The sequence below is a fragment of the Shimazuella sp. NTD247 genome (assembly GCF_059510415.1).
This window is the reverse complement of record NZ_JCAJZU010000002.1, coordinates 690,655-737,703: the sequence shown is the minus strand read 5'-3', so window position 1 is coordinate 737,703 and position 47,049 is coordinate 690,655. Positions and strand designations below refer to the sequence as shown.

Below are 47,049 nucleotides of genomic sequence, written 5' to 3'. Positions count from 1 at the left end.
AAACCCTCTGAAGAGAGGGTTTTTATATAAGATTTTCGAAAAATATCCTGTACATAATCTGATAGAAGTCTGCATTGTTTTCAATGTATTTAATACATATCTCGATATTGTTTTGGAGTCATATTCGTAAATTTCTTAAACACTTTGGTGAAATGACTTTGATCTGTGAAATGGAGAAATGTCCAAATACTCGTTAATGAATGGGAAGTAGAAGTTAATAATCGCTTTGCTTCTGCTATTTTTTCCTGTTGAATATATTCACGTAAAGAAATTCCTACCTCTTTTTTAAACTGCTGACATAAATAAATTGAATTCAGTTGAATGGTGTCAGCCAAGTCAGTGATGGAACATTTTTCGTATAAATGGCGAGAAATATAGTTCTGACATCGAACTATTATTTTTGAATATTTTTTCTGTTTATGATTCAGTACTTGCTGTGTAAACTCGCAAAATGCGGCATGGAGAAATTGATCAATTGCGATTATTTCCGATAAATTCTCTATATGTTGAATATAGATATCACTCATTGTATATGCTTCTTCCAGTGGGAGACCGCCTTCCGTTGCTGCTCTTGTCGCCAACGTAATTCCACAAATGGCTAAGTTTTTTTTGTTTCGGAGCAAACTTTTTTTGGAAAGAGTCCCTATTCCTTCTCTTGCAGGCTGTTTTAAATAGGCGATTAACTCATCGATTTTTCCTTCTTTAATAGCGTTCATAATCTGTTTTTCATGTAAATTACTATGGAAAAAATGATGTTGACGTTGATAGGATAATTGGGCGTCTATTATCTTTGCGATTCCGTTGTCATATTCGAAATTCCCGCTTTTTTTCTCCGATTCAAACCTCATGTAGGTCCTCCGCGTTTACATACTATTTTTCTTTATATTTTACTATAAAAGCGTTTTCAATATAAATAAAATGATTTTAGAAATCTATTATTCTCTTCTTTTTTAAGGGCGCAGAAAGGAGAAACAGTTGGCAACCAAAGAAGAAACCAATAGGAGGAGAAGTAATGCCTAGAGAACAAAAGTCATATAGCAGACTACTAAAAGTTACGATAACAACTATGACATTGGCTTTATTTGTTACAGTTGGTGTTAATAGTATCCATGCGTTTGCGAAGGGGAAACAACAAGAAACTACACCAAAACTAGTAGATAAAAATTCGATTGACGCAGTGATAAATGCAATGACACTAGAAGAAAAATCGAAACTTGTTGTGGGAACGGGAATGCCTGGACTTATGGGTAACCCAACCGCGAGTGTTGCAGGTGCAGTTGGCCAAACATACGCGATTTCACGTCTTAATATACCAAGTTTACTTTTCGCGGACGGCCCTGCTGGTCTGCGTATTTTGCCAAACCGAGAAGGAGATACGAATACGTATTATACAACTGCATTTCCAATCGCTACGTCGCTCGCTTCTACATGGGATACCAATGTCGTAAAATCCGTTGGAAAATCCCAAGGCAATGAAGTTCGCGAATATGGAATAGATGTGTTGTTAGCTCCCGCATTAAATATCCAACGCAATCCATTAAATGGAAGGAATTTTGAATACTATTCTGAAGATCCTCTGATTTCTGGAAAGATGGCAGCAGCAATGGTAAATGGAGTGGAATCAAATGGTGTAGGAGCCACGATTAAGCATTTTGCTGCCAATAACCAGGAAACCAATCGGATGACGATCGATACAGTCGTATCACAAAGAGCATTGAGAGAGATCTACCTTAGAGGTTTTGAAACAGCAGTGAAAGATTCTAGTCCATGGTCTGTGATGAGTTCCTACAATAAAATCAATGGAACTGCCGCATCGCAAAACAAAGATTTATTAACAACGGTATTACGGGAAGACTGGGGCTATGATGGTTTTGTAATGAGTGATTGGTTTGCTGGAACGGATGCAGTTGAGCAAATGAAAGCAGGAAATGATCTCATTATGCCTGGAACACCGGCTCAATCCACAGCGATTGAAAATGCTGTTAAAAATGGAACACTGGATGAAAAGATTTTGGATCGCAACATTAAAAATTTCCTTTTAACAGTATTGGAAAGCCCTACCTTTAAAAATCTAAAACATACCGATAAACCGGGTTTGAAAGCACATGCCCAAGTAGCTCGCCAAGCAGCAGCTCAAGGAATGGTGTTATTAAAAAATAATAATGTGTCTTTGCCTTTAAGCAATAATGGAAAAATTGGCTTGTTTGGAAACACCCAGATTGAAACGATCAAAGGTGGTACTGGCAGTGGTGATGTGAATGCCGCCTACACGGTTTCCATCGCTGATGGTTTGAAACAAGCTGGATTTAAGTTGGACGAAACACTATATAAAAGTTATCAATCCTATATTTCTACTTTGAGACAGATGGATGAATATAAAATTAAAGACAGTCCTTGGGGTGCTGCATTTGGGAAAGTTACGCCGCCGATTCCAGAAAAATCATTGAGTGATGATGAGATTCAAACAGCAGCAAATTCAACAGATACTGGTGTAATTGTGATTGGCAGAAATTCTGGTGAAGGCGTTGATCGGAAAAATGAAAAAGGCGACTTCTTACTAACGGATCAAGAGCAAGCAATGATTGCCAACGTTTCAGCAAAATATCATGCACAAGACAAGAAGGTAGTCGTCGTTTTGAACATTGGCGGTCCAATTGAAGTAGCAAGTTGGAGGAATAAAGTCGATGGTATTTTGTTGGCTTGGCAGCCAGGGCAAGAGGCAGGAAATGCAGTAGCTGATGTATTGTCTGGAGCTGTTAACCCTTCAGGTAAATTGGCACAGACATTCCCATTAACTTATAGTGATGTTTCATCTGCCGAAAATTTCCCAGGGACTCCTTCCGATAATCCAACAAAAGTGGTTTATGGAGAAGATGTCTATGTGGGTTATCGTTATAATACAACATTTGATGTAAAAGCAGCTTATGAATTTGGATATGGACTATCTTATACCAAATTTGATTACAGTAAGATAAAAGTACATCAAAAACAATTGAAAGATAAGATCCAAATTTCTGCTACGGTTCAAAACACAGGAACAAAAGCTGGGAAAGAAGCAGTAGAGGTGTATATACATGCTCCAAATGGAAAGTTGGCAAAACCTGAGTTGGAATTAAAAGCATTTGCAAAAACAAAAGAATTAAAACCTGGTCAAAAAGAAAATCTAACCTTTGAATTAAATGCCAAAGACTTAGCATCATTTGATGAAAGCACATCTGCGTGGGTATTGGAAAAAGGCACTTATCAAGTAAAAGTCGGTGCATCATCAGAAAACCTGAAAGGTACTGCAACTTTTACGGTAGATCACACCATTGTGGTTGAAAAAGTAAATAATGTTTTAGCACCACAAGAAAAAATCGATACGCTTTCCAAATAAAGTGAAAAACGAATCCAGAATATAGAAAACCCTACCGGCTTGAATGTGGAGTCGGTAGGGTTTTTTCTATATATCAAAGCATTTGCTTAGAAGTCATTCAAACGATATTTGACTTTAGAACGAAGTGGTTGTTTGAACAGTGGAAGATTTCGATTGTCTGGCGTGTAGCATATTAAGTTTTTCCCTGTTGTCAATGCTGTTCCATCTTTCATGTATAAGTGATTCCCTTGTAAGGTTAGACGATATAAACCGTTGGTATAGGGGATGTTTTCGATTTGTTTGGTTAATGGTTGGATGGAAAAGAAGCGTCCATCCGTAACAGCATAGATACGGTGGTTAGGATGTTGAATGATACCAGCACCCTGTCCAATGCCATCTTGGATGAGCTGCTGCTGAAAGACAGGTATTTTTAACGTTGGTTGAAAGGAGAATATATATCCATCTGCAATTCCCCATATTGTTTGATCATCGCCAACAGTTAGTGCTGTAATCTTTTTCACTTTTTTTAATAATAAAGGAGAATATTCTCCAATTTTTCTCTTAGTTTTTGGATCAAAAGCAAATAATTTAGCTTCCGAAGCTTTTGGATGGGTTCCTCCGCCTCCGTCAATACTCGTTCCGCCCCAGATGATTCCATTATGCATTGTCAGCGCAGTAACTGATTGATCTTGAACGATATTACGATATACATTTGGTTTATTCAGATGGGATGTGTTTACCATCGTCAGCGCTCCGCCAAATTTTCCGTAGTCAGGGGTAGTGCCGATATAAATCTGATCTTTTTGCGCTATCATCGCGACTGGTCTATTTTGCTCATATTCTTTTCGCAGCGAAAACCATATTTTTGGATTTTCTTCCTCTTTCCAAGGCTTGTTTGGATCATATTCCATGAATTTTCCATCAGGATATGTTCCTGTATATAGTTTGCCATTTAGCCATGTCCAACCTTCTATTTGTCCAAATCTACCAAGCGGTTTTATCTTATTATTATTTGTCTGGAAGGTACTCACCTTGCCATTTAAGTAGGCATTCGTATAAATGGTGTTAGCTTTATCAGCAATTACATGATACAAATCGATAGGCTGAGGTGGAAATGGCAGAAGAAAATACTCAAAAGCTCCTGTTGTAGGGTTATACCGAAAAGCTCCTCCTTCGTAATTTCCGGCCAAACCAACCAATGTTTTACCTGGAAAATTCTTTTCTTTGAACTCCATCCAGCTCCATCCGATGACTGGATTTTTGTTTAAGGAAACAACTTGTTTTTTTGCATCAACGACAGCGTAATATGTCTGGCTTTTTATGTCATAGCGGTATAAGTAACCTTTATTGGAGTAATAGACAGATCGGCCATCAGGTGCAAGAGGAGAAACACCACGGGAATCACTGGCGAAATGATCCAACTTTTCTTTGGTGGTACCATCTGTAATCTTATCAACAGATTTTGTTTCTGGATTCAGTACAATGGTTTGAAAACTGGGGTGCAGTTTAACAAATAATTTTCCAGCAATATCATTCAAATCATAAGCTTCGGTTTGAGATTGATAGTTTTGCGGTAATATTTGTTCGGGTGCAGAAACCGGTTGATTATTTTCAGGTGATAGTTTTATCCGCATCACTTTTGCTTGCGTAGAACCAATTCCCACATAAAGTGTTTTTTTCTGTGAATTGTAGACCACATCATGTGTATAGGTATCACCTGGTGAAACAGAATCAAAGCTGATCGGTGTGCCCGTCTTGGTGTATCCGAAAATTTTTGCTTTCCCAAACGATCCTCCGTAGACGGAACCATCCGGCCCAGCTGTTAATCCGAATAATACATCACTATCTGCTGAGGAACGACCCAAGTCGGACAGTTTTTCCGTTTTTGGATCATAACAATAAACATGTCCATCGCGGTAGCTGCCGACCCATACTTTCCCATCGGTTGCAATAGTGATTGCCCAAGCACCAGTAGCAGTTGGCAAAGGCAGCGATTTGATCAGTTTTCGCTTTTTCAGATCAACAATGGTAAATTGCGCAGGATCACCTGTAACGACTGCATAGACCACAGCATTTCCCTGTTTGTCTTTACCAAATGCTGCTTCATAAATAGTAATTCCTTTTATCTGCCCGCCTAAATTGGTAAACCCTGTACTTTGTTTGGCGTCCGATAACGGGAAAGGCAGAACCAAATAACATAAGCAGCTGAGTAAAAGGATTGGTAAAATCGTTTGTTTCCATTGCTTCATCTTATCATCCTTTTTCAGTAATATTAGCAATTATTTTATATTATCTTTGACACTAAAACTGTAAAATTGAAAATTTTTGCATAATTGTTCATAAAAAAACGCTCTATCAAAAGAGCGGGAAAAAATAAATTCATGATAAAGAAACAGAGATATGTTCAAACTTGGTAACATCAAATAATCCTCTATCTGTCAGTTTTAAGTCTGGAATTACAGGCAAACAGAGAAAAGACAAGATGAGGAATGGATTAAAATTTGTTGGTGCACCTATCTGATCGAGTGCCTGATGCAACGATGTAAGTTGCTGGTTCACTTCCTCATATGGGCGTGATGACATCAGCCCGGCTATTTCAAGGGAGAGCGAAGCAATGATCTGTTCTCCTTTGGAAATAACGAGTCCTCCTTGCATCCGTTCAGCTGCATGAATGGCAGTGATCATATCCGCATCATTCGTGCCGACGACAACCAAATTGTGCGAATCATGGGCAATGGTTGATGCGATTGCCCCATTTTTTAGTTCAAGCCCTGATACAATTCCTAATCCGATGTTCCCTGTATCACGATGGCGTTCAAGAACCGCGATTTTTAGGTGGTCTTTTTCTGAAGAAGCAACAAAGTTACCATTCGATATGGTTACCTCTTGTACGAGATGTTTGGTGACAAGACTGTTCGGTTGAATGCCGATGACGTTTGCTTTCGCCGTTTTTAGTGGAATTTGTAAGTCTCTTTTATTGATTTTAGGCAAATGAATGGTCTGACAAATAGAAGAAGGCGGGGTAGTAATCTTTTGTTTGTTATCTACTATTGCTCCCTTTTCCGCGATCAACTTTCCATCTTTCCATACTTGATGGATATCGATGTTTTCTAAGTCATCCAATAACAAAAAGTCTGCTTGATATCCAGGTGCAATCGCCCCTTTGTGCCGGAAACCAAAACATTCTGCTGCGTTTAATGAAGCTAGCTGTATAGCGAGCAAAGGATCTAATCCATGTTGAATGGCAAGACGAACACTGTGATCAATACTGCCTTCCGTTATCAAATCATCCAAATGTTTGTCATCAGTGCAAAAGGCAAAACGCCTCGAATTATGTGCATGGACGATAGGAATGATAGCTGCAAGGTCTTTGGCTCCAGAGCCTTCCCGAATTAACACATACATGCCGCGTTGGATACGTTCTAATGCCTCTTCGGCAGAAATACATTCATGATCAGTAGAAATATACGCACTGCGATATACATTGATAGCATTGTGATCCAAACCAGCTGCATGTCCGTCGATTTGTGTTCGATGTTCCAGTGTAGTGGCGATTTTATCGAGCATGTCTTCTTCTGCTTGCAGTACAGCTGGATAATCCATCACTTCTGCCAATCCTAAAACTCTTGGATGAGCAAAAAAAGGTTCTAAGTCGGGTGCAAGCAATGCTGCACCAGCATTTTCAAAGCGAGTCGCAGGCACACTGGAAGGCAGCATGATAAAGATATCCAATGGAAGATTATCAGAATCATCGAGCATAAAAGCAATCCCATCTTTTCCGCATACATTGGCAATTTCATGCGGATCAGTAATAACGGTTGTCACTCCATGTGGCAGCACTACTTTGGCAAATTCTGCAGGAGTTACCATCGATGATTCGATATGTACGTGTGTATCGATAAAACTCGGAGAGATATATTTATGCTTGGCATCAAGTATTTGTTTGCCTGTATAATTTTCACCAATAGCAACAATAAACCCATCAACAATGGCTATATCCGCATGGATGATCGATAAGGTAAAGACATCGATTATTTTTCCGTTGGTGATCACGAGATCAGCTGGTGTTCGCTTGCTTGCTACTGAAATTCTTTTTTGTAACTGTTCCGCAGATAACTTCACTTTTTCTTGCTCCTTTCATTTTTATTGTAACCCAAAATTGGATAAGCGTCTTTTCGAAAGTTAATGGGAAGAAACCATTTTGTTTTGTGGTATTATTCTCAATAAATATGATAATCTATAGCTAGTTCTGTCCCTTTATTTCAAGGAGTTGTCCATGTCGGACATTGTCCCGATCAAGCCGTCGATCAAGACTCAGCTCAAGCTTCGCAATGTCAAGCACGCAAACGAAGTGCTTGGTCCTCTTCACATGATGATGTGGCCTGGTATCCCTGAGCTCATCGAGAGCAGCCGCAAGGCAAACAAGGGGATTCTGTTCATCATCAACCATACAACGATGGGGGATGTTGCTGGACCCGACTATGCGATGAAGTGTTTGGGGATTGACCCTCACTACATGGCTGCTGAATTCCTGTGGGATGTTCCCATTGTGAAGGAATACTTCAAACGTGGAAATTTCATCAAGGTGGAACGCGGTACTGCCAATGCAATCAAGGCATATGAAAAAACTCGCGATATCCTGAAAGCTGGGGGTGCTGCTGGGATGTATCCGGAAGCTCACATTCCTAAGCGCCCAGACTCTTCCGATTATTGGCCTGTTCAGATCAAGAACGGTGCTGCTCGTCTGATGAACGAGACTGGATGCATCGTAATCCCCATCGGGCAGGCAGGTGCTCGGAAGGTTTCCAGTGGTTCCAAATTGAAGTGGGCAGCGGGTCTTCTCACAGCTGATATTCGAGGTGCTACACGAGTTGTCTATGTTGGTGAGCCGGTAGGTGCTCCTGCTGGTAAGCCTGTCATCGATCTGATGGCCCTTCGTGATACTGATGTTCAGCAGTATCGGAAGATTGTGGACACGGACACAAAGCATTTGCAGCGAGCCCTCACGCTGACAACGGATACTGCCATGAATCTCTGGCAGGAGAAGACTGGAAAAAAGAGGTAGATCACGCATGCCCCTCCGCCGCATCCAGTGGCGCGAGGGGCAGTACATTTTATGACACCTTCATTTGATTCACTCGCTCAATAATCTCTACGAAGATAGGCTCATTTGCAAACATAATCTTTGTCACCTCATGATCCTCACCATAACGCACAGCTACATCATCTACCCGTTCGCGAAGAGTTGTCTTTTTTCCTGTTGCGGTAGTATGTAAATCACAATAGCTCACCAAATCAATAAACATTCGATCCATTTCATCCAATAATGCCAGATGTTGCTCATATATCGGCTTTAAATCTTCTCTTGAGTACAAAACACCTTCATATGCACAACTATGAAAGAGCAGTGCAGCAATGATATATTTTGGATACCCTTGACTAGCAGCAAAAATAGCACCATCCAGCTGGTGATAATGGTGTTGGTTCAGTTTCGCACTATAGCCGATATCATGGAGGTAACAAGCTTGAATTAAGAGCGGCTCCCACTCTTTTGGAACAGGTATTTTTGGCAGTAATTCTCTCATATTGCGTACAACACCTAGTATGTGGCGGTATCTGGGAATGGTTGGTTCGAGGAAATTGGCAAGTTTATACTCATTCATATTCGGAAGTTGTCTTCCTGCATTGTCAAACAGATTCAGTGGAAAAACTCCTTTCGCATAAATCGTATCTAATACGGAAATTTTCCCATCCTGCTATTTGCTTGTCTAGTATCAAAATACTAATTTAGTTTTCCATCTACAAGTATTCTGGCACATCTTCTTATATCCAGCCAGGTTCTCTGATCTAATTCATTATCGATATATTTACAGATGGCCGCGTTATCGGACAACCAATCGCATAAATCAATAAGGGTTGGTTCTTGATCAGGAAATTCTTCTCGATACGATTGAAACAAGAGGGATTTGAAATCTTTAAAAAAGCGGATGGCATAGGAGGTGGTTTTGTTTTCATTTGTGCTCTGTTCCCAAATCAAAGACTTAAAAAATTTTCGCTTATCCCGCCGCCAAGTCTGCAAAATTTTACGTTTGGTGACACTGTGTTGGTATTGCCAGAGCATAAATTCTGTTCGGTTTACCTTCACTCCATTGAGTTTTACAGCCATGGTATATATCTCCTTCATTGCCATTCAAATTTCCATTCCTCTCCTCTAATAATGATACAAATCTAAGATGTATTCAATAGTTTTATAAAAAGAAGACGACGATTTACTTGGAAATAGCAGGAATTATTTCTAAATAATAAGGCATTTTTTAAAAAGATATGTATTTTTTTGCCAATTAAAAAGCGGGTACAGCGCTAATGTATTGCTGTTATGAAAGGAATAACCCCCATTAATGCTGGAAATGGTTTACCTGCCTAAACAGACCGAGAACTGGTATAAAAAGAATACAATTCTAAAAATCTTCCCGACAGTTTGCCGGAATTCCTCCTACTGCTGTGGACAATATAATTTCGGCCGTTCATGTATAATGACAACAGAACAATCCTATACAAATTAGAGCGGATGAAAGAAAATATCACTATATGGGAAGGATTTCAAATGAAAACAGCGAGAAAAAACTTCAAAAAGATAAATGTTCGAGGATACGATTTTTTTTACTCAGTCCTAGAGAGGCCTGATCGAGTTCGATTTCGAATCTATTCAGCAAAATCGAAATCGACCTATTTTCTTATGAATTTTACATGGAAAGATGCTTGGTTGGTTAATTTCTATAAGCCGAGTATAGCTGTTCGTCTGATTGAATATGCGATGGATCAAGGGTGGAAGTATGATGTGGAGAAACAAACAATGGAAATTTTATCAGCAAGTTCTCTCATAAAACAATTGGCATTGGATGAAATCGAGTAATAAATGAGCTGCTGTAGAGGTGCTATTATTATTTTTTTATAGAAATGCTAATTGCCATAAAACGAGTTCCGGACAAGACTGGATTGTCTTGTCCGGAAATAGGATCATCTCAGGTATGAAATTACTTCTGCCTTGGTGTCGCCTTGTTGATGAAAGTTACCCCTTCGAACAGATAAGGGTCATCTCCTGGACGGAGAATTTTCACTACATTAGAAGGATTATAGGAGGACCCGCCTGAATAGAGCACGACTACAATCTTTGTATTGTGGTTGTGACCATTTTGATCAACCCACCATACATTTTTGCCGAGGAACTTGTTAGAACGTGGCCTATCAGGTGTTAGAAAATCCTCATCTGTAAATGTAACCGTCTTCTTCTGGTGATCAGTCTGAGGCATAGAAACTCCTTTTTTGAGGGAATGCCTAATATCTATTTTATCGTAATAATGATAGGTGGAGAAGAATTATAATAATGAAATTTCTTATATTTTCAAGCTAGGAATTCTGTGTTCAAAAGAAATAAATTGATTGACATCGAGTTGTGGTCATCATAGAATATTCATGAGTTTGATAATCATTCTCAATGAATGTTAACAGGATAGTTTTCATAGAAATAAATTGATAGGGAGGTGAGAGAGTGGCTGAATCAAGATTAAATACAGAAAACTTACATATTGCGTATGGTGATCAAGAGATTTGTAAAGATATTAATCTCGACATAGCGAATGAGAAAGTCACTACTATTATCGGTTCCAATGGTTGTGGAAAATCCACCCTGTTAAAAACCATCGCTCGTATCCATCCTTCCAAATCTGGATCAGTATTTTTAGATGGAAAAGAGATTCATAAAGAATCTACGAAAAAAATAGCGCAAAAGTTGGCGATTTTACCTCAATCCCCAGACGCTCCAGAAGGGCTGACTGTTGCAGAACTCGTTTCCTATGGGAGATTTCCTTATCAAAAGCGGGTAAAACTCACGGCAAAAGATCATGAAGTCATCAATTGGGCACTGCAAGTGACAGGAGTGGAAGCTTTTCGTCATAAAGTAGTGGATTCACTGTCAGGTGGACAGCGCCAAAAGGTATGGATTGCGATGGCTTTAGCACAGGAAACAGATATTATTTTGTTAGATGAACCAACGACATACCTCGATTTGTCCCACCAATTGGAGATACTTGAACTTCTCAAATGGTTAAATATAAAAGAAAAACGAACAATTGTAATGGTATTACACGATTTAAATCATGCTGCGCGTTTTGCTGATCAAATCATTGCAATGAAACAAGGAAGCATCATCAAAGAGGGAACTGCTGAAGAGGTAATTACTGCAGTTACTCTACAAGACGTTTTTCAAATAGATGCCGAAATCGTGACTGATCCTCGAACGAATAAACCGATCTGTCTCACATACGATCTGATCAACTCTATTTTTGAATCTCCAGAAGAAAAAGTAATTTGAAGCAAGTCTGTTATTTTTTTTGCTCTTTATTGATAATGATTATCATTTACGAAAATAAGGGTGGGTAACATGAAAAGAAAAGCGAGATTTTTATCCTTTGTAATGATGACTGTTTTGGCAGTTGGATTGCTGGCAGGGTGCGGAGCACCTACAACAGATGATACGAATCAACCAAAAACGGTCACATTCCAGTCAGAAAAAGGACCTGTACAAGTACCAGCTAATCCAAAACGTGTAGTTGTAATGGGTTCTTCTTATACTGGTAATGTACTCTCTCTTGGAATTACACCAGTCGGTGTAGACCAATGGGCAAAGAACAGTAAGTTTTTACAAGACAAAATCAAAAATGTACAAGTGGTTTCCCCTGATTCTTTAGAAAAGTTGTTAGCTTTAAAACCAGATCTTATTATCGCATTTACCAATGATAAAAACTTAAAAAAATACCAAGAGATTGCCCCGACTGTCGCATTTACATATGAAAAATACTCTTACACACAGATTCATCTTGTACTTGGTAAATTACTTGGAAAAGAAAAAGAAGCGCAAGCATGGATTGAGAAGTGGAATAAAGAGACAGCTGAAGCAAAAACCAAGGTGAAATCAGTGATTGGAGACAATTCCACTGCAACGGTATTAGAAACATTTGGGAAAGAGTTGTATGTTTATGGGAACAATTGGGGACGTGGGACAGAAATTATTTATCAAGCATTAGGGATTAAACCAAATAAGCAAGTGGAAAAAGACGTCTTTGGACCAGGTTACAAAGCAATTTCTACAGAAGTGATTCCTCAGTATGCGGGAGATTATTTGTTTGTCGGAAAAGGAGATTCTACTGCTGATAATTCGTATTTGCAAACAACTGTGTGGAAAAATATACCTGCTGTACAAAAGGGACATGTATTCTTTTTTGACTCTAGTTCCTTCTATTTCAATGATCCAATCTCACTAGAAAAAGAACTAGATTTCATTGTAAATGCGTTGACCAAAGGAAAATAAACTTGGATACCAATACAAAAAGGATCGTATTATGGTGATAAATCAGAGTCAAACAGATCAAAACAAAATAATTTCTAGACCGGTGATCGGTATATCGGTTATTGTTATTGGTTTCGCAGTGCTTTTGTTTTCCTTGGTGTTTGCCATATCCGTCGGTGCGGCAGATATTGACTTTCAAACGGTTTGGAATGCAGTTTTTCATTACCAATCCCAAGAAAAAGCGGATCAAATTATCATGGATATTCGCTTACCGAGGGAACTTGGAGTGGTATTGGTTGGTGCTGCGTTAGCTGTAAGTGGTGCAATTATTCAAGGTGTTACTAAGAATTCATTAGCTGAACCAGGATTGTTAGGAATTAACGCGGGCGCAGCATTGGCACTTGTATGTCTGCTCTTATTTCAGTCCCATGCTTCCTATTTGTTAATGATGCTCACTACTTTTGTAGGCGCAGCACTTGGTGCAGGTATGGTATTTGGGATCAGTTCGCTACGAAGAGGAGGAATGTCTCCTCTTCGTATCATATTGGCTGGATCTGTAGTAATGGTGTTTCTTAATGCGCTGGCGGATGGAATTTCGCTGGTGTTTAAGCTTACACAAGATTTGAGTATCTGGAAAATTGGAAGTACATCAGGTACTACATGGCTGCAATTAAAGATAGCTGTTCCTGTTGTCATTATAGGTATAGTTGTGGCGATTATTTTCTCTAAGAAGTTAACCGTTTTGAGTTTTGGAGAAGAGATTGCCAAAGGATTAGGAGAACGAACACTGTATGTAAAAGTAATATTGATGATTATCGTGCTGGTTTTAGCTGGTGTTTCTGTATCATTAGTTGGTTCCCTTGCTTTTATTGGATTAATGGTTCCACATATGGTCCGCTTCATGGTCGGTACAGATTATCGCTGGGTTATCCCTTGTTCAGCGGTTTTTGGAAGTGTTCTACTGTTGTTATCTGATACAGCGGCGAGAATGATAAATGCACCGTTTGAAACACCAATCGGAGCAGTAGTAGCGATTGTTGGAATTCCTTTCTTCTTGTATCTAGCGAGAAGGGAAGGGAAAAAACAATGAACATAATAAGTGCCGTTAATACGAAAAAAGTAAGACTTACTCTGGTTATTTCCATCTTACTTCTGCTTGCAGCCTTTGTTGTCAGTGTTGCTACTGGGTACATTTCATTGTCACCTGCTCAATTGGTTCGAACGCTGTTTGGATATGGAACAAGTCAAGAAAACTTAATCTTATTTGGATTTCGGCTGCCGCGTATTTTAGTTACTATTTTAGCTGGAATGGGACTTGCTATCTCAGGGTCTATTTTACAAAGTGTAACGAGAAACCCTTTATCCGATCCTGGAATATTGGGCATTAACTCGGGTGCGGGTTTGTTTGTTGTCATCTATGTGATGTATTTTTCCAGTGAATCCACGAGCTTTCTCTATGTGCTGCCTGTGTTTGCGTTGATTGGGGCAATGGTAACGGTCTTCTTTATTTATGCTTTATCGTATACACGAGGGGATGGGGTAGATCCCACTCGTTTTATATTGATCGGAGTAGGGATGGCATCAGCGATCAATGGCTTGATTTTCACATTGACCGCCAGATTGGAAGAAGAACAGAATAACTTTATCGCCAACTGGATTGCAGGACGAATTTGGGGAGATGACTGGACGTTTGTACTCGCACTGCTACCTTGGCTGGCAATTTTAGCACCAATCGTTTTCTCCAAATCAAATGTGCTTAACATATTAAATATGAATGAAAAAATATCCATTGGTCTGGGGGTACGTGTGGAGCGAGAGAGAAGGATTTTATTATTTATCGCTGTCGCATTAGCAGCAGCATCGGTGTCTGTCAGTGGAGGAATTGCTTTTATTGGATTGATGGCACCACATATCGCTCGAAATCTCGTGGGACCTAGACACCAATCATTTTTACCTATTGCTGCAATCCTTGGTTCCATTCTGCTGCTGGTTTCCGATACAATTGGCAGAAGTCTGTTAGATCCAAGCGGGATTCCAGCTGGTATTATCGTTACAGTTATCGGTGCTCCATATTTTCTCTATTTGATGGCTAGGAAATAAGGAAGGAAAACCAACAATTCACAGTTGGTTTTTTATTTTTATCAAAATCGACATTCATTTGTTATAATAAAAGTAGTTTGTCATGCAAATGGTTTCTCGTTCGCAATGTTTCAGAAAGGTGAGTCATGAGTGGTGAAATGACGTTCAAGTCTGCACGGGAAGCTGCGCTTCATGAGCTGGTTGCCCGAAAGAGCAGCCTTAGGGAGACTGACCTTTTTCGTTTCAGGGAGATGACCGCTGCCCAGATGTATGAGAAGCTGGCTCAGGCACGAACCCGCAATGCAGGTCCGCTCTCTGCAAGTGAGATTCCCTTGTGGGAGCCGGAGCAGGAGAATGGTGGAGGGACCTGGCTGTTCTCCTTGGCATGGGGAGACCTTCCTGTCATCAATCGTGTCGTCCCGGCCCGTATCGGTCAGTGGCATATGCTCGATCTGGAAGACGTCGAAGTCGGTGCTACAGTGGTGCTCTGCGACCGGCAGTTCGTGCTGATCTTGCAGCGTGAAGATTCCGATTGCTGGCTTTGCTGCTGTACCTCAGTTGAAGGTTTCACCTACTGAAGCCGAACGAATTACCCGAATTACCTAAGCATGACATACGCCCTGTATATAGATTTTTCCTATGTTAGGAAGAAGTCATATGTATGGGGCGTCTGCGTTTTATTTCGTATTCATAAAACCCTTGATCATGATAAAATTGATTTTATCCCATTGTCTTTGTATAAGGAGCATGATGCGCAACTCTCTTTCCGACCTCACACCTTTCTGGTGGGGAGGCTACCATACTGGTCGGTCAATCAGTGATCTCGTCAACTACTATGGCTGGCGAACTGGAAAGATCACGAGAAGGCCTCTGGTACGAAACGATGCTGATGCAAACAAGATTCTCCGCAATCAGCTGAGTGACCATGGAACGAAGCAGACCTACATGGGAGCAGACGCATTCTTTTCCCGTGTGGAAAAGCTTCGTCAAGCTGCCCAAGATGGCGATGCAGCCAAGTGTTACCAGCTTGCTCAGGCGCTGAAGAAGCACTGGGAAGCAGATGCTATTCTCCTCCACTCCTTCCATGCTGGCGAAGGATCAGAAGCGGAAGTATGGCATCGTCTCGCCAATTCCTCCAAGCGGACCCAGCTTCTTCGTGAGGCAGAAGAGCTGTAGCTTCAGGCTCGTTAGTTGAACGATGGGAGAAACGAACCTGTATTAGGTTTGAACAGTGGATTGGACTTCTGTCTGATCCACGCCCAAAAGGTTAAAAATGATCTCTATATAGAAAACAAGAAACCCACGGATAGATGGGTTTCTTTGTGATTTATATAAATGAAGGATAGTATGCTGCGGGCAGTGCCATTTTGGAGATCTTCCGATCAATCTAATAAACGGCACTGCTCCGTCCCCTGACAATCAGAGAAGTCAGTTGAGACCCACAGCGTGAGGCATGATGTACTTAATCACCTCATAGCTGTAGCGACCCTGGAGCGCCAGGATCATCTCCTGCTTCTTCTCGCGGCTCTCGGCCTCTCGGATCGGCTTGATGTCGTCCAGGAAGTTCCGGAACCACTGCGAGTTCATGGTCATCGTCTGACCTTTGAGCATCTTCTCCAGTTCACCGAGACCGCGCTGGTGGTCCTTGTTGATCAGGATGTTCTGGTCACCATTGGAGAGTCCGGCGTGTCGGAGTGCGCTGTAGGCTGTGCTGGCCTGAGACTGCAGGAAACCCAGAGCCTCGAGTACGGTGTAAGGAACCACATTCATGGAACTACTCCCTGTGTATCGGGGACGGTAATGTATTTTTATTGTAATCTAAAGAAAAGCTGTTGTATATATAGATTACAGAATAAAATGTTTTCTTGCATAAATTGTAAATAAGCGTTTTAATATATATAGATGAATTATTTCATAAAGCGTAAATTTTAGAAGGTGAAAGGAATGTATTGGAAACGAGTTTTATGGATTTTGTGGCCAGCTAATTTTTTAATATCTGCGGGTATCAGTATGATAGTTCCCTTTCTGCCCTTATATATTGAAAAATTAGGTGTACACAATTTGCAAAGTGTCGAACATTGGTCAGGATGGATATTTTCCGCTCAATTTTTGACTTCTTTTTTATTTCAACCGTTATGGGGAAGGTTAGCAGATAAATATGGACAAAAATCGATGTTACTTCGCTCTGCTATTGGCATGGGTGTTGTAACTATTTTAATGGCTTTTGTCACTTCTCCCATGCAATTATTGGTCTTGCGCCTGATTAACGGTGTTTTTTCAGGTTTTATTTCCATGTCAATTGCATTACAGGCGTCTGTTACTCCTGATGAAAACTCAGGAAAAGTATTAGGGACATTGCAGACAGGACAGATTGTCGGTACATTGGTTGGACCGTTGATTGGAGGGGTATTATCGGAGCTAGTCGGTTACAATGGTGTATTTGCTTGGACAGGTGCTCTGATTTTGCTCGGTGGATTAGTCGTGATGATATATATCAAACCAACACCGAGAAAACAAACTGCTGTTGAAGCAATCGAACAGCCAAAACATAGTTGGAGATCACTCAAAATGCTCCTGCCGGTATTTATCGCTTCTACTATCACGCAGTTGTCGATGATGAGCATTCAACCAATCTTGCCAATCTACACCAAAACAATTTACAGCGGAGAGCACCTTGCCTTGATGGTGGGATTAGTCAGTGCGATAACGGGGATCGCCAATCTAGTAGGATCGCCAACCTTAGGGAGATTAGGAGATAAATTTGGTCAGCGGAAAATTTTGATCTTCTCCTTGGTGATGTCTGCGTTAGCATTTATTCCCCAAGTTTTTGCTACTAATATCACGGTATTACTGATCGGACGCTTTTTACTAGGGTTATTTATTGGCGGCATGCTGCCAGCACTCAATGTTTTGGTCAAAAAAATGACCCCAAAAGATATGCAGGCAACAGCGTTTGGGCTGAATTCATCTGCCCGGTTTTTAGGAAATTTAATCGGTCCGATCTTAGGCAGCTTTGTGGCTACATCGATGCAGATTCAAGATGTGTTTTATTTTACAATTGCTTTTCTGCTGATCAATGCAGTGATGATTGTCTTTACGCATAGTCTTGAAATAGCGGCACGAAAGGTAATACCAAAATGAGCGGACAACCCGCTCTTTTTTTATTTCGAAGAACGGGATATAATGGGGAAAAGTCGACTAGGGAAAGGACTCCCCATGGTTGAGTTCCGTGGAATCATCGGCAGCAACAACACCTTCGCCATCGGCAAGGACGCCAAGGCAACGACGTATCACTCTTCGTCACCTGCGAAGCCTTTCGAGGTTTCGCTGGGTGATCTGCACCTCAAGGAGGGTTCCGGCTACGTCGAGGCGTTCTTCGCTGGCAACTTCGCCAAGTTCCAGGGGAAGGACGCCAAGATCACCGAGATCGATGGTGCTGAACTGAGCTGCTGCATCGGAGGTGTTCGGATCGCCTGCCGCGAGGGGAAGATCATCCTCGTGGAGACGGGTGTTGAGCTCACCAACGAGACCGCCGAGATCTTCCGTTCCAAGGGTATCGAGGTGTTCTTCCTCTGACCTATCAAGGGTTGAGACCCTCTAGGCCGACGCCGACCTGTTGAAGGTTGGCAACTGGGCATGTCACATTCTCGATGAGAATGAAGACATGCCCGGTCTGGTTTTAAGAGGGTTTTCCATAGAGTATTTTTAAGATGACTGGTGTTACTAATGTTGTGACCAATACAACAATTAAGATCGATGTCGCATAGGCAGCATCAAATATTTTCGCTTCCAGCCCAATAGTCAATAATATAAGTGCTACTTCTCCACGGGAGATCATAGCAGCACCAATACGTATGGCGGATTTGGTATTGTATTTGGTGAGTTTTGCTCCGAGTGCGGCGCCAATCCATTTGGTTATAATCGCAATCAGTGAGCCGGCCAATATAAATCCGATGTGCGCTTTTAATCCATGAAAGCTTACAGATAGACCAATCTGTGTAAAGAAAATAGGAATGAAAATACTATAAGCGATCGGTTCTGTTTTGTTTATCACTTCTGTTTTTTGTTTTGTGCGAGAAATTGCTAATCCAGCAGCAAATGCTCCAATCATTGCTGATACATCGAGCAGAGCAGCGAGGGAAGAAAACAAAAAACATAATAGAACGCCAACAGTGACGACATTTGCAGTGATTTGCAATTGCCGACTATGTTTCATGACCCATGGAACTGCTTTCCAACTGAACAAACCAATCAGCATAAAAAAGATGCCTGTTTTGCCTAATAAAACTCCTATATCCACTCTTTCTCCTGTCAATATCCCCATCGCAACCGCCAGCATTATCATTACAATGATATCGTCAACAAGTGCAGCACCAAGGATTGTTGTGCTTTCTAGAGTTTTTAATTGCTTTAATTCCTTTAACGTGGCAACGGAAATACTGACCGATGTCGCCGCAAGCAGTAAGCCAATAAAAACGGCATGTTGCTGGTTCATGCCAAAAAGCAGTCCTGTACCATATCCACCGAACAAAGGAAAAATCAATCCTCCTACCGCAACCGCCACAGATGAAGTTCGATTTTGATATAAATCTTTTGCATCGGTCTCCAATCCAGCAATAAAGAGCAGAAGCAACATCCCGATTTCGCCAAAAACGTGGATCATTTCATTTGGAACAACCAATCCAAATACAGCTGGTCCGATCAGCACACCTGCAATCACATTACCCAGTACAGTTGTTTGACCAAAACGAAAGCTTATTTCTCCTCCGATGACCGAAGCGCTGATAGTAATACAAAATACAAATAGAAAATCCAATGTCTGCCTCCTCAAAGGTTGTTGGCTTCTATTTTATCAGAATTTTTAATTATATCTGTATAAAATTAGGATCAGCAAACATTAACTGCTACATGCAGTTTACGTTTGCTGATCAGGTTTAAACGGTATGTTTACTTTTTCTCCGCTTTCAGGAATGCAGAGATTTTTCCAGATGGGAAGATATTAATGATCAGGTCTGCCTTCAAACCATCTTCATTTATCGTGACAGGAAACTGAGCGGCACGGTTGTTCTTCGGTTTACAAGTTCCAGATATCGTGACTTCCAGTGAGACGGAAAACCCTGTCTCATTGCGATGATTGCAGGAGAAGGTTGTTTCCGGAACGGTCACTTCTACACGATATCGGATTTTTGCCGGAGAAATGGAGATAGCTGGATTATTTACTTTGGTTGTACCAGAAACCTTTCCTTTGCGTTCGACACTCTTGACACGATAGTCAATCTCCACTTTCTCTCCAAGTCGTCATTCCTGAGATTTCCTTGTTATTGTAACCTGCCACTTTATTTAAGAAAAGTGGTAAAGTCATAGTAAATATATTCTAAATATTTATAGGGAATATTTGACAACTCCATATGGCTAAAGCCGTTGGATTCTTGGGACGATAGCCTCATGACTATTTCATTACCAACCCCGTGCGCCCCACGGTTTATGTTTGTTGTTTTTTCTTTGCCTCGAGCAAACTTGGTTTTCGTCTGTCGCGACTATACATACACCACCACGAGAACGTTTGTTTGTAAACCTATTTTTTCCAAAGGTTGAACTGCTGAAGGGAAATTCCTTCTCCTCGTTCAACGCTCGCTTTCATCCCACGATTTAAATCGTGGGTTTTCTCGCTCGCAATGCTATAATTAACCCCTAAAAAGCGGCAGATCAGCCTTTTAAAGCTGATCTGTTAGAAATTAAGATTCAGTTGTCTTTGTTTCCAGACAGGCACTTACGTTACCATTCGGGTACACTGTGACCTTTACGGTTCCTTCTATTTGCTCGTGCTTGATATCCATCATTTCTTGATATCCTTGGTAAGTGGTAGTATGAAACGTACCAGCGACAGTAATATTAAGCGAGATGATCAGACCTGATGCCTTAAATTCGTGAGAAAAGATTGTCTTTGGCATCATTACTGTCACAATATTATTGTGCTGCTTTTTTGTAACACCAGCTGGCATCATGAACAGCTTGGAACGTTTCAAAGAAGGAATATCCTTGATTTTCGTAACATCAGCCACAACACACGAAATCATGTGCTTCTCCTGTCTGGTAGTCTGTCTAGAATCCAATTTGTTCTGATTTTATTGTATCGGTTCGATTTCCGTAAAGAAAGTATTTTCCGAATATATTGGAGAAACGTTTGCTAGTGAAATCTATGAAGAAAAAGTGGACTGGGTCATTCTACAAATGGAATGACCCAGTATTCCCATAGGGAACTGATTCGAATAACTAGTTTGTAATTCGAATGGTTACTTCATTGGTAGTAGTTACGCTCCCTGAAGCAAGCGGGATGCTGCATCGACCGTTATTACTGCGCTCATAGATGGTAAGTACACCATTTTCTTCGCGGACACTTCCGGTCAGAGAAGGACTACCTGAATAAGAGGCTTGACCCCCTTCGAATTCGATTCGAGTAAGGTTACCTCCATCAATGATGATCTCAGTTTTCCCGATCTTACCACGCTTCAGCATGATCTATCCTCTCATAGAGAACTACAGGGATATAACTAATTTTTAAATTATCATTTTTTCTTTAATTATTCTAGCTTTAGCAATGTGAATATGTAATTTTTATTGAAATTGCTACATATAATTAATCATTTAGCAGATGTATGTAATATGGAGGGTAGTATTTTGATCAATCTTACTGGGATTGAAGGTTTATTTCCAAAGATCAAAATTAAAGTCAAATTTATAAAAAAGAAAAACGCTATCACTCACTATATGTTTACGATTACAAATGGAGCAAAGGAAATGGATCATTTTGTCTTGGCAAAGATGCTGGATTCGATCGGAGCACTTGACGTTTTAGAAAATGACATTATACAAAAATGTGAGGTTTTAATGGGTAATGGTGATGTATAATCATTATGTAATATTTTTAAGACCAATAAGGAGTCCAAATGTCCCTTTATACTTGCGAAGCACATAGAGGCATCTCTCCAGCTTGCCCTTGTTTATTATGACAAGGGTGATCACGAAAACGCCGTAAATTCTTTCATGTGTGATATGGGCAAAGAAGAATGTTCTCGAAAGATTGCAGAAGTCGGTGAGATGAGCAGGCTGATTCTTAGGGGCGGGCTCAGCAGCAGGGAATGTTTCATTCAGACAGCAAGGAATTTTGCTCATTAGTTGCTGCTTATTGATCTGAGACGGCCAGACATAGGAAGATGCCGTCTATGAATTTACTGATAGAGCATTTCTAGTTGTTTGAGTACATACTATACTTTTTCTTTCTTAACTAGTTACGTAATATTTTTGTAGAAATATGATTTTTTATGATATGGGTGAATTTAGTCAGAATTATTTGTATAATGGGAGAGTCAAGATAGAGATAGATTGGATTTGGAGGAGTCATGGAACTACCACTGGATCCTAAAACATGCGGAGTGATCATCAAAAAGCTACATGGAGGGTCTCAATCTCTTCAGACTGCTGCTAAGGCATTGGAAGCACTTGGTTTGTTTCCCAAAAATGCAGTAGCAACCGCTTTGATCGTTAATACTAGTATTACTTACCCTGACTTTCCCACGGAAAAAGATGAGAATATCCTACGAGAAGTATGTGCGATGATTGGAGTCCAAATCTAATAGCAATTGAGCTAAAACACCCTCTGATCATGGTATCAAGCTATGATCAGAGGGTGCAAATATATAGTAGTAAATTAATCAAATCTAAGTACTTATTAAAGGGGAAATTTCTTTATTATTAGAAAATTCCCTATTAACATAATGTGTCTTATCTGGTTTATTTGCAAAGCTGCTGGGTTAATTCCAATAGTTTTGTTGCCACTTCTGTGTTACGCCGACCTAAGCCGCATGAGCAGGCGACGTCCACTGGGTGATTTCGAATTTCCTCGATATGATTTAAAATCTGCTGTAATTCTTCTAAACTCCGTTTTTCATGGATAAATCCAGCAATAAATTTCATGCCTTCCTGCAGTTCGATTTGTTTGAGCGGCTCATAATAGTGCTTCTCCATTGGCGGTGGAGTGTTTGCTTCTGCCAATGGAAGATGTATGTAACCTAGATCGTGTGTTTTGGGCCATTTTTTTATCATTTGATTTACGAAATATACCATTTTATTAAGCGTTTTCGCATGAGTGATCGATTTGTTATTGAGATCACCAAAACAAAGATGTATTCCTATTTTACAAACCGGATTAATTTGCTGTACCAAATCAAATATGCTGTTTAAAGCGATATTAACCATTGCTTTCGGAAGTTTATATGCTAACGCTATCTCTGCTGGAATTTCTAGCTGTACTACCACATCATCTCCAGCTTGTTTTACTATTTCATTCACTTCATACGCTATTCGGTAGTTAAATGCTTTATTATAGCGAAAAGCGTTGATTGGGGACAGCATACAAAAGGTAATACCTAACCCTGTAGGAACGCCTACTTGAAATTTCATGTTATTGAATCCTGTTTGTTCTCTTAACTTCTGGAAAATAGGATAACTGGATTGGAAATATTCATGATAACGGAAATTTAAATGCTGTTTCATGCGGTTGGGTGGGTGTTTTGGACGTAATCGGTCTAAATTTACATAATCATCAGGGAAGCCGTTATCAGCCCGGACTGATTTTTTTGTGATTTCCCAGTTTTCCGTGTCCGCAGCGCATAAATCGATGGATGACATCACCCAGGCTGCACGTTTTCCAACGGGGTATGCCTCCGATTTCTCACCTATTTCTCCATCTGGTAGAGAGAAAAGAGATTCTCCAAGCATTTCCAAAGCTTGTTTCATAGCAATTTCCTCATTTTCAAACGGAAGGCTTCCAATCAATAGTGTTTGACGTTTAGACATGAGAATAAAATCCTCCTCAACAATAATTTGGATGCAACTGAAACTTATTACTATTATATCTAATCTTTTTGAATAGACACATACAAGAAAATTCAAAATGCATTATAATTGGTTAAAATACACTTACTTTTCTATTAGTTTATTTCTCATCTAATAATTTTAAAAGGAGAAGATCCCATTCCTATGTAGAAACATCATGAATTTATTAAGTGATAGTCAAAATGATACTGTTTTTTGAATCGAATCAATCATAAAAACACTTTCCTGTTCGGATTAAAAAGATGAATTTCCAGAAGTGTTATGCTTCATCCAGAAAATAGTCAAAATTTATTTATTAGGAAAGAATAAATATTGTGCTATTTTTAGTAAAATGTATCTTAATAATTCCTTTAATTTTTAAATTCATTCTTTTCTTGCCAAATATAAATAAAGGAGAATAGGAATCATATGTTCTATAAAATAGTTACAATGTATGGCAATATGGAAAACCCTGAGGATTTTTACTATTTTTATCGGAATACAATTGTTCCCAAAATATTGGATCTAGATGGAGTATTGAAAATTAATGTAAATAGACTTTTTCATGAATCGTTAGGAAAAGAAGAACCTATTGATTCCTTTAAACCGAAGTACCATGTAATGGGAGAATTATATGTAACCGATATACAATTATTTATGGAATCGTTTCGTAATAGTGATGCTGGTCAAATCGTCTCTTCTTTTCTTACGCAAGAAGCTATTGATTATGCGAACTTTTATACAGCATTTGAAGAGACATTTGAAAAATAAATAGTAATGCAAGAGAAGTGATCCATGTATAAAAGTTTGGATCACTTTTTTTAAGGAGAACACATGATAGAACTGGAAACAGAACTTTGTGAATGGAGGTACTAAAATCAATTGCAAAAATGACTAGAAAGATACAGGCTTGCTTATCGATGATTATAGATGGTTCCACTGGTGAAACCTTGGTTTATCATGTACCGAACTGTATAACTATGGCTTAGCAACAGCCCCCCTTTTAAAGCTAAAAAAGAACAAAACCTTCAAGAAAGCGAAAGATGTAATGATCTACTCTGGTCAAGGAACTTATTATACATACCCAAAAGTTAGTCAAAAAAATGTGATTTCGTCAGTCTGAGTTAAGAAGAGGAAAATTTTGTTGAGATAACGCTCCTCAGGAACGTTTCTTCGGCAATCTTAAGGATTGAAACTTCTATTAAAATATGTTCAACTCTAGAGATTTAAGAAAAGAAATTAAGCAATATATGACCTACTACAACCATTATAGATACCATTTGAATCGAAAAAAGATGACCCCTGTTCCATACAGAGATCATCTTCTTAAGGCTTTCTAGGCTTTTTTCAGTGTCCTTTACATAGGGGACATTTTAAATTTTCAGAGGTGTTTTTTCTTCAGTCTAAAACGACCTCTGAAAAAATCAGAGGTCGTTTTGTTATCAATCATAAATTTTGTATTGGTCATTTTGACCATATACATGATCAGTTGCTTGGAGATAGATTTCAGCCTGCCCATTAGACCCATCTTCTAAAAATTGAATCCAATAAGAATCACAACTATACGGGTCAAGATGTTCATAACTCTTAGTTAAATATTCATCTGCACTATCTGGATCATAATCTTTGATATAAAAATTTTCTGACGAACCTGTTGGATTGCATACTTGAATATATCCTGAGGCATGCGCGCTATCTACGGGTGTAATATAAGCATCAAGAGTGGAATTATAGTGTACACTCCCAGACCATAACAATTGCCATCCAGCAGAATCTGCAAATGCTAATGAAAACGGTGTCGCTAGTGTGAACAGCAAAGCAAGAAATGGTACTGTAATCTTTTTGAAACTCATGATGACTTCCTCCCTGTTGTCATGTAATCGTTTACAAACAATTAAGTAAAATAAAAACAAGTGACATTTATTAGAGATTTATCCCTCTTGAGAATTATTATATGTGAAAATAGAATAAAAAGCTAATATTAAATCAAAAGAAATATATCATAATATATGGTGATAATTAGAATTAATATCCATTTCGATAAAATCTACCTAAATTTTTATAGCCCTATGCAACTCTAGCAGCTAGCCGAATGATAGCTGCTAGAGTTGCATCAGGATGATTTTTGCGGAAATGGGCTAAATATCGTTCATAGTTTGGAACTCCAGCAATCTCATTTAATACATGAGAAACTGCTTTGAATGATTTCATCCATGATAATACACTCGTACTCTTACCCTTCTTACTGTGGCAATTTCTCATGTTTCACCAAAACTTTATACCAAACACGGAGAGAATCGATTAAGATAATCAACACAAAGACAATTGTCCTAGTAAATCTTGCAATACGAATCTCCCTACCCTACCATTGTTCCCGCATCAATCGCTGTAAGGATAAAAACAGCCTCAAATAAAATAGCAAAGTGATACCAAAACGCCATCCATGCGTTTCCACTGTCAACATCGGTTTAAATTTTCGATCATTTTCTTAAGGCTTCCTAGACTTTTTTTGTGTCCTTTACATATAGTGCATTTTACCAGTGAGGGAAGATACTTTTATATTAAGGAATATGATCCAGGAATAAATAAAGATGAATATGTAACTTATAATTATCTAGAAGCCGGGGATTGTGGTACATGGGATATTATGACAACACGGTTATACCAAAAATCTCTTCTCAAGTTAGAACAGTAGTTATGCAGGCTATATTGTAATGAAAGAAAGAGAAAAAATGGCAAATGTTTGATTTATAGGGAATTTAACGATTGTATATAAATGCAATGAATTGTAATATAATTCAATTGATTTAATATTAGCTTTTTATTTAATTTTTATATATAATGAGTTTCCAAGAGAGATCTATTTTGTCTAGATTTTGTTACCGCTTACATTATAAACACCAGGAGGAAGACAGAATGAATTTAAATAAGACCCTAATTCCATTTTTTGCTTCGCTTTTCGCACTAGTCTTACCGTTTTCATCCGCATTTGCCGATTCTGCAGGATGGCAGGCAACTAGCGTTTGGAGTCAGGGGGTACATTGGAATTCCACTCTTAATTATTATATTACAGATGTAGATGGAGCACCTGTTTCAGGGAATGTATTAATATGCCTTCTCGCAGGTGGAGGAACTTACTTTTATGTTAAGGAATATGATCCCGATAATGCAGATGATTATGTATCTTATAAGTATCTAACTCCTACTTCATACACCGATTCGTCACATTGTGCGATGATAGATATAAGTGGATATCAAGATGGATCGAATAATCAAGCAGAAATTTATGTTCAAACAACGAATAAGAATGCTGTATTCTCTATTTACGATTGACAACAAAACGACCGCTGATTTTTCAGATGTTTCTTACTAGATTTGCGGATCACTTAGGGATTTAATCCCATAATTATTCCCTTTTTGAATAAATGTAATAAATTATAATATAATTTAATTGATTTAATATTGGCTTTTTATTCTATTTTCGTATATAATGAATTTTCAAGAGAGTTATCTCTAATCTACATCATTCGTTTCTATTTACCTAGTTTTTGTTACCGTTTACATTACAAACACCAGGAGGAAGTCAGAATGAATTTAAAAAAGGCCCTAGTACCATTTCTTGTTTCAATTTTCACACTAGTGTTACCGCTTTCATCCGCATTTGCCGATGCTGCAGGATGGCAGTTATTGACTAAGGAACAGGTACATTGGAACTCTACTCTAAATTATTACATCACAGGTGTAGATAATGCACATGCCTCAGGAAATGTGTTAATATGCCTTCGCTCTGGTGGGGAAACTTACTTTTATGTTAAGGAATATGACCCAGATAATGCAGATGATAATATAACTTATAAGTATCTTACCCCTACTTCATACACCGATTCGTCACATTGTGCAATGGTGGATATTAGTGCTTGGCAAGACGGAACTAATAATCAAGCAGAAATTTATGTCCAAACAACAAATAAAAATGCTGTATTCGCTATTTACGACTGATAACAAAACGACCTCTGATTCTTCTTCAGAGGTCGTTTTGTTTCTTTTTACATAAGATATTCAATTGACTTGATCTGTTGTTGTGAGGGCTTCCTTTGGAACAGTAATTGATTTTGCACCGAATTTAAAAATATGTGTCTGGTACTCATCGGTTTTGATAATATCTCCTGTTTCTTTTGCAGCATTGATCGTAGAGATCTCATGTTGCTCGACTTTTTGCGTAAGCAGAGTTTCCTTATTAATGGTAACTTTTATGGTGTATAAAGGTATTTTTTTTGTAACAGGGACATCAACATATCCTTGGCCGCCCTTGCCGTAACCCATGATTGTTGTCTTTTCTTCTCGGTTGGTCAAAGTTTGTTCGATTATATATGCATCTTTTGTCTGAGTTAGCTTTATTTGTTTTTGTTTTGGATCTAAGGCTGCTAATTGATAGGAAGGATCTAAGAACAAAGGACTTTTCGACAAAGTTTCGGTAAGTGTATTATTTGCTGGCTTGGATTTTTCCCAATGGTCTGGCTCATAACTGCTCCAGTCGAAATAATGTTTATAAAGGGAACCATCTTTTACATATATCTCTGTTTGGAGGTCAGGTTCTTTCTCTTTATCCGTTGTCCGCTCTTCATGAATACGTTCATAAAGATGATACTGATTCCTGTCAATAAAATTAAAAGAAATGTTATCAGCTTTTACGATATGATTGCGGTAATTGGAATTTTTATTCTCTTCGTCAGAAGTATATTTCCTTGTGTACTCCACTTGAAAACTTTTCATTTTTTCCATAGCAGCTGTTGATTTTACAATTGCCTCAGATACAGAAGTGATCGGTTTGATTGGATTTTTTTTAGGAATAACTGGATTGTTGGCATGAGAAGAACAAGCACTTAACAGAAATAGAACAGCAATACTTGGTATAATCCATTTTTTCATTGTGACAGCTACTCCTTTTTTGGGATAACCCTATTATAGGCATAGCTTTAATGGTTAGTACATAATCATTCTGTCATTTTATATGTATATTATTGCAATAAGGGGACACAATTAAATTTTGAAATTTACACTCAGAGCAATTAGCTTTTTAATAACAATAGAAAAACCATAACACAAGCATTCTTTGCATAAGATAATAATGCTAATAAAACATGAAAATAGGTACAAAAAGCAGGGAGGTTGCTATGCCTGGGATAATCACTGCTTTGTCACTTTTGATCAAAGAGATGATGGTATTTGTATCTTTTATAAAAAGCAACGCTTTCCCCCAGCCACTTTCAGAAACAGAGGAAGATATAAATTTAAAGAAAATGGCGGAAGGGGACAGTTATGCCAGAAATCTCTTGATTGAACACAATCTACGCTTAGTCGCACATATTGTCAAGAGATTGGGAACATAAAACGATGTAAAAAAATCGTGATGAATGCTGGGTTTGAGTTAGGTCTTGTACCAGCATCATCAAAATACAAGATGGTGAAGGAGAAGAAGATTGTGGAGGAGAGGAAACCGAGAATTAGGCTTGAGTAAATGTAGGACAAGCTTTTAGAGGAAAGAAAGAGATAATGATTTGGTCAGCAGATCAGGTCATTTTTTATTTATGGAAAAAGTGGTCTGGGACGATCTATTGCCTATAAGCAATAGATCGTCCCAGTTTTAACGGAAGGATCAGAGTTTTTACATCTTGATCATAATACCCATTCCCAGCGCTGCTCCCAGCTCATGCTGGAACTTCTTCAGTGTCTCGAAAGCCTTCATTACCGCTTTGGAAACCTGTGTCGAATCTATACCATGCTTCTCACATTCAGAATGGAAGTTCGTCATGTCAGTAACCAGTTGCTTAGTGACTGCCAGAAGCTTGCTCTTATTGTTTTCAGGCTTTACTGGTGAGTAACTAAAAACCTCCAAAGTGACATTCTGACGAATGAGAGAATCAAGTTCGTCCCTCAGATCTTCAATCAGCTTCTGTCCCTTAGGTGATGCTTCATTGTTTACCCGATTCTGATACAGGACAGCAGCAACCTCAGGGACTCGCTGAATGACAGCAACAAGACTCATCTGAACATCCTTCTGTTATCAGGCCGGATTGCCTTTCGTTTATTTTAACTCAATGGATTTAAGATGGAAACAAAAGCAGGCAAAATTTAAGAGATACATGTCAATCAAGGCTACTTTTTAAGTAGCCTTTTTTAATGAAAAAGAATTCAAAAGAGGTGAAAAGAAAAATGAATAATAAGAATCAAAATGAAACTAGTTGGGAAATACGCGGGCACACTCGTAAACCAAATTTTGTTGTCCGTTTTATTTATGCTTTGACAGATTGGTTTGGGGATTTTGGTCCATTATTATCAAGCACCAAACGAGGAGTAGGTCGCCTTTCTTCGTTTGTAGGTCATTCGTTATTGCTGATTGTTACACTTATCATTACAGGACTAATTGTGCTTACATCTGCAATTCATTCATTGGAACTATTGCAATGGATTGGTTTTAGCGGATGGACAGCATATCCGATTTTGTTTGTTGTAGAGGCTATCTTTTTAACGGGTTCTGTCCAGATGGACCTTGCGTTTAAACATGGTAAATATTTTCCTGTACGCCCTATTCTAGGTTTTACTGCTGGTTTAATCTTTGTTCTAGCATCTAATATTGTAGGTTTAGCGGATAACATGGGCGGGTTGCTCTTTGGGATAGCAACTCCTTTTTTACTGATAATAGCAAAAGCAATGTTGGCTTGGCAGTATACATTTCGATCGAAAATTGCAGCAGCACAATCTAGTAATTTGATAGATGAACCTGAAAAAATGGTTGAGAAAAATCTATTCGATATCCAACCTAAAAAAGATCAATCTGATATAACCAAGAAATTAGATTTAGAAGAGGAAACAGCTGATCTAAATCCATTAGATATTGAAGCAGAAAATCTGAATTTAGATATTCAAAAATCTAATATAGTTCCATCAAAGGTTGAAGAGGAAAAACTAGTTCCAGAACGAAATGAAAATCTAGATGTTGAACCCGATAAAAAACAGCCTGCAATCAACAAACAAGGAAAAACTTCCACCGGACGGAAACCCAAAAAAACAAAGGGATTAACAAAAAATAAAAAACCGAAAAGAACTCCTGCATCTGAGGTGAATTACAATGCTATTATCGAAGTAGCAGAACGCATGACAAATGAACATCCAGAGAAGAAAAAGCCGACCAAATATAAGTTATCAAAAGAGGCACAAACGACAGAACATCATGCACAAAAAGCATTAGATTTGATGGATGAAAAACTAGAAGTAAATCCAATTGAAAATCTAAATTCAAATCTAGATATAGAATCAGTTCCAAAAACCAAAAAACTAAAGTTGGTAAATTAAGTTGAGGCGCTAAATTATTTTTCAAACCTAAACAATATTAAAAGAATAATTTTTCGTATTCAGTAGAAAACGCTCTTTCATTTCCAATCTACAATTCAGTGGTACAAAAACTTCAAATGCGCACAATTCTTTGTTTTCTTATAGGCAATTTTGATGATTCCTCCCTCTCTAACTCAAGTCGAGTACCCATTATATTTTTATAAGATTCTCAGAATATAGCATTGACGAATCGAAAAAAGCAAAGATATGATAAGAGTAAGTTGTTACAACTCCTGAAAGGAAAGTAAAGTGAACCATCTGGGACTCCTCCAGATCCAGGCACCCCTGCTGAACGTCGGCACAAAGCCGATGCGCAAGCAGCGTCCCACCGCTATGTGGACGATGTTCGCCACCTGGGCCCTGCTGCTCGTGTATGCGGTCTGTACGCATGGGTTCGGGGATGTGTGGTGGACCACTCAGCATCTGTTGAGTGGTGACCTGAAGGGTGCTCGGATGCATGACCCGCTCATGCGCATGGGTCCCTTCATCGCGGCTATGGTAGTAATCATGCTGCCTGCATGTATTGCCACCACGCCGCTGGTCCGGCATTTCCAGAAGGTCAATGGGGAGCACGCTACCGAAGGAATGTTCGTTGCTTCCACTCCGAAGCGTCAGTTCGCCATCATCATGATGACGCTCTTCGGTGAGGAAGTACTGGCTCGGGAGATTTTCCTGGGACAGGGTTCCCGTATCCCGCATTTCAGTGGGATCGCGGGGTTCATCCTTCTGTTCGTGCTCGGTAATGGAATCTGGTCTCTGATCCACCTGTTCAACTTCAAGAACAAGGCGGACTGGAACCCGATCTTGGTTCTGCCTCAGTTTGTGGCTGGCTTTTTCCTTACCCTCGTCTACATCCCGTACGGGTTCTTCGGTGCACTCATGGCGCATGTCATCTACGACATGATCCTGTTCGCAGCCGATCGGAAGGACGTGTTCAACGCTGGTGAGAAGGCACTGATGGTCTACCATTCGGCCGCTCTTCTCCTCTCGTACTACATGTTCTTCTTCCGTGGGGACCAGTCGCTGTACGACATGAAGCACTGGTTCGACGAGAATGCTGGTAGCTTCGCGCTTCCAGGCTGGGGATTCGCCGACTACTTCTGGGCGACCATCCTGATCACCTCATTCTTCACCCTGATCGGTGAGGCGCTGCTGTACGATCGCGAGGGTGGAGAGAAGAAGCGGAATGTGTTCGATGATCTCAACCGCATCTATCTTTTCGGCATCTTGAGCTGGGGCCTCGTGCCCCTGATCGAGCATGTCGCCCCTGGTGACTCTTCCAACATGATGATCAAGGTGTTCGTCGTCGCGATCATCGGGTCGTTCACCATCAAGTCGGCGAGCGGCTCGGGAGTTGCCCGTGTGTTCTGGGAGAGTCTGCTGATCGTGCCCGTGGTGGTATGTTCCATGCTTGCACTGGACTACGGCACAGCAGTTCTCTTGAATTTCGCGTACGTGGGCTACCTCGCCATCGACCGGGTGATCCGGTACCTGGACAAGGATGACCTCCCTGTCCAGCAGGAGACCTCCGCTACAAGCGGAGTGTAACACCTACCCCGTAGTGATTCGATCTCACATCAGTGATATCGTCTCGCTGCGGGGCCTGCTTTTTTTATAGCTCTTAGTTTTCCTGATGATCCGGGAATACTTGAATCATTTTTTCTTTGTGAAGAAACAAACATGACAATACAAGAGAAGAACAAAAAATAGATTTCTTTAATGAAGACAAAGATGATGTACTGATTCGGGTCAGGGAGCAGAATCCCAGTGCCTCAGGTCATGAACTCGACGAGCTTTTCCTGAAGGAGTACAAGAAGGCGTTCGGTACCCTGATCAGTGTGATCATCGACCATCGTCTCTGTTGACATCGGTGGATCAGGCTTGGTTTGCGTGGATGTTTCGTGCATGCTCAGCCCCCAGCAAATCTGATTAACTTTATATATAGAATTGGAAAGTGGTTCAAGCGCAGCTTGAATCGCTTTTTCTTTCAGGAGAAAATTAGCATGACAAAAAAAGAAATGGAACAAAAGTTAGAAGATTTTTATAGAGAGTTAGGGATCATACTACAAATTAAATGAATGAAGAAGGAGTGTACTGGACAAGACAGGAGATCCTTAAGTTGAATGGGAAATGAATGTTAATTGAGGTCTGGGCAAGGAAGGTAGCTCGCTTACCCAGACTGATCCACGATGTGGATCATCAGATGGTGGGACGAGGAGTTCTCATCATCTGATGGACATCACCGAGTGCCGTTGACGAAGGTGAATCCATCGACTACCTTGGTCATACCAGGTTGGACCTGATTAGCAGAGTAGTATTTACCTCCCTGCCAGCAATAGATATCCATTAGCATTTTACCGCCGAATGTCACCATCCACTTAAGGAGGAGTTTGGTGCCATTTGGTGCTGTGCATTCTTTTTCCAGAATCCGGTTAGGATCGAAATCTTTTGCTTTCAGCTCTACTTGGTAAGGTGACTGACTCATGGGCAACTCCTTCCATTAGACAAACCCATACATTTAATCATACTTTCTTTAAACTAGCTTGTACACAGCATATTTTATGAGATACATGAACTATATGTACATGACCTATTCAGTGATAGATAGGTCATTTTTTATTGCATGGGACAAAGTCTTCGTTTCATACCATTTGTATATATCAAATAAAGGCGGTGTTTGGATGAAACGAAAAACAGATCCCGTCCAATTTGTATGGGTTCCAAACCAATCAGTGAGTCATTTAACTGTGGTAAAAGAATCTCTAGCAGCAAAGAAACGGGTGATTCTCGTCTTGATGGAAATAGCATTTTCGGAAGAAAGGGAAGGGAAAGTGCATTACTAAGTTAGGGAAAAGGGGAAGAAGATGGATTGGAAAACCAATTTGTTTGGTGGATGAGCAGTTTGCACTCACCCACCTACTGATCTAAGAACAAGCAGACCTGATTTCTCGGATCAGAGTGAGCAGTTCTTTTCCAGTTGGATAGACAATGACTTTCTCAATATCGGAAAAATTATTCAAGTCATCTCGAAATGCAAATGCACGATCGAGAAACTCGCGAAACTGATTTCTGCTCATAGCTTCAGGACGAATGGCAAGGTCTTTCTGAAGGTCAAGCTGTTTACCAGCAAAGATCCTTGCAATAAGATTCAGACTATCAGCCGTCATGCGAAGCACAGGACTGTCTTGGAGAATCATACCGATGGTAATAGTAAGCAGATATGCAGGAATAGGGAAAACTTCATTTGGGTTTTCTTTTCCAGCTTTTTCAACCCATCCAATAACCATATCTGCGAGTTCCTTATCAGGACTGTCAGCGCGTTTGGATGGAATGAACTTTTCCCACCAATTCTTAGCCATTTTTGTCCTTATTTAGTGGATCAGCAGAATATATCTAGAATAGCAGCAATACTGCGAATTTACAAATATAGATTTACATTTCTGATTGGAATGTGGAAGGGGGGAACAAAATTGAAATCAGCCATCTACGCTCGTGTATCTACAGGATTACAAGCAGTAGAAGGGACGAGTTTGGATACACAGGTGGAGATGTGTACTGAAAAGGCACATGCATTAGGGTTATATCAGTTAGAGATTTACAGAGAATCTGGTGCATCAGGGGAAGATATCGAGCGTCCACAGATGGATCTTCTTCGGCAAGATATTACCCAAGGGAAGATAGCAAAAGTCATCTGTGTTCATCCTGACCGTTTGAGTCGTAATTTAGTGGATAAATTGATTGTATGTGGAGAGTTTGACCGTCATGAGGTAGAGCTTATTTTTTGTGATGCAGAATATCAAAATACACCAGAAGGACAGTTGTTCTTCAATATGCAGTCTGCCATTGCTCAATATGAGTTATCGATGATTCGAAAGCGAACCAGCAGAGGGAGATTAAAGGCAGTCGAGAAGCAAAAGAAGATCATGCCGATGCGTTCTGCTCCTTTTGGTTATGATTTGGTGGATGCGCAGCTGATGGTCAATGATACAGAAGCAAAGGTTGTTCGTAAAATATATGAGTGGTATGTATATGAGCATCTTACGTATCGAGAGATTGGTGACAAACTAGGTCAACTAGGTGTGTTACCAAAGCGAAAAGAGAGTAAAAACTGGAATCGATCGTCCATCTATCGTATTTTATCTAGTGAAGTGTATATAGGGATCTATCGCTATAATCGACGTAAAGTGAAGAAACTAAAAGGCGAAAAAACAAGCAATGGGAATCCGAAAAAAACATATGAATACCGGGATGCTTCTCAGTGGATCACCACAGAAGTTCCAGCCATAATCGATAAAACTCTGTTTGAATCAGCACAGCGGCAGAAGGAAAAGAATACAACCAACAAAGGAAATAACCGCTTTTCGTATTTGCTCAAAGGAATGATTCGCTGTGGCCATTGTGGACGAATATGGAGCGGTACGACTTACTCTGGTAGAATAAATAAGCAAACAGGGAAAAAAGAGCGGTATCGCTGTTATCGCTGTCCCAATAAAAACCCTCGGAAATTTGGCGCAGGTGTGGAAAAATGCCCGACAAAAACGCTTCGTGCAGAAGTGATAGAAGAATATATATGGAATCTCATTATTGGTTCCATTGTTGATAAAGATGAGATTGTCAATCAGTTAAAAGAAGCATCAACTCAGCACGATCAGCGAGTAGCCGATACAATAGGAGCAATGAAAAAACGGATCGCCGAAAGGGAGAAAGAGCGGGATAAAGTAAAGATTATGTTTACTCGTGAAGTGATTACCGAAGACGAAATGTTTCGTGATTTGAGTAAAATAAACAAAGATATCAATAGCTTGCAGACAGAACTCCAAAAGCTCCAGTATCATCTAGAAGCACAGCAACAAAATGAAGAAGCAAAAGAACGAGTAAAATTGGTTATTGATTTCTTAGGAAGGTTAGTGGAGAAGGAAACGGATATTCCGTTTGAAAAGAAAAGATATATCATTCAATCCTTAATCGATGAGATCATCCTCACTTTTAGCGAAGATCAGACGAATTGCGAAGTGACTTGTGTGGGGCATCTGGATACATTACTCGGTCGAATTGACATCGTTTCACGTTCACAACATGAAGAAATTTGAAAATACAGGAGAAGATGCAGAAGATTTAATTTCCATCGGTACGATTGGCTTAATTAAAGCAATCGAGTCATTCCAGCCTAACAAGGGTACGAAATTAGCTACCTATGCAGCAAGATGTATCGAGAATGATATCCTAATGTCAATAGTAGTGCTGAGAAATTCAATTTAATTATAGCTTATACATATTGATTTCAAGAAGTTTCTTCATGAATGTTGTGATAACATCAGCTCACCAAATAATGAAATTAATCTGTGAAAGCGTCTTGTTGAGTCCTAGGAAGGACACCATGACCACTCAGAAGTATTTCCCAAAGCTTACGAAGTTCACCGAGGAGAAGAAGGTCAACGGCACAATCGAGTATGAGATCATTTATACCAACGAGGTCGCTGTGTTCCATACATCTCGCGAGGTTTACACAACCTCCATGCGATGCGGGAAGGCGATCTGACTGTCATCCCCAACCTCGCGAAGGGTACGTTCTACTATACTCCCTCTCTCATCGAGCAGGTGGAGATCAACGGCGAGCTTCACGCAGTGATTCGAGGAGCCGCTGGTTCAGAATCGGTGACAGACGTCTGCGAGATCGTCAGTGCAAGTGATCTGCACAAGTTCTACCAGTGGTGAGCTGACCTTCGGGAGAGGCGGCGTTCTGACGAAAGTTAGCACGCCGCCACCTAAAAAATAAACAGCTATAGATTCTAACTCTGCTGCAAAATTCGCAGCAGGACTAGTTATATTTCAGTTAAGCAAAATACAACATCTTGTTTAAAATAGGTGAAAAGTCATTGAGATGAATTCTCTAATATAAAAAAATACCCGAAATGGTGGTTTTGTGCAAAAGGAGAATAAAACAAGGATCAGTGGGCATGTTTAAAAATGGGGTCAGAACACGAGAAGGTGTGTTCTGACTTTTGCCCATTCCTTGCAGAAGCTACTGCTTCATGAGACGTCGCCCATGTATTCCGTGAGAAGATTCAGGGCGTCCTCGGCGTTCACGCTTCCGATGCCCCTGTACGTGAAACGCCGCAGCTCCGTCAGTGCCTCAGAGAACTGCTTCTCCTTGAGGAGTTCGAGGATGCGGGTGAGTCCCTGCACACGCTCGTCGTCGTCTCCCCAGCCAGCGTCCTTCTGAGCGGTGAGGTCTTCGCGAAGAAGGGACTTGATGTCCGCCAGCAGCCGGGCTTCGTAGGAGGGATCGCCAGAAGAGGTCGTTGCAACCAGAACGCTGCTCATGTGAGTTTCCTTCCAAGGTGAGCATTACCTAACTTTATTTAGTATATCGTATATGTATAAAAATGGGGAGTGAATTCGAAAGTATCAAATAAGTTGTTTTATGTATTATTCCATCCGCGTCGATTCGATATCATCATTCCAATTGTCCCTGTACCATTAAAGTCATTGACAATAATAAAAGAAACTTCGTTATCCCGCCAATCTAGTGAATAGTAACCTTCTGCATCAACACAGCCATAGTGCCGTCATTCCCTTTCAAAGTTAGCATGTTCATACAATGTTACATCTACACAACCGACTTTCATTGTCCTATTCCCTAATTTCGAGATATTTGCAGCACTCACCGAATTCGATCCAATGGAGAAAACAAAAGCCGCCATTAAGAAAATAGTCAGCCACTTTTTAGCCTGTTTCATGATATTCCTTCTGTTTTTGAATACTTTTATATCTATACTCGATATTTCAACATAAATGTAAAGTTCAGCATTTTGATCGATTTCTCATGACATTCTGTTATGTATATAAAAACAAGAGATTATAAAGTTCATGTACGCTCTCTTGTCCTAGTTCCAAGCATAGAATTTTCGGAAATCGTTGGTTTCCTCATCTCCTCAAAAAAGGGGTTAGAAATAAATAACCCCTATTCAGATCATTAACTAAAAATCAAAAAAAGCCGCTGTATTTCAAGATTCTTGCATTCATCTATAAAATTTATAATTGAGAGCCTGGACAGTAAAGGAGCTTACTGTCCAGGCGGAGTGTATATGTACCAGTAAATACACTCCTTGAAAGGCTACCTCATGAGGGTTACAGTTGCAATCCTCTTCTTTTTGGCATTCATTACAGGAACGGATTCTCCCACCTTGAGATCCTTGCGGTAGACTGTCTCATAACCAGGATCCATGAGATCAGCATAGAGAGAGAAAGAAACCTTTTCGGAATCATGAATGGTCGTCTTCGGGTTAACATCACGCTCCCATTCAACCTTCCAGATCGCTTCTTCTTCCGAAGGGAGAAAAGTGATGTCCTTAGTCCGCCTCGCCATGAGATGCCCTTTCACTAGAGAAATTGACTGTATTTCAGCCTAAACTCATTATAAGATAGAAATTCTCTCACTGAACAGAAAAATATTTACTTCTAAAACTATATGAATTCAGAAACCATGGAAGCATCGGCAACAGTTCGAGCACAACACCGACGACTGGTTCACGGAAAGTTTGATCTTAGTGGATCACTTCGACGTTTGTCTTTCAAATAAGAGCCAGCCATCACTGCAAGGGAAGAAGGATTACTCAGGAAATACTTGCTTTTGATTGACGAAGATGTTCGTGAGTTCAATTTCTGGATAATGTTGATAGGGTTATAAAATCCACCAAGATCAACCCAGAAAAAACAGCTTTTGTCTTCAGCTTTCTGACTGTTCCTCGACATGTGAACTGGTAGCCAGATTCTGTAATCAGAGAGGAGCTCAGTTCATAATCTCCCACAAGCACAGATCCCTTAATGATACTACTGATTTGGAGAACATCTTGGTAATTATAGTTCAGATCAATCTGTTCTCCTTTCGCAGACCATACTCCAGAAACGGAAACATTTCCGGTAGCATGTACTCCTGAGCCAGCACTTCAAGTATCAAAAGTTATGGAGTCTGCTGATACTGACAGCTCCATTGGCTATTTCATTTTATCGTATGATTTTTTATCAGCAATTTTAAGCTCGATGTTTCAAAAAATAATGAATTGCCAGTGCAGTGATGTATAATAATAGGAACAGTCTACTATTAAAGCATATCGACCATTTGGTGTGCTATTCCTTAGAGAGGAAGTCTCCAATGGTAAAGAAGATCTGTCTTCGGGTTGTTCATAGCCTGGGGATGGCGACCTGTGGTGGGTCTTGTGTTACCTGTCGACTCACCATTCTGTGTTGCAAGTTCTTTGACAATCTTGAGCACTGCCATGAGTAGCTGTTTGTCTCTGACATCTTCTAGATGAATAGAGACACCGGGCAGCGTGTTGTGACTCTCGCTTCCAGCGATGATGCTTCACGACTGTCCGCTCATGTATAAAATAATATTTTCATATATGGAATGAAGAAAAGTAGGAGACTACCGTCCAGAGTATCCTATGGTTTTGCCAGTGATTAGCAACTTCGAACAAACTTAATAGTATGAATCAGAAAATGAAAAAACACCTAGTCTTCCAGTTTCTTCAAAGCAATCTACTTCTTTAAGATTCATTTGATAGGTGGATCACAGAAGAAAGAAGCCCGCAATTTGTGGTAAATATGATATTCTGAAATTGTTGGTTCCCTTCGAAAAAAGGAAATTCACATGGATATCAGCACACTTAATGAAGAACAAAAGAAGGTTCTCGATGCAGGTGTACAGGCGATTCTGAACAGTGATTTTTCGCTTAAGAAACTTGAAAAGCCGAAGATTGCCACTATTGCTTGTAGCAAAGCCCTTAAAGCAATGGTAGCTATGGCTGTTGAGCTGGGTGTAGTACACAAGATGACTCCTGGTTATATTTCTGCTGGAGCAATGCCTGGAGCCAGCGATGCATATGATGAGGCAGTGAGGCTTATGCGGAGTTGAACCAACAGTCGAGATGACAACCAGTTGTCTCGACCAGATATGGAAATTCACCACCTGCGAAGGTGGTTTTGTTGTGTTTGTGTGTCACAAAAAGGAACGATTTTGATATTTAAACTTTTCTCAGACACATAGTAATATTGAATCGAACATATTTCTGAATTAAAATGAAATACAGACAACTATGAGTGAGGGATACTTTTGAAAAAACTATTAGCTGCTGGTTTTGCTTTGGGACTTATCATTTCTGTATCTGCTACTACCATTGTGGATGCAAAAACAACGGTGAAAACATATAAGAACTGTACAGAGTTAAATAGGGTGTACAGAGGTGGCATTGCAAAGTACTCTACCACCAAAAATAAAGGCGGAAAAACAAAGTACAAACCAACTGTTTCCAAAGCTATTTATGATAAAAATACCAAACTTGACCGAGATAAAGATCATATTGCTTGCGAAAGATAAATGCTATGCCACTCATTAGAGTGGTTTTTTTATGTGATCAGGATTCAGAAGATGTATGAAAATGTACAGATTTCAATTAATTTTATCGATAAATGAAGTAATTTGAAGACGGAAGAAACATAGAACATCTATAATGAAAGTGATGCCTGTAATCCGAATCTTTGTATGTCCTTCCTAATGCCTGTTATTAGAGAGGACAAGGGGCAGTTGAGGAATAACATCAACATAGTGAGGAAGAAGGGTGATCATGGAATTTACAATGAGCCAATATATTGTTAATACTGGAGTGGTAAAGGATAAATTTCTTCATCTCCGAAGATCTGTAGATTTGGATTTTATCCCACAAATTGGTATGTCCCTTAACTTGGATGGAGATGATTTCGAGCATGACGTTGAGGGAATTATCTATGATGTGCAACAAAAGCGTTTTATGATTGTTTTTGAAGATATTCGTGCATTTAGTCCAAACCAATTTGATAAGTTTGTTCATCAATTAAAAAGGAATGGTTGGAAAGAATTTAGCCGGCAATCGCAGAAAGAAAACTGATAAATGGGATATCTATTGGATGAAATAGCTCAAAAGGAGACGATCGAATTTGGATAATAATGATAAACCAACGAAACGATTTCATGTGGGCGCTGATGATGCTGTAAAAACCTTCGATTTTCAACCACATTTGAAGAGCGAACTTATCGAGATCAGGCCTTTAAAGGAAGAAGATTTCGCAGAGCTTTATGCTGTGGCATCGGATCCACTCATATGGGAGCAGCACCCGCAAAAGAATCGTTACAAAGAAGATGAATTTAGGATCTTTTTTCATGATGCTTTGAACTCGCAAGGAGCGTTGGCGGTGATCGACAATAAGACAAACAGCTTGATTGGATCTTCCCGTTATCATGGCTACCAAGAGGAGCGCAAAGAAATTGAGATAGGATGGACATTTCTTGCTAGATCTCACTGGGGAGGCACATATAATCAAGAACTGAAAAGGCTTATGTTAGCGCATGCATTTCAGTTTGTCGATACCGTCATTTTTTTGATTGGGCCGAACAATTTTCGGTCGCAGCGGGCTGTAGAGAAAATAGGAGGAGTATTGTCAGGAGAGCGGCAAGATGCATATGGAATGAAAAGTCTCGTCTATCGAATTAAAAAATCCATTTAACGAGCAACCGAAAGGTTAGCATAATAGGTTAAGAGAAAGTTGATCAAAGAGCTAGCCGAATAAGATGAAAAAGCATATTTCGCTGTAGTACAAGCATCAATGCTTTTCATTTTTATTGTTACTAAATCCGTGGAAGTTTTGTTTGATATAATTGTTTCCCCTCTGATATAGAATCAAGTTTTTGGGAAACGACTCCATCTCATCGAAGCAAAAGACAGTTACTTTTTGATATTATTCAATTAATAAAAGAAAACATTCTAGGAGTGAATGATGGGGATTAGAAAAAAACACTAGCCGATCTACAGAAAGGCATAAATAACTGGATTGCAGCAATCACTCAGCGTATAAGATATTAAATTTGATTTTACCGGGCAACGGAACCATATATCGCAAATCTCATATTTTTGTCTATCGAGTAGGTCAATCTCTTTGCAGATTCATTTCACTTAGGAACTGATCTTGTGAGTTTTCCAACCTACTGCTCCATCTTTTTTTAAAGCCTTTGAGAAGGAATCGACTTTGTTATTGAATTCCCTTAGTTGGTAGTGATCCAGTTTAGTTCACCTCTTATCTTTTCTTTCCACTTAATTATGTTTTCTATTGCATTTGTTTCTCCGCCTAAATATATATCTTCAATTGTCATTGACCAGAATTTAAGTGTACGTTTTCTTGCTTTATTGGGAAGAGAATTTGTTATTTTTTTTATGTGAGCTGCTCTCTCCCGATTTTTCTTTAGAATATATGAAGTATCCCAATCATTGTCATAAGCGTCGGTAAATAAGTTAATCAAATGCTTGTAACCTTCTGCTGTATAATTGGAAGAATGTTGAATCATGTAACAGGAAACAAGCCAAAAATGTAAAGCATATAATTCTGGATCATTATGCTCCCAGGTAAGGGGAAAACCGAATAATTCATAACAGGAAAAACCATCTATTTCCCTAGCTCCGCACTCGATACATCTACCAGATTCCATAATGGTATAATTATCAACCATAAAAATATCCCTCTCTTAAAAATACTTGTTTTGCTACAACTTTATAATGCGATGTAATTCCATCTTCATATTGTTCTAATGTATTAATTATCTTCTGATGCTCATGTCAATTCACCTTTTTCGGAAATATATTATATTCAGTAGATTATGTCCCCATATGATTGTGAATTACCCATTGTAACAACATAATTCGCTCCTCATAATTACAAGGTTAAAGTATTACGATACGTTAATGTCAAGTAAAAAAAGAGGCTTAGTTTTCGCGAATTATAAGAAAAGGGAAATCTCTTTGAGGGATGGCAACCAAAAGCAAAATATGGTGCCTTATGCAAATTTTTTAGAATAAACTAGGGAGTGTTGTGGATTTTTTGGAAGTGATTGATTAAATAGTGATTGAAAATCGCTAGACATTTCTTGCCAGTTTTTCGGATTCATCCATTCGATCATTAACATAATATCATGACCTTCAAAAGTGTATTACTTTGAAATTTGGGAGTGAAGGAGAGAGGTAAGAATGGTTATTTTGGGTACCAAGGAGATACTCAAATCACACCTTGATTTTCCTTTTTCTACATTATAAAATGAATATAATTCATTCATTGTTATAAGCAGGGGATATTAATGTTAGATGAAAAAGCTAAAGACCCTTCCAAACACAAAGCCATCCTCGATGCTGCTCGGATGTTATTTAATCAAAATGGTTACGAAAAAACAACGATTCCTCAAATTGCCTCCAAAGCAGGTATCGCAGCTGGCACAGTCTATCTTTATTTTCGTAATAAACATGAGATTTTGACACACATCTCAATGGAAATTGGCGCTAATATGGATCAAGCCTTTTGGGATCTCGCAATGCTTGATCTACCACTCAAAGAGATACCGCAGGCTATAGTAGAGACATGTTTTCGAATTGGACGCACGAAAAAAGAGCAGATGCTTTGGCTTGAGATTAACAAGGAATCATCCGAATATCTGGAAAAACGTAAAGAACGAAACGAACAAGTTACCAAGGCTGTTGATGAGCTTTTACGCCGCGCTGTGGCTCGTGAAGAACTAGCTCATTGCAATACTGAGGTTTTCGCGCAATTTATAGTTTTACTAGGTCACGCAACTCTCCAACAATGTTTTGTTATTGAAGGGGGTGAACGTGAAAAGTGGTATCGGCAGGGTATGATTGAAGTTATTGAACGGCTATTGTTTTAGTTTTTTGAGCCAAAAGTGACTTATTTTTTTAATGTTAAATGAATGATATTCATTCATTTTTAGCTACTTAAAAGTAAAAATCATGTTAGAGGGAATCAAAACAAAACTTTGAATGAGGTGATTTGGTTATGAGTACGATTCGTGCAGTTGTAATTGATCCTTCTGTAGAAGGTCGCCTGAAGATAGCAGAAGTGGAGTCACCTCGGCCGTCGTCGTCGGAAGCATTGATACGGGTTTATGCTTTCTCGCTCAATCTAGGCGAGGTACGTACCGCGACAAGAGAAAAAGAGGACTGGCGACCGGGTTGGGACTTGGCAGGTGTAGTAGAACAATCGGCTGCCGATGGCTCAGGACCTCAGGTTGGAAGCAAGGTTATTGGAATGGTTCAATCCGGTTCATGGGCAGAATTGGTTGCAGTTCCAACAACTTTTTTAGCAGAGATTCCAGAGGATGTCACTTTTGCAAAGGCTGCTACGCTTCCAGTTGCAGGCCTTACTGCTTTATATGGTTTGGAAAGAGGTGGCTTTCTACTTAACCGTAAAGTATTGGTCACTGGGGCTTCAGGTGGTGTTGGGCACTTTGCCTGCCAATTGGCTCAGCAAGCAGGAGCAAGGGTGACCGCTCTTGTGCGAAGTGAAGAGCGTGCGAAATTTCTTCAAGAGATAGGAGTACATGAGGTGGTTGTTGGAGATGATGTTGCTGTCGCACGATTATCCGGTCCGTACGATCTCATCGTTGATATATTAGGCGGAAAATCTCTAAATACTGTTTTAACCTTTCTCGAAAAAGATGGTCATTGTGTTAACCTCGGAGCTGCTACAGAGCCGGATATGACGTTAACAGCTCGTCTGGAGTCAATACCGGATGGAGTGCTTGTAAATACAGGGGTAGGAAACCGGCCAGTGTCGAAAGATATGGGGCGATTGGCTCGAATGGTTGCTGAGAAACGTTTGCAACCCCAAATCGCTCTAGAGACTACTTGGACGGAAATCGGAAAGGCTGCCCAGAACCTACTTAACCGTCGGATAGCAGGTAAAGTAGTTCTACATATTTCCTGAATAATGGGACAATATCTGTCGCTGCTTAGAGTGTAGTCTAGAGTTCGTAAATATAATGAAGTTACAGCTAAACAGGTAAATAGCTTTTTTCAGTTTTCAGTGTCATCAGCCAAACATTCGTTTGAACGTTTGGCTTTTCAGCAATGCGCAGCAGCATCCATAAAGGAATCGCTGCAAAGAAGATGAACTAAGAACTTTTTTCGTGATGATTTGATCTCAAAAGGAGCAGTGGTGGTGATCGGAAATATTATAATAATTTGATTATTTAAAGTGAGATAAAGTAAAATCACTATACAACAAGATGTGATTTATTATAAACTGTATCTGAGCTGAGATACAGCTTTGTAGATATGAGAGGAACACTATCATGAAGGTGACCCCTACTCTCGTTGAAGTCACGGATGGAGACTTCCTGCTTGATAAATGGCAGTCCAAGACCATTACGGGTACAGATGGGACGGAGTTTTCCCTGTATTGGTGCCTCGTTGGTAGGAATTGGGAAAAGCTAGTTGAAGTGTACGTCCCGGTGAAAAAGTATGATCTGGTCAGCCATGATCGGGTTAAGACAAACGAGAGGCGTGCAAGGCTTCAAATTGGTCAAAAAACTTCAGAACCGATTCATGGGGTAACCATCGTCAATAAGGGTGTTCCTCGCGGCTTCCCGTTCTGATTTAGGGAACTTGTCTGGGCAGCATCTAGTTGTCCAGACACACGAACTTAATAAAATAATATAAATGAAAGTCGTCACAGGACGGCTTTTTTTATTTTGTACAAATGGAGTTGATCAATTGATCCAAAGACTCAGAGAAAGTGACATAATTCAATTGAAAGATGACAGAAAGAGGGTTGTTTACTACATCAATCGTAGAATTAAGCATTATCAGGTGATCTACATAAAGCAATGGGAAAATCAAGGAGATGCATCGCATTATTTAAGATATGGAGGAAAAGTTCAAGATATAAATATATAAAATTTTAGGATTCCAGTTGACCGATTGAATATTGGCTGCCAGAAGTCAAATAAGATGAGTTGGTGAAGACAATAATCGAAGCTTTGGTATTATGTAGTTAAGAGACACGTGGAAAGTCTAGAAGAAGACAAAAAATAGCATCTGTCGCTGTAGTACGAGCATCTCTCGCATACCTATATATTAGGTGGTGATGAGATGCTTGTTGTTGTGATACCAGGTGAATTAAGTGATAAACTCCGTCGGGATTGTTATACCTTTCTTATCGAAAAGTATAGAAGGGAGAAGTTATGCGTTGATTGGAATATACGCACGTGTGAGTACAGAAGAACAAGCGAAGAAGGGGTTCAGTCTCAAGGATCAAGTAAAGGAATGCAGGAAGAAAGCCAATAGTAGCGAGATCATTGAATATATAGATGACGGATTTTCTGGTGAATTTATTGATAGACCAGCACTTACGCGATTAAGAGAAGATGCACGCAAAGGGTTGATAAGTAAAGTCGTTTGCCTCGATCCAGACCGTTTATCTAGAAAATTAATGAACCAGCTTATCATTACAGATGAATTAGATAAAAAAGAAATCAAGTTGGAATTTGTTAATGGTGAATATGCTAAGACACCAGAAGGGAACTTATTTTACAGCCTGCGTGGTGCAATATCGGAATTTGAGAAAGCAAAGATTAAAGAGCGTACAAGTCGAGGTCGTAAAGAAAAGGCGAAGCAAGGTAAGGTATTACGGGATTTTATTATATATGGTTATACATACAATAAACAGACAGAACAACTAGAAATCAATGAGGATGAAGCAAAAGTAGTAAAACTAATCTTCGATCTATTTACGAAACCGAATGATAAGGTAAAAGGGATTAATGGGATTGCAAAACTCCTCACAACGCAAGGCATACCAACCAAAAGAGGTGCGAAAGTTTGGCATCGACAAGTGGTGCGGCAAATCATCTTAAATCCTGTTTATATGGGTGAGTTTTATCAGAACAAGTGGAATACAGAGGGGATGTTGGGCAACCAATTTCGCTCGAAAGAAGATAAAGTTTCTATGAAACTACGTTCAAAAGAAGAGTGGATAAAAATACCCTGTCCATCTATTGTTGATGAGGCAACATTTCATCACGCACAAAAGTTGTTAAAAGATTCTCGAAGGCGTTTTGCAAAAGAGAGTTTGTATTCGTATTTATTAAGCGGGTTATTGCGATGTGGGAAGTGTGGCAATACCCTTA

51 protein-coding genes and 3 pseudogenes (1 of these 54 only partly in view) are annotated in these 47,049 nt (G+C 39.6%); 31 read left to right on the top strand and 23 right to left on the bottom strand.

Features of this window, described 5'->3' with window-relative positions; translation table 11 throughout:
• Positions 1 to 89: 89 nt before the first annotated feature.
• A complete protein-coding gene (locus AC5WOC_RS08380; RefSeq protein ID WP_496054938.1) occupies positions 90 to 848 on the bottom strand; it encodes a helix-turn-helix domain-containing protein in 759 nt (252 codons plus the stop codon).
• Positions 849 to 1,012: 164 nt separating this feature from the next.
• Between AC5WOC_RS08380 and AC5WOC_RS08375 the strand changes: the two genes are divergently transcribed.
• Positions 1,013 to 3,376 (top strand): beta-glucosidase, encoded by a 2,364-nt coding sequence (locus AC5WOC_RS08375; protein WP_496054937.1) that lies wholly within the window; start codon positions 1,013 to 1,015, stop codon positions 3,374 to 3,376.
• Between the two features lie 86 nt (positions 3,377 to 3,462).
• On the opposite strand, the gene AC5WOC_RS08370 is transcribed toward AC5WOC_RS08375, so the two are convergent.
• Together AC5WOC_RS08370 and ade are read right to left on the bottom strand one after the other, a co-directional pair.
• Positions 3,463 to 5,604, bottom strand: coding sequence for a hypothetical protein (locus AC5WOC_RS08370; protein ID WP_496054936.1), 2,142 nt, complete (start codon positions 5,602 to 5,604; stop codon positions 3,463 to 3,465).
• Positions 5,605 to 5,734: 130 nt separating this feature from the next.
• Positions 5,735 to 7,477 (bottom strand): adenine deaminase, encoded by a 1,743-nt coding sequence (ade, locus tag AC5WOC_RS08365; RefSeq protein WP_496054935.1) that lies wholly within the window; start codon positions 7,475 to 7,477, stop codon positions 5,735 to 5,737.
• A gap of 154 nt (positions 7,478 to 7,631) precedes the next feature.
• On the opposite strand from ade, the gene AC5WOC_RS08360 reads away from it, so the two are divergent.
• Complete coding sequence (locus AC5WOC_RS08360) at positions 7,632 to 8,420, top strand: lysophospholipid acyltransferase family protein (RefSeq protein WP_496054934.1); 789 nt, start codon at positions 7,632 to 7,634, stop codon at positions 8,418 to 8,420.
• A gap of 49 nt (positions 8,421 to 8,469) precedes the next feature.
• Here AC5WOC_RS08360 and AC5WOC_RS08355 read toward each other — a convergent pair whose 3' ends face one another.
• Together AC5WOC_RS08355 and AC5WOC_RS08350 are read right to left on the bottom strand one after the other, a co-directional pair.
• Entirely contained in the window at positions 8,470 to 9,018 is a 549-nt protein-coding gene (locus AC5WOC_RS08355) for an HD domain-containing protein (RefSeq protein WP_496054933.1), read from the bottom strand.
• A gap of 119 nt (positions 9,019 to 9,137) precedes the next feature.
• Entirely contained in the window at positions 9,138 to 9,521 is a 384-nt protein-coding gene (locus AC5WOC_RS08350; protein WP_496054932.1) for a hypothetical protein, read from the bottom strand.
• 438 nt (positions 9,522 to 9,959) lie between these two features.
• On the opposite strand from AC5WOC_RS08350, the gene AC5WOC_RS08345 reads away from it, so the two are divergent.
• Positions 9,960 to 10,268: a hypothetical protein gene (locus tag AC5WOC_RS08345; protein ID WP_496054931.1), complete on the top strand. Its 309-nt coding sequence runs from the start codon at positions 9,960 to 9,962 to the stop codon at positions 10,266 to 10,268.
• A 121-nt stretch (positions 10,269 to 10,389) separates the two neighbouring features.
• Here AC5WOC_RS08345 and AC5WOC_RS08340 read toward each other — a convergent pair whose 3' ends face one another.
• A complete protein-coding gene (locus tag AC5WOC_RS08340; protein ID WP_496054930.1) occupies positions 10,390 to 10,665 on the bottom strand; it encodes a hypothetical protein in 276 nt (91 codons plus the stop codon).
• A gap of 239 nt (positions 10,666 to 10,904) precedes the next feature.
• On the opposite strand from AC5WOC_RS08340, the gene AC5WOC_RS08335 reads away from it, so the two are divergent.
• From AC5WOC_RS08335 to AC5WOC_RS08310, 6 genes are all read left to right on the top strand, one after another.
• On the top strand, positions 10,905 to 11,726 hold the full coding sequence (locus tag AC5WOC_RS08335) for an ABC transporter ATP-binding protein (protein ID WP_496054929.1): 822 nt from the start codon (positions 10,905 to 10,907) through the stop codon (positions 11,724 to 11,726).
• 69 nt (positions 11,727 to 11,795) lie between these two features.
• Positions 11,796 to 12,722, top strand: a complete 927-nt coding sequence (locus AC5WOC_RS08330; RefSeq protein ID WP_496054928.1) for an iron-hydroxamate ABC transporter substrate-binding protein — start codon at positions 11,796 to 11,798, stop codon at positions 12,720 to 12,722.
• 31 nt (positions 12,723 to 12,753) lie between these two features.
• Positions 12,754 to 13,791 carry a FecCD family ABC transporter permease gene (locus tag AC5WOC_RS08325; RefSeq protein WP_496054927.1) on the top strand — a complete coding sequence of 346 codons (1,038 nt, stop codon included), beginning with the start codon at positions 12,754 to 12,756 and terminating at the stop codon, positions 13,789 to 13,791.
• On the top strand, positions 13,788 to 14,801 hold the full coding sequence (locus AC5WOC_RS08320; protein ID WP_496054926.1) for a FecCD family ABC transporter permease: 1,014 nt from the start codon (positions 13,788 to 13,790) through the stop codon (positions 14,799 to 14,801). The genes AC5WOC_RS08325 and AC5WOC_RS08320 overlap by 4 nt, the downstream gene beginning before the upstream one ends.
• Positions 14,802 to 14,926: 125 nt before the next feature.
• Complete coding sequence (locus AC5WOC_RS08315) at positions 14,927 to 15,358, top strand: hypothetical protein (protein ID WP_496054925.1); 432 nt, start codon at positions 14,927 to 14,929, stop codon at positions 15,356 to 15,358.
• A gap of 367 nt (positions 15,359 to 15,725) precedes the next feature.
• On the top strand, positions 15,726 to 15,956 hold the full coding sequence (locus tag AC5WOC_RS08310; RefSeq protein ID WP_496054924.1) for a hypothetical protein: 231 nt from the start codon (positions 15,726 to 15,728) through the stop codon (positions 15,954 to 15,956).
• A gap of 252 nt (positions 15,957 to 16,208) precedes the next feature.
• On the opposite strand, the gene AC5WOC_RS08305 is transcribed toward AC5WOC_RS08310, so the two are convergent.
• Positions 16,209 to 16,550: a hypothetical protein gene (locus AC5WOC_RS08305; protein ID WP_496054923.1), complete on the bottom strand. Its 342-nt coding sequence runs from the start codon at positions 16,548 to 16,550 to the stop codon at positions 16,209 to 16,211.
• A gap of 174 nt (positions 16,551 to 16,724) precedes the next feature.
• On the opposite strand from AC5WOC_RS08305, the gene AC5WOC_RS08300 reads away from it, so the two are divergent.
• Together AC5WOC_RS08300 and AC5WOC_RS08295 are read left to right on the top strand one after the other, a co-directional pair.
• Positions 16,725 to 17,921: an MFS transporter gene (locus AC5WOC_RS08300; protein ID WP_496054922.1), complete on the top strand. Its 1,197-nt coding sequence runs from the start codon at positions 16,725 to 16,727 to the stop codon at positions 17,919 to 17,921.
• A 75-nt stretch (positions 17,922 to 17,996) separates the two neighbouring features.
• Positions 17,997 to 18,356: a hypothetical protein gene (locus AC5WOC_RS08295; protein ID WP_496054921.1), complete on the top strand. Its 360-nt coding sequence runs from the start codon at positions 17,997 to 17,999 to the stop codon at positions 18,354 to 18,356.
• A 103-nt stretch (positions 18,357 to 18,459) separates the two neighbouring features.
• Here the strand turns inward: AC5WOC_RS08295 and AC5WOC_RS08290 are convergent, their stop codons facing one another.
• From AC5WOC_RS08290 to AC5WOC_RS08275, 4 genes are all read right to left on the bottom strand, one after another.
• Positions 18,460 to 19,596 carry a cation:proton antiporter gene (locus tag AC5WOC_RS08290; protein ID WP_496054920.1) on the bottom strand — a complete coding sequence of 379 codons (1,137 nt, stop codon included), beginning with the start codon at positions 19,594 to 19,596 and terminating at the stop codon, positions 18,460 to 18,462.
• A gap of 131 nt (positions 19,597 to 19,727) precedes the next feature.
• Positions 19,728 to 20,063 (bottom strand): hypothetical protein, encoded by a 336-nt coding sequence (locus AC5WOC_RS08285; RefSeq protein WP_496054919.1) that lies wholly within the window; start codon positions 20,061 to 20,063, stop codon positions 19,728 to 19,730.
• 452 nt (positions 20,064 to 20,515) lie between these two features.
• On the bottom strand, positions 20,516 to 20,857 hold the full coding sequence (locus AC5WOC_RS08280) for a hypothetical protein (protein WP_496054918.1): 342 nt from the start codon (positions 20,855 to 20,857) through the stop codon (positions 20,516 to 20,518).
• Positions 20,858 to 21,053: 196 nt separating this feature from the next.
• Complete coding sequence (locus AC5WOC_RS08275; protein ID WP_496054917.1) at positions 21,054 to 21,296, bottom strand: hypothetical protein; 243 nt, start codon at positions 21,294 to 21,296, stop codon at positions 21,054 to 21,056.
• 162 nt (positions 21,297 to 21,458) lie between these two features.
• On the opposite strand from AC5WOC_RS08275, the gene AC5WOC_RS08270 reads away from it, so the two are divergent.
• The gene (locus AC5WOC_RS08270; RefSeq protein WP_496054916.1) at positions 21,459 to 21,689 is read left to right on the top strand and encodes a hypothetical protein; all 231 of its coding nucleotides are present in this window, start codon (positions 21,459 to 21,461) and stop codon (positions 21,687 to 21,689) included.
• Positions 21,690 to 22,180: 491 nt separating this feature from the next.
• Positions 22,181 to 22,414 (top strand): hypothetical protein, encoded by a 234-nt coding sequence (locus AC5WOC_RS08265; protein WP_496054915.1) that lies wholly within the window; start codon positions 22,181 to 22,183, stop codon positions 22,412 to 22,414.
• A 157-nt stretch (positions 22,415 to 22,571) separates the two neighbouring features.
• Here AC5WOC_RS08265 and AC5WOC_RS08260 read toward each other — a convergent pair whose 3' ends face one another.
• The gene (locus AC5WOC_RS08260) at positions 22,572 to 23,636 is read right to left on the bottom strand and encodes a hypothetical protein (RefSeq protein ID WP_496054914.1); all 1,065 of its coding nucleotides are present in this window, start codon (positions 23,634 to 23,636) and stop codon (positions 22,572 to 22,574) included.
• A gap of 447 nt (positions 23,637 to 24,083) precedes the next feature.
• Between AC5WOC_RS08260 and AC5WOC_RS08255 the strand changes: the two genes are divergently transcribed.
• Both AC5WOC_RS08255 and AC5WOC_RS08250 read left to right on the top strand, forming a co-directional pair.
• The gene (locus AC5WOC_RS08255) at positions 24,084 to 24,425 is read left to right on the top strand and encodes an EthD domain-containing protein (protein WP_496054913.1); all 342 of its coding nucleotides are present in this window, start codon (positions 24,084 to 24,086) and stop codon (positions 24,423 to 24,425) included.
• Positions 24,426 to 24,559: 134 nt separating this feature from the next.
• A pseudogene (locus AC5WOC_RS08250) lies at positions 24,560 to 24,994 on the top strand (IS3 family transposase); the annotation flags it as partial.
• A 102-nt stretch (positions 24,995 to 25,096) separates the two neighbouring features.
• Here AC5WOC_RS08250 and AC5WOC_RS08245 read toward each other — a convergent pair.
• From AC5WOC_RS08245 to AC5WOC_RS08235, 3 genes and pseudogenes are all read right to left on the bottom strand, one after another.
• The gene (locus AC5WOC_RS08245) at positions 25,097 to 25,507 is read right to left on the bottom strand and encodes a YndA family protein (protein ID WP_496054912.1); all 411 of its coding nucleotides are present in this window, start codon (positions 25,505 to 25,507) and stop codon (positions 25,097 to 25,099) included.
• A 214-nt stretch (positions 25,508 to 25,721) separates the two neighbouring features.
• Positions 25,722 to 25,865 carry a CstA-like transporter-associated (seleno)protein gene (locus tag AC5WOC_RS08240; RefSeq protein ID WP_496054911.1) on the bottom strand — a complete coding sequence of 48 codons (144 nt, stop codon included), beginning with the start codon at positions 25,863 to 25,865 and terminating at the stop codon, positions 25,722 to 25,724.
• A gap of 111 nt (positions 25,866 to 25,976) precedes the next feature.
• Positions 25,977 to 26,110, bottom strand: a pseudogene (locus AC5WOC_RS08235) (carbon starvation CstA family protein); the annotation flags it as partial.
• Positions 26,111 to 26,570: 460 nt separating this feature from the next.
• Between AC5WOC_RS08235 and AC5WOC_RS08230 the strand changes: the two are divergent.
• Together AC5WOC_RS08230 and AC5WOC_RS08225 are read left to right on the top strand one after the other, a co-directional pair.
• Positions 26,571 to 26,987 (top strand): YndA family protein, encoded by a 417-nt coding sequence (locus tag AC5WOC_RS08230; RefSeq protein ID WP_496054910.1) that lies wholly within the window; start codon positions 26,571 to 26,573, stop codon positions 26,985 to 26,987.
• A gap of 255 nt (positions 26,988 to 27,242) precedes the next feature.
• On the top strand, positions 27,243 to 27,653 hold the full coding sequence (locus tag AC5WOC_RS08225; protein ID WP_496054909.1) for a YndA family protein: 411 nt from the start codon (positions 27,243 to 27,245) through the stop codon (positions 27,651 to 27,653).
• A 60-nt stretch (positions 27,654 to 27,713) separates the two neighbouring features.
• On the opposite strand, the gene AC5WOC_RS08220 is transcribed toward AC5WOC_RS08225, so the two are convergent.
• Positions 27,714 to 28,583 (bottom strand): hypothetical protein, encoded by an 870-nt coding sequence (locus AC5WOC_RS08220; protein ID WP_496054908.1) that lies wholly within the window; start codon positions 28,581 to 28,583, stop codon positions 27,714 to 27,716.
• A 245-nt stretch (positions 28,584 to 28,828) separates the two neighbouring features.
• Between AC5WOC_RS08220 and AC5WOC_RS08215 the strand changes: the two genes are divergently transcribed.
• Positions 28,829 to 29,044, top strand: coding sequence for a hypothetical protein (locus AC5WOC_RS08215; protein WP_496054907.1), 216 nt, complete (start codon positions 28,829 to 28,831; stop codon positions 29,042 to 29,044).
• 275 nt (positions 29,045 to 29,319) lie between these two features.
• On the opposite strand, the gene AC5WOC_RS08210 is transcribed toward AC5WOC_RS08215, so the two are convergent.
• Positions 29,320 to 29,700, bottom strand: a complete 381-nt coding sequence (locus tag AC5WOC_RS08210; RefSeq protein WP_496054906.1) for a hypothetical protein — start codon at positions 29,698 to 29,700, stop codon at positions 29,320 to 29,322.
• A 167-nt stretch (positions 29,701 to 29,867) separates the two neighbouring features.
• On the opposite strand from AC5WOC_RS08210, the gene AC5WOC_RS08205 reads away from it, so the two are divergent.
• Together AC5WOC_RS08205 and AC5WOC_RS08200 are read left to right on the top strand one after the other, a co-directional pair.
• Complete coding sequence (locus AC5WOC_RS08205; protein ID WP_496054905.1) at positions 29,868 to 31,007, top strand: hypothetical protein; 1,140 nt, start codon at positions 29,868 to 29,870, stop codon at positions 31,005 to 31,007.
• Between the two features lie 288 nt (positions 31,008 to 31,295).
• Positions 31,296 to 32,594 carry a hypothetical protein gene (locus tag AC5WOC_RS08200; RefSeq protein WP_496054904.1) on the top strand — a complete coding sequence of 433 codons (1,299 nt, stop codon included), beginning with the start codon at positions 31,296 to 31,298 and terminating at the stop codon, positions 32,592 to 32,594.
• Between the two features lie 691 nt (positions 32,595 to 33,285).
• Here AC5WOC_RS08200 and AC5WOC_RS08195 read toward each other — a convergent pair.
• Complete coding sequence (locus AC5WOC_RS08195; protein ID WP_496054903.1) at positions 33,286 to 33,531, bottom strand: hypothetical protein; 246 nt, start codon at positions 33,529 to 33,531, stop codon at positions 33,286 to 33,288.
• Between the two features lie 196 nt (positions 33,532 to 33,727).
• Here AC5WOC_RS08195 and AC5WOC_RS08190 point away from each other — a divergent pair, with 196 nt between their 5' ends.
• Positions 33,728 to 33,889 carry a hypothetical protein gene (locus tag AC5WOC_RS08190; protein WP_496054902.1) on the top strand — a complete coding sequence of 54 codons (162 nt, stop codon included), beginning with the start codon at positions 33,728 to 33,730 and terminating at the stop codon, positions 33,887 to 33,889.
• An 81-nt stretch (positions 33,890 to 33,970) separates the two neighbouring features.
• Here AC5WOC_RS08190 and AC5WOC_RS08185 read toward each other — a convergent pair whose 3' ends face one another.
• Positions 33,971 to 34,405 (bottom strand): hypothetical protein, encoded by a 435-nt coding sequence (locus AC5WOC_RS08185; protein WP_496054901.1) that lies wholly within the window; start codon positions 34,403 to 34,405, stop codon positions 33,971 to 33,973.
• A 111-nt stretch (positions 34,406 to 34,516) separates the two neighbouring features.
• Here AC5WOC_RS08185 and AC5WOC_RS08180 point away from each other — a divergent pair, with 111 nt between their 5' ends.
• Positions 34,517 to 36,136, top strand: coding sequence for a recombinase family protein (locus tag AC5WOC_RS08180; protein ID WP_496054900.1), 1,620 nt, complete (start codon positions 34,517 to 34,519; stop codon positions 36,134 to 36,136).
• A pseudogene (locus AC5WOC_RS08175) lies at positions 36,123 to 36,299 on the top strand (sigma factor); the annotation flags it as partial. The gene AC5WOC_RS08180 and the pseudogene AC5WOC_RS08175, both read left to right, overlap by 14 nt.
• 777 nt (positions 36,300 to 37,076) lie before the next feature.
• Here the strand turns inward: AC5WOC_RS08175 and AC5WOC_RS08170 are convergent.
• The 3 genes from AC5WOC_RS08170 to AC5WOC_RS08160 form a co-directional block, all read right to left on the bottom strand.
• Positions 37,077 to 37,370: a hypothetical protein gene (locus AC5WOC_RS08170; protein WP_496054899.1), complete on the bottom strand. Its 294-nt coding sequence runs from the start codon at positions 37,368 to 37,370 to the stop codon at positions 37,077 to 37,079.
• Between the two features lie 245 nt (positions 37,371 to 37,615).
• Positions 37,616 to 37,786 carry a hypothetical protein gene (locus tag AC5WOC_RS08165; RefSeq protein WP_496054898.1) on the bottom strand — a complete coding sequence of 57 codons (171 nt, stop codon included), beginning with the start codon at positions 37,784 to 37,786 and terminating at the stop codon, positions 37,616 to 37,618.
• Positions 37,787 to 38,163: 377 nt separating this feature from the next.
• The gene (locus tag AC5WOC_RS08160) at positions 38,164 to 38,415 is read right to left on the bottom strand and encodes a hypothetical protein (protein WP_496054897.1); all 252 of its coding nucleotides are present in this window, start codon (positions 38,413 to 38,415) and stop codon (positions 38,164 to 38,166) included.
• A 1,284-nt stretch (positions 38,416 to 39,699) separates the two neighbouring features.
• Here AC5WOC_RS08160 and AC5WOC_RS08155 point away from each other — a divergent pair.
• The 4 genes from AC5WOC_RS08155 (at position 39,700) to AC5WOC_RS08140 (ending at position 41,588) form a co-directional block, all read left to right on the top strand.
• Complete coding sequence (locus tag AC5WOC_RS08155) at positions 39,700 to 39,963, top strand: hypothetical protein (RefSeq protein ID WP_496054896.1); 264 nt, start codon at positions 39,700 to 39,702, stop codon at positions 39,961 to 39,963.
• Between the two features lie 198 nt (positions 39,964 to 40,161).
• On the top strand, positions 40,162 to 40,425 hold the full coding sequence (locus AC5WOC_RS08150) for an excalibur calcium-binding domain-containing protein (protein WP_496054895.1): 264 nt from the start codon (positions 40,162 to 40,164) through the stop codon (positions 40,423 to 40,425).
• Positions 40,426 to 40,672: 247 nt separating this feature from the next.
• On the top strand, positions 40,673 to 40,972 hold the full coding sequence (locus AC5WOC_RS08145) for a hypothetical protein (RefSeq protein WP_496054894.1): 300 nt from the start codon (positions 40,673 to 40,675) through the stop codon (positions 40,970 to 40,972).
• A 49-nt stretch (positions 40,973 to 41,021) separates the two neighbouring features.
• Entirely contained in the window at positions 41,022 to 41,588 is a 567-nt protein-coding gene (locus tag AC5WOC_RS08140) for a GNAT family N-acetyltransferase (RefSeq protein ID WP_496054893.1), read from the top strand.
• 535 nt (positions 41,589 to 42,123) lie between these two features.
• Here AC5WOC_RS08140 and AC5WOC_RS08135 read toward each other — a convergent pair.
• Positions 42,124 to 42,585, bottom strand: a complete 462-nt coding sequence (locus AC5WOC_RS08135) for a DUF5946 family protein (RefSeq protein ID WP_496054892.1) — start codon at positions 42,583 to 42,585, stop codon at positions 42,124 to 42,126.
• Between the two features lie 621 nt (positions 42,586 to 43,206).
• Here AC5WOC_RS08135 and AC5WOC_RS08130 point away from each other — a divergent pair.
• The 4 genes from AC5WOC_RS08130 to AC5WOC_RS08115 all read left to right on the top strand — a co-directional run.
• The gene (locus tag AC5WOC_RS08130) at positions 43,207 to 43,788 is read left to right on the top strand and encodes a TetR/AcrR family transcriptional regulator (protein WP_496054891.1); all 582 of its coding nucleotides are present in this window, start codon (positions 43,207 to 43,209) and stop codon (positions 43,786 to 43,788) included.
• Positions 43,789 to 43,916: 128 nt separating this feature from the next.
• Positions 43,917 to 44,846: a zinc-binding dehydrogenase gene (locus tag AC5WOC_RS08125; RefSeq protein ID WP_496054890.1), complete on the top strand. Its 930-nt coding sequence runs from the start codon at positions 43,917 to 43,919 to the stop codon at positions 44,844 to 44,846.
• 367 nt (positions 44,847 to 45,213) lie between these two features.
• Complete coding sequence (locus AC5WOC_RS08120) at positions 45,214 to 45,516, top strand: hypothetical protein (RefSeq protein ID WP_496054889.1); 303 nt, start codon at positions 45,214 to 45,216, stop codon at positions 45,514 to 45,516.
• A 593-nt stretch (positions 45,517 to 46,109) separates the two neighbouring features.
• Positions 46,110 to 47,049: the 5' portion of a recombinase family protein gene (locus tag AC5WOC_RS08115; RefSeq protein ID WP_496054888.1), read on the top strand. The gene runs 584 nt beyond the window's last position; the window shows 940 of its 1,524 coding nt (coding positions 1-940); its start codon is at positions 46,110 to 46,112; its stop codon lies beyond the right edge, outside the window.

What these genes read in the sequence shown, in the direction of transcription:
- AC5WOC_RS08145 (WP_496054894.1), top strand. Translation starts at nt 40,673, where the DNA reads ATGGAATTTACAATGAGCCAATATATTGTTAATACTGGAGTGGTAAAG.
- AC5WOC_RS08125 (WP_496054890.1), top strand. Translation starts at nt 43,917, where the DNA reads ATGAGTACGATTCGTGCAGTTGTAATTGATCCTTCTGTAGAAGGTCGC.
- AC5WOC_RS08320 (WP_496054926.1), top strand. Translation starts at nt 13,788, where the DNA reads ATGAACATAATAAGTGCCGTTAATACGAAAAAAGTAAGACTTACTCTG.
- AC5WOC_RS08345 (WP_496054931.1), top strand. Translation starts at nt 9,960, where the DNA reads ATGAAAACAGCGAGAAAAAACTTCAAAAAGATAAATGTTCGAGGATAC.
- AC5WOC_RS08265 (WP_496054915.1), top strand. Translation starts at nt 22,181, where the DNA reads ATGGAACTACCACTGGATCCTAAAACATGCGGAGTGATCATCAAAAAG.
- AC5WOC_RS08300 (WP_496054922.1), top strand. Translation starts at nt 16,725, where the DNA reads ATGTATTGGAAACGAGTTTTATGGATTTTGTGGCCAGCTAATTTTTTA.
- AC5WOC_RS08195 (WP_496054903.1), bottom strand. Translation starts at nt 33,531, where the DNA reads ATGAGTCAGTCACCTTACCAAGTAGAGCTGAAAGCAAAAGATTTCGAT.
- AC5WOC_RS08185 (WP_496054901.1), bottom strand. Translation starts at nt 34,405, where the DNA reads ATGGCTAAGAATTGGTGGGAAAAGTTCATTCCATCCAAACGCGCTGAC.
- AC5WOC_RS08255 (WP_496054913.1), top strand. Translation starts at nt 24,084, where the DNA reads ATGTTCTATAAAATAGTTACAATGTATGGCAATATGGAAAACCCTGAG.
- AC5WOC_RS08310 (WP_496054924.1), top strand. Translation starts at nt 15,726, where the DNA reads ATGGGAGCAGACGCATTCTTTTCCCGTGTGGAAAAGCTTCGTCAAGCT.
- AC5WOC_RS08120 (WP_496054889.1), top strand. Translation starts at nt 45,214, where the DNA reads ATGAAGGTGACCCCTACTCTCGTTGAAGTCACGGATGGAGACTTCCTG.
- AC5WOC_RS08295 (WP_496054921.1), top strand. Translation starts at nt 17,997, where the DNA reads ATGGTTGAGTTCCGTGGAATCATCGGCAGCAACAACACCTTCGCCATC.
- AC5WOC_RS08205 (WP_496054905.1), top strand. Translation starts at nt 29,868, where the DNA reads ATGAATAATAAGAATCAAAATGAAACTAGTTGGGAAATACGCGGGCAC.
- AC5WOC_RS08260 (WP_496054914.1), bottom strand. Translation starts at nt 23,636, where the DNA reads ATGTCTAAACGTCAAACACTATTGATTGGAAGCCTTCCGTTTGAAAAT.
- AC5WOC_RS08275 (WP_496054917.1), bottom strand. Translation starts at nt 21,296, where the DNA reads ATGCTGAAGCGTGGTAAGATCGGGAAAACTGAGATCATCATTGATGGA.
- AC5WOC_RS08340 (WP_496054930.1), bottom strand. Translation starts at nt 10,665, where the DNA reads ATGCCTCAGACTGATCACCAGAAGAAGACGGTTACATTTACAGATGAG.
- AC5WOC_RS08220 (WP_496054908.1), bottom strand. Translation starts at nt 28,583, where the DNA reads ATGAAAAAATGGATTATACCAAGTATTGCTGTTCTATTTCTGTTAAGT.
- AC5WOC_RS08230 (WP_496054910.1), top strand. Translation starts at nt 26,571, where the DNA reads ATGAATTTAAATAAGACCCTAATTCCATTTTTTGCTTCGCTTTTCGCA.
- AC5WOC_RS08325 (WP_496054927.1), top strand. Translation starts at nt 12,754, where the DNA reads ATGGTGATAAATCAGAGTCAAACAGATCAAAACAAAATAATTTCTAGA.
- AC5WOC_RS08375 (WP_496054937.1), top strand. Translation starts at nt 1,013, where the DNA reads ATGCCTAGAGAACAAAAGTCATATAGCAGACTACTAAAAGTTACGATA.
- AC5WOC_RS08380 (WP_496054938.1), bottom strand. Translation starts at nt 848, where the DNA reads ATGAGGTTTGAATCGGAGAAAAAAAGCGGGAATTTCGAATATGACAAC.
- AC5WOC_RS08370 (WP_496054936.1), bottom strand. Translation starts at nt 5,604, where the DNA reads ATGAAGCAATGGAAACAAACGATTTTACCAATCCTTTTACTCAGCTGC.
- AC5WOC_RS08330 (WP_496054928.1), top strand. Translation starts at nt 11,796, where the DNA reads ATGAAAAGAAAAGCGAGATTTTTATCCTTTGTAATGATGACTGTTTTG.
- AC5WOC_RS08170 (WP_496054899.1), bottom strand. Translation starts at nt 37,370, where the DNA reads ATGAGCAGCGTTCTGGTTGCAACGACCTCTTCTGGCGATCCCTCCTAC.
- AC5WOC_RS08160 (WP_496054897.1), bottom strand. Translation starts at nt 38,415, where the DNA reads ATGGCGAGGCGGACTAAGGACATCACTTTTCTCCCTTCGGAAGAAGAA.
- AC5WOC_RS08350 (WP_496054932.1), bottom strand. Translation starts at nt 9,521, where the DNA reads ATGGCTGTAAAACTCAATGGAGTGAAGGTAAACCGAACAGAATTTATG.
- AC5WOC_RS08135 (WP_496054892.1), bottom strand. Translation starts at nt 42,585, where the DNA reads ATGGTTGATAATTATACCATTATGGAATCTGGTAGATGTATCGAGTGC.
- AC5WOC_RS08360 (WP_496054934.1), top strand. Translation starts at nt 7,632, where the DNA reads ATGTCGGACATTGTCCCGATCAAGCCGTCGATCAAGACTCAGCTCAAG.
- AC5WOC_RS08190 (WP_496054902.1), top strand. Translation starts at nt 33,728, where the DNA reads ATGAAACGAAAAACAGATCCCGTCCAATTTGTATGGGTTCCAAACCAA.
- AC5WOC_RS08130 (WP_496054891.1), top strand. Translation starts at nt 43,207, where the DNA reads ATGTTAGATGAAAAAGCTAAAGACCCTTCCAAACACAAAGCCATCCTC.
- AC5WOC_RS08315 (WP_496054925.1), top strand. Translation starts at nt 14,927, where the DNA reads ATGAGTGGTGAAATGACGTTCAAGTCTGCACGGGAAGCTGCGCTTCAT.
- AC5WOC_RS08155 (WP_496054896.1), top strand. Translation starts at nt 39,700, where the DNA reads ATGGATATCAGCACACTTAATGAAGAACAAAAGAAGGTTCTCGATGCA.
- AC5WOC_RS08165 (WP_496054898.1), bottom strand. Translation starts at nt 37,786, where the DNA reads ATGAAACAGGCTAAAAAGTGGCTGACTATTTTCTTAATGGCGGCTTTT.
- AC5WOC_RS08355 (WP_496054933.1), bottom strand. Translation starts at nt 9,018, where the DNA reads ATGAATGAGTATAAACTTGCCAATTTCCTCGAACCAACCATTCCCAGA.
- AC5WOC_RS08280 (WP_496054918.1), bottom strand. Translation starts at nt 20,857, where the DNA reads ATGATTTCGTGTGTTGTGGCTGATGTTACGAAAATCAAGGATATTCCT.
- AC5WOC_RS08215 (WP_496054907.1), top strand. Translation starts at nt 28,829, where the DNA reads ATGCCTGGGATAATCACTGCTTTGTCACTTTTGATCAAAGAGATGATG.
- AC5WOC_RS08245 (WP_496054912.1), bottom strand. Translation starts at nt 25,507, where the DNA reads ATGAGTTTCAAAAAGATTACAGTACCATTTCTTGCTTTGCTGTTCACA.
- AC5WOC_RS08225 (WP_496054909.1), top strand. Translation starts at nt 27,243, where the DNA reads ATGAATTTAAAAAAGGCCCTAGTACCATTTCTTGTTTCAATTTTCACA.
- AC5WOC_RS08305 (WP_496054923.1), bottom strand. Translation starts at nt 16,550, where the DNA reads ATGAATGTGGTTCCTTACACCGTACTCGAGGCTCTGGGTTTCCTGCAG.
- AC5WOC_RS08240 (WP_496054911.1), bottom strand. Translation starts at nt 25,865, where the DNA reads ATGAAATCATTCAAAGCAGTTTCTCATGTATTAAATGAGATTGCTGGA.
- AC5WOC_RS08210 (WP_496054906.1), bottom strand. Translation starts at nt 29,700, where the DNA reads ATGAGTCTTGTTGCTGTCATTCAGCGAGTCCCTGAGGTTGCTGCTGTC.